Annotated in this window: 47 protein-coding genes (1 of these 47 only partly in view); 30 read left to right on the forward strand and 17 right to left on the reverse strand. The window is 71.6% G+C overall.

Annotated features, from left to right (window positions below):
• Positions 1-306 precede the first annotated feature (306 nt).
• The 4 genes from FXF51_RS53740 to FXF51_RS53755 all read left to right on the forward strand — a co-directional run bounded on the left by FXF51_RS53740 (position 307) and on the right by FXF51_RS53755 (position 5320).
• Positions 307-900, forward strand: coding sequence for a hypothetical protein (locus FXF51_RS53740; RefSeq protein WP_148442603.1), 594 nt, complete (start codon positions 307-309; stop codon positions 898-900).
• Between the two features lie 49 nt (positions 901-949).
• Positions 950-4078 carry an AfsR/SARP family transcriptional regulator gene (locus FXF51_RS53745; RefSeq protein ID WP_262380495.1) on the forward strand — a complete coding sequence of 1043 codons (3129 nt, stop codon included), beginning with the start codon at positions 950-952 and terminating at the stop codon, positions 4076-4078.
• A 74-nt stretch (positions 4079-4152) separates the two neighbouring features.
• Entirely contained in the window at positions 4153-4797 is a 645-nt protein-coding gene (locus FXF51_RS53750) for a hypothetical protein (protein ID WP_148442604.1), read from the forward strand.
• A complete protein-coding gene (locus FXF51_RS53755) occupies positions 4781-5320 on the forward strand; it encodes an OmpA family protein (protein WP_148442605.1) in 540 nt (179 codons plus the stop codon). The genes FXF51_RS53750 and FXF51_RS53755 overlap by 17 nt, the downstream gene beginning before the upstream one ends.
• 99 nt (positions 5321-5419) lie before the next feature.
• Here the strand turns inward: FXF51_RS53755 and FXF51_RS53760 are convergent, their stop codons facing one another.
• Positions 5420-6502: a S1C family serine protease gene (locus FXF51_RS53760; protein ID WP_148442606.1), complete on the reverse strand. Its 1083-nt coding sequence runs from the start codon at positions 6500-6502 to the stop codon at positions 5420-5422.
• Between the two features lie 18 nt (positions 6503-6520).
• Complete coding sequence (locus tag FXF51_RS53765; protein WP_148442607.1) at positions 6521-7951, reverse strand: AMP-binding protein; 1431 nt, start codon at positions 7949-7951, stop codon at positions 6521-6523.
• A gap of 80 nt (positions 7952-8031) precedes the next feature.
• Between FXF51_RS53765 and FXF51_RS53770 the strand changes: the two genes are divergently transcribed.
• Together FXF51_RS53770 and FXF51_RS53775 are read left to right on the forward strand one after the other, a co-directional pair.
• Positions 8032-9465: a hypothetical protein gene (locus tag FXF51_RS53770; protein ID WP_148442608.1), complete on the forward strand. Its 1434-nt coding sequence runs from the start codon at positions 8032-8034 to the stop codon at positions 9463-9465.
• A 95-nt stretch (positions 9466-9560) separates the two neighbouring features.
• Positions 9561-11738, forward strand: coding sequence for an acyl-CoA dehydrogenase (locus FXF51_RS53775; protein ID WP_148442609.1), 2178 nt, complete (start codon positions 9561-9563; stop codon positions 11736-11738).
• A gap of 18 nt (positions 11739-11756) precedes the next feature.
• On the opposite strand, the gene FXF51_RS53780 is transcribed toward FXF51_RS53775, so the two are convergent.
• Entirely contained in the window at positions 11757-13589 is a 1833-nt protein-coding gene (locus FXF51_RS53780) for a hypothetical protein (RefSeq protein WP_148442610.1), read from the reverse strand.
• A gap of 83 nt (positions 13590-13672) precedes the next feature.
• Here FXF51_RS53780 and FXF51_RS53785 point away from each other — a divergent pair, with 83 nt between their 5' ends.
• From FXF51_RS53785 to FXF51_RS53800, 5 genes are all read left to right on the forward strand, one after another.
• Positions 13673-15214 carry a hypothetical protein gene (locus tag FXF51_RS53785; RefSeq protein WP_148442611.1) on the forward strand — a complete coding sequence of 514 codons (1542 nt, stop codon included), beginning with the start codon at positions 13673-13675 and terminating at the stop codon, positions 15212-15214.
• A gap of 110 nt (positions 15215-15324) precedes the next feature.
• On the forward strand, positions 15325-15459 hold the full coding sequence (locus FXF51_RS63295; RefSeq protein WP_262380496.1) for a hypothetical protein: 135 nt from the start codon (positions 15325-15327) through the stop codon (positions 15457-15459).
• Positions 15460-15472: 13 nt separating this feature from the next.
• On the forward strand, positions 15473-16279 hold the full coding sequence (locus FXF51_RS53790; RefSeq protein WP_148442612.1) for a glycosyltransferase: 807 nt from the start codon (positions 15473-15475) through the stop codon (positions 16277-16279).
• Positions 16276-17370, forward strand: coding sequence for a glycosyltransferase family 4 protein (locus tag FXF51_RS53795; protein WP_148442613.1), 1095 nt, complete (start codon positions 16276-16278; stop codon positions 17368-17370). The genes FXF51_RS53790 and FXF51_RS53795 overlap by 4 nt, the downstream gene beginning before the upstream one ends.
• Positions 17367-21467, forward strand: a complete 4101-nt coding sequence (locus tag FXF51_RS53800; RefSeq protein WP_187415071.1) for an alpha-(1->3)-arabinofuranosyltransferase family protein — start codon at positions 17367-17369, stop codon at positions 21465-21467. Before FXF51_RS53795 ends, FXF51_RS53800 begins: the two co-directional genes overlap by 4 nt.
• Here the strand turns inward: FXF51_RS53800 and FXF51_RS53805 are convergent.
• Positions 21394-22539, reverse strand: coding sequence for an acyltransferase family protein (locus FXF51_RS53805; protein ID WP_148442615.1), 1146 nt, complete (start codon positions 22537-22539; stop codon positions 21394-21396). The two genes, FXF51_RS53800 and FXF51_RS53805, sit on opposite strands and share 74 nt — an antisense overlap.
• A gap of 181 nt (positions 22540-22720) precedes the next feature.
• Here FXF51_RS53805 and FXF51_RS53810 point away from each other — a divergent pair, with 181 nt between their 5' ends.
• The gene (locus tag FXF51_RS53810; RefSeq protein WP_148442616.1) at positions 22721-23644 is read left to right on the forward strand and encodes a DUF3068 domain-containing protein; all 924 of its coding nucleotides are present in this window, start codon (positions 22721-22723) and stop codon (positions 23642-23644) included.
• Positions 23645-23805: 161 nt separating this feature from the next.
• On the forward strand, positions 23806-24912 hold the full coding sequence (locus FXF51_RS53815; RefSeq protein ID WP_148442617.1) for an NAD(P)H-dependent flavin oxidoreductase: 1107 nt from the start codon (positions 23806-23808) through the stop codon (positions 24910-24912).
• Positions 24913-24987: 75 nt separating this feature from the next.
• Here the strand turns inward: FXF51_RS53815 and FXF51_RS53820 are convergent, their stop codons facing one another.
• The 3 genes from FXF51_RS53820 to FXF51_RS53830 are packed head-to-tail and all read right to left on the reverse strand — an operon-like array spanning position 24988 to position 26528.
• The gene (locus FXF51_RS53820) at positions 24988-25392 is read right to left on the reverse strand and encodes a type II toxin-antitoxin system VapC family toxin (protein ID WP_148442618.1); all 405 of its coding nucleotides are present in this window, start codon (positions 25390-25392) and stop codon (positions 24988-24990) included.
• The gene (locus FXF51_RS53825; protein WP_262380497.1) at positions 25385-25663 is read right to left on the reverse strand and encodes a type II toxin-antitoxin system Phd/YefM family antitoxin; all 279 of its coding nucleotides are present in this window, start codon (positions 25661-25663) and stop codon (positions 25385-25387) included. The genes FXF51_RS53820 and FXF51_RS53825 overlap by 8 nt, the downstream gene beginning before the upstream one ends.
• Positions 25664-25718: 55 nt before the next feature.
• A complete protein-coding gene (locus FXF51_RS53830; protein ID WP_148442619.1) occupies positions 25719-26528 on the reverse strand; it encodes a crotonase/enoyl-CoA hydratase family protein in 810 nt (269 codons plus the stop codon).
• A 113-nt stretch (positions 26529-26641) separates the two neighbouring features.
• Here FXF51_RS53830 and FXF51_RS53835 point away from each other — a divergent pair, with 113 nt between their 5' ends.
• From FXF51_RS53835 to FXF51_RS53860, 6 genes are read left to right on the forward strand one after another with little or no spacing between them, the layout of a single operon-like run.
• Entirely contained in the window at positions 26642-28189 is a 1548-nt protein-coding gene (locus tag FXF51_RS53835) for an acyl-CoA synthetase (RefSeq protein ID WP_148442620.1), read from the forward strand.
• Positions 28179-29078 (forward strand): Zn-ribbon domain-containing OB-fold protein, encoded by a 900-nt coding sequence (locus FXF51_RS53840; protein WP_262380498.1) that lies wholly within the window; start codon positions 28179-28181, stop codon positions 29076-29078. The genes FXF51_RS53835 and FXF51_RS53840 overlap by 11 nt, the downstream gene beginning before the upstream one ends.
• Complete coding sequence (locus FXF51_RS53845) at positions 29075-30094, forward strand: thiolase domain-containing protein (RefSeq protein WP_148442621.1); 1020 nt, start codon at positions 29075-29077, stop codon at positions 30092-30094. Before FXF51_RS53840 ends, FXF51_RS53845 begins: the two co-directional genes overlap by 4 nt.
• 2 nt (positions 30095-30096) lie before the next feature.
• Positions 30097-31245 (forward strand): thiolase domain-containing protein, encoded by a 1149-nt coding sequence (locus tag FXF51_RS53850; RefSeq protein WP_148442655.1) that lies wholly within the window; start codon positions 30097-30099, stop codon positions 31243-31245.
• Positions 31245-32831, forward strand: a complete 1587-nt coding sequence (locus tag FXF51_RS53855) for an acyl-CoA synthetase (protein ID WP_148442622.1) — start codon at positions 31245-31247, stop codon at positions 32829-32831. Before FXF51_RS53850 ends, FXF51_RS53855 begins: the two co-directional genes overlap by 1 nt.
• Positions 32832-32861: 30 nt before the next feature.
• Positions 32862-33722, forward strand: coding sequence for an alpha/beta hydrolase (locus FXF51_RS53860; RefSeq protein ID WP_148442623.1), 861 nt, complete (start codon positions 32862-32864; stop codon positions 33720-33722).
• Positions 33723-33732: 10 nt separating this feature from the next.
• On the opposite strand, the gene FXF51_RS53865 is transcribed toward FXF51_RS53860, so the two are convergent.
• On the reverse strand, positions 33733-34476 hold the full coding sequence (locus tag FXF51_RS53865) for an SDR family NAD(P)-dependent oxidoreductase (protein ID WP_148442624.1): 744 nt from the start codon (positions 34474-34476) through the stop codon (positions 33733-33735).
• A gap of 84 nt (positions 34477-34560) precedes the next feature.
• Between FXF51_RS53865 and FXF51_RS53870 the strand changes: the two genes are divergently transcribed.
• Entirely contained in the window at positions 34561-35169 is a 609-nt protein-coding gene (locus tag FXF51_RS53870) for a TetR/AcrR family transcriptional regulator (protein WP_148442625.1), read from the forward strand.
• A gap of 35 nt (positions 35170-35204) precedes the next feature.
• Here FXF51_RS53870 and FXF51_RS53875 read toward each other — a convergent pair whose 3' ends face one another.
• The 3 genes from FXF51_RS53875 to FXF51_RS53885 all read right to left on the reverse strand — a co-directional run bounded on the left by FXF51_RS53875 (position 35205) and on the right by FXF51_RS53885 (position 43526).
• Positions 35205-41858 carry a tetratricopeptide repeat protein gene (locus tag FXF51_RS53875; protein WP_148442626.1) on the reverse strand — a complete coding sequence of 2218 codons (6654 nt, stop codon included), beginning with the start codon at positions 41856-41858 and terminating at the stop codon, positions 35205-35207.
• 100 nt (positions 41859-41958) lie between these two features.
• On the reverse strand, positions 41959-42585 hold the full coding sequence (locus tag FXF51_RS53880; RefSeq protein WP_148442627.1) for a LysE family translocator: 627 nt from the start codon (positions 42583-42585) through the stop codon (positions 41959-41961).
• A 77-nt stretch (positions 42586-42662) separates the two neighbouring features.
• Positions 42663-43526: a LysR family transcriptional regulator gene (locus FXF51_RS53885; RefSeq protein ID WP_148442628.1), complete on the reverse strand. Its 864-nt coding sequence runs from the start codon at positions 43524-43526 to the stop codon at positions 42663-42665.
• Positions 43527-43636: 110 nt separating this feature from the next.
• Between FXF51_RS53885 and FXF51_RS53890 the strand changes: the two genes are divergently transcribed.
• The 3 genes from FXF51_RS53890 (at position 43637) to FXF51_RS53900 (ending at position 45388) form a co-directional block, all read left to right on the forward strand.
• Entirely contained in the window at positions 43637-44176 is a 540-nt protein-coding gene (locus FXF51_RS53890) for a cysteine dioxygenase family protein (RefSeq protein ID WP_148442629.1), read from the forward strand.
• A gap of 54 nt (positions 44177-44230) precedes the next feature.
• Positions 44231-44734, forward strand: a complete 504-nt coding sequence (locus tag FXF51_RS53895) for a pyridoxamine 5'-phosphate oxidase family protein (RefSeq protein ID WP_148442630.1) — start codon at positions 44231-44233, stop codon at positions 44732-44734.
• A gap of 63 nt (positions 44735-44797) precedes the next feature.
• Complete coding sequence (locus tag FXF51_RS53900) at positions 44798-45388, forward strand: ArsR/SmtB family transcription factor (protein WP_148442631.1); 591 nt, start codon at positions 44798-44800, stop codon at positions 45386-45388.
• Between the two features lie 269 nt (positions 45389-45657).
• On the opposite strand, the gene FXF51_RS53905 is transcribed toward FXF51_RS53900, so the two are convergent.
• Positions 45658-46611: a CU044_5270 family protein gene (locus tag FXF51_RS53905; RefSeq protein WP_148442632.1), complete on the reverse strand. Its 954-nt coding sequence runs from the start codon at positions 46609-46611 to the stop codon at positions 45658-45660.
• Positions 46612-46614: 3 nt separating this feature from the next.
• Complete coding sequence (locus tag FXF51_RS53910) at positions 46615-47241, reverse strand: RNA polymerase sigma factor (protein ID WP_148442633.1); 627 nt, start codon at positions 47239-47241, stop codon at positions 46615-46617.
• 175 nt (positions 47242-47416) lie between these two features.
• On the opposite strand from FXF51_RS53910, the gene FXF51_RS53915 reads away from it, so the two are divergent.
• The gene (locus FXF51_RS53915) at positions 47417-48268 is read left to right on the forward strand and encodes a polyprenol monophosphomannose synthase (protein WP_262380499.1); all 852 of its coding nucleotides are present in this window, start codon (positions 47417-47419) and stop codon (positions 48266-48268) included.
• Here the strand turns inward: FXF51_RS53915 and FXF51_RS53920 are convergent.
• A complete protein-coding gene (locus FXF51_RS53920; RefSeq protein WP_148442635.1) occupies positions 48153-48647 on the reverse strand; it encodes a winged helix-turn-helix transcriptional regulator in 495 nt (164 codons plus the stop codon). The genes FXF51_RS53915 and FXF51_RS53920 overlap by 116 nt on opposite strands.
• A gap of 73 nt (positions 48648-48720) precedes the next feature.
• Between FXF51_RS53920 and FXF51_RS53925 the strand changes: the two genes are divergently transcribed.
• The gene (locus FXF51_RS53925) at positions 48721-49317 is read left to right on the forward strand and encodes a dihydrofolate reductase family protein (RefSeq protein ID WP_148442636.1); all 597 of its coding nucleotides are present in this window, start codon (positions 48721-48723) and stop codon (positions 49315-49317) included.
• Positions 49311-50135 (forward strand): MBL fold metallo-hydrolase, encoded by an 825-nt coding sequence (locus tag FXF51_RS53930; protein ID WP_148442637.1) that lies wholly within the window; start codon positions 49311-49313, stop codon positions 50133-50135. Before FXF51_RS53925 ends, FXF51_RS53930 begins: the two co-directional genes overlap by 7 nt.
• Before the next feature lie 51 nt (positions 50136-50186).
• On the opposite strand, the gene FXF51_RS53935 is transcribed toward FXF51_RS53930, so the two are convergent.
• The gene (locus tag FXF51_RS53935; protein WP_262380500.1) at positions 50187-51413 is read right to left on the reverse strand and encodes an MFS transporter; all 1227 of its coding nucleotides are present in this window, start codon (positions 51411-51413) and stop codon (positions 50187-50189) included.
• Positions 51414-51450: 37 nt separating this feature from the next.
• A complete protein-coding gene (locus FXF51_RS53940) occupies positions 51451-52551 on the reverse strand; it encodes a MerR family transcriptional regulator (RefSeq protein WP_148442638.1) in 1101 nt (366 codons plus the stop codon).
• A gap of 436 nt (positions 52552-52987) precedes the next feature.
• On the opposite strand from FXF51_RS53940, the gene FXF51_RS53945 reads away from it, so the two are divergent.
• Complete coding sequence (locus tag FXF51_RS53945; RefSeq protein ID WP_148442639.1) at positions 52988-53599, forward strand: hypothetical protein; 612 nt, start codon at positions 52988-52990, stop codon at positions 53597-53599.
• 581 nt (positions 53600-54180) lie between these two features.
• Here the strand turns inward: FXF51_RS53945 and FXF51_RS53950 are convergent.
• Positions 54181-55059, reverse strand: a complete 879-nt coding sequence (locus FXF51_RS53950; protein WP_148442656.1) for an RNA polymerase sigma-70 factor — start codon at positions 55057-55059, stop codon at positions 54181-54183.
• Positions 55060-55312: 253 nt separating this feature from the next.
• Here FXF51_RS53950 and FXF51_RS53955 point away from each other — a divergent pair, with 253 nt between their 5' ends.
• The 3 genes from FXF51_RS53955 to FXF51_RS53965 form a co-directional block, all read left to right on the forward strand.
• On the forward strand, positions 55313-55798 hold the full coding sequence (locus FXF51_RS53955; RefSeq protein ID WP_148442640.1) for a carboxymuconolactone decarboxylase family protein: 486 nt from the start codon (positions 55313-55315) through the stop codon (positions 55796-55798).
• A gap of 141 nt (positions 55799-55939) precedes the next feature.
• Positions 55940-57232 (forward strand): AAA family ATPase, encoded by a 1293-nt coding sequence (locus FXF51_RS53960; RefSeq protein WP_148442641.1) that lies wholly within the window; start codon positions 55940-55942, stop codon positions 57230-57232.
• A gap of 5 nt (positions 57233-57237) precedes the next feature.
• Positions 57238-57267 carry the start of an RloB family protein gene (locus tag FXF51_RS53965; RefSeq protein ID WP_148442642.1) on the forward strand. 582 nt of this gene lie beyond the right edge of the window, so 30 of the gene's 612 nt are visible here — the first part of the coding sequence; the start codon lies at positions 57238-57240; its stop codon lies off the right edge, out of view.

Here is a 57267-nt window from a genome sequence, read left to right on the forward strand (position 1 = left end):
ACCGCCACCGCCGCGGTGAACGCCGCCCCCCCCCCCCCCCCCCCCCCCCCCCCCCCACCCCCCCCGCGCCCGCCCCGCCCACGCCCGCCCCACCCGCCCCCCCCCCCCCCCCCCCCCCCCCCACCCGCGCCCGCCCCCCCCGCGCCCGCCCCACCCGCGCCCGCTCTGCCCACGCCCGCCCCCAGCACGCCCGGCCCGCCCGCGCCCGCCTTGCCCGCTGGGTCTTCAGCGGCACCCCTCGCGCCTGTTGTGCCGGGTCGGCGGCGGAGGTGGTGGCCGTGGGCGGCGGTGGCCGGGAGTGCCGCGGTGGTCCTCGCCGTCGCCGCCGCGACCCTGCCCGGGCTGACAGCCCAGACCTGGCCGTACGAAGCCGGGTTCGCGGACGGGTGGGCCGTGGGCACGTCCGACGCCGGCAGCGCGCGCCTGGACGGCGCCGGCTACGAGCTGACCGTCGAGCCGGGCTGGCGGCTGTGGAAGTCGGCGCCCGTCCGGGAGCCGGAGAACGGCGTGGTGGTCAGCACGAAGGCCACCCTGGAGGAGGGCGAGGGAGAGTACGGGGTGTGGTGCCACGGCTCGGCGAGCTCCGGAGACCGCTACGAGTTCGCGGTGAGCGGCGCGGGCAAGGTTTCGATCACCAAGCGCGGCGCCGGAAGCAAGGCCCTGTACGGCCCGGCGGACGCACCGGGCAAGGGCACCCGGCGCGTCGTCGCGGAATGCGGTCAGAGCGGGAGCAAGGTGACCCTGCGGATGTGGCTGGACGAGAGCCTGGTCGCCGAGGTGTCCGACGCCGACGCCCCGTACGGACCTGGCGAGGCGGGCGTGCACGCGGCGTCCAGCGCCACCCGGCAGGCCCGCGTCCACTTCGAGTCCTTCGCCGCCCGACCGGCGGCCGGCACGTGAAGCCGACGAGCCACGGTCCGATCGGCGGCCCGCCGGTGACTTCGAGGAGTTGCGGCCCGTTCGGTGGCTCGCCGGTGAGGTCGGGGAGCCGGTGAGCGTGCGCTTCGGCGTGCTCGGCCCGCTGCGCGTCGACGGCGGCCCGCCTCCGGGCCCGGCCAAGCACCGGACGTTGCTGGCCGCGCTGCTGCTGTCGGCCCGCGAGCCGGTGCCGGTGGAGCGGCTGATGTCCGCCGTCTGGGACGACCGGCCGCCCGCCTCTGCCGAGTCGGTGCTGCGCGTGTACGTCAGCGCCCTGCGCAAGGCCGTCGGCGGCATCCGCACCGTGCCCGGCGGTTACCTGCTCGACGTGGAGCGCGACGACGTGGATTGCCACCGCTTCGAACGGCTGGTCGCGCAGGCCAGGCAGGTCAGGGAGGCCGGGCGGGTGGCGGAGGCGGCCGACGGGTTCAGGGCGGCGCTGGGGTTGTGGCGGGGGCCGGGCGCGCTGGCCGACGTCGAGTCGTCGGTGCTGCGGCGGGCGTACGGGGTGCCGCTGGAGGAATTGCGGCTGACCGCGCTGGAGGAGCGGGTCGAACTAGACCTGCGGCTGGGGCGGGGCGCCGAGGTGGTGGGGGAGCTGCGGGCGCTCGTCGGGGCCCATCCGTTGCGTGAACGTGCCTGGGTGCGGCTCATCGAGGCGCTGCATCAGGCGGGGCGCAGGTCGGAGGCGTTGGGCGCGTACCAGGAGGTGCGGCGGACGCTGGTCGAGGAGCTGGGGCTGGAGCCGGGGGCCGAGCTGGTGGCCGCCCACCGGCGCGTGCTCGACGATCAGCCGGGGCTGGAGCCCCGGTCCGAGCGGGTGGTCGCGCACCGTCGCGCGCTCGACGACCAGCCGAGGGCCGCGAACTGGCACCCGCTCGACGACCAGCCGGGGGCCGCGCGCCGGCGCGTGCAGGACGGGACCGGTGGCGATGCGGTGGTGGCGGAGCCGGTCAACGAGCTGCCGCCCGATATTTCGGACTTCGCGGGGCGGCGGCCGGTGCTCGACTGGATCGCCCGCACCGCCGCCGAACGTGCCCAGGCCCCCGTCCACCTGGTGCTGCACGGCCCGCCCGGCTGCGGCAAGTCGGCCGTCGCCGTGCACGCCGCCGCCGCGCTGGACCTGCCCGACGGCCGCCTCTACGCCGCGCTCGGCGCCCGCCCGTCCGGTGCCGTGCTGGAGGATCTGCTGCGTTCGCTCGGCTGCCCCGACGGCGCGGTGCCGCCCGCGCTCGACGACCGGGTGCGGCTGTATCGCAGCATGACGGCCCGCAGGCGCCTGCTCGTCCTGCTGGACGACGCCGCCGACGAGTCCCAGGTGCGCCCCCTGCTCCCTACCGGGCCAGGCAGTCTCACCCTGGTGACCAGCCGGTCGCCGCTGGCAGGGCTGGAGGCGGCGCGGGCGTACGAGCTGGGTCTGCTCGGCGAGGACGAGGCCGTGGCGCTGCTCGGCGGCGTCGCCGGAGCCGACCGGGTACGTGCGGAGCCCGAGGCCGCCCTGCGCATCGTCCGGCTCTGCGGTCACCTGCCCCTGGCCCTGCGGATCGCCGGATCCCGGCTGGCCAGGAAGCCGGGCTGGACGCTCGGCCACCTGGCGGGGCGGCTCGGCGACGAGCGGCGGCGGCTCGACGAGCTCAGCGCGGGCGATCTCGCCGTCCGGGGCAGCCTCGCCCTGGGGTACCGGGGGCTGCCGGAACCCGAGCGGCGGCTGCTGCGCGGGCTCGGCGCGCTGTCCGCGCCCGACTTCGCGCCCTGGGTGCTCGGGGCGGACCTGGAGCCGCTGGTGGAGGCCGGGTTGCTGCAGTCGCGCGGGCTGGACGAGGCGGGGCAGGAACGGTACGGGTGGCATGACCTGACCCGGCTGTACGCCGCGGAACGGCTGGCCGGGGAGGATGGCGGGGCTCGGGGTGTGCTGGGGGCCGTGGCGGGCGAGATCCTGGAACGGACGCGCCACGCCCGCGAGGCCCTCCTGCCCGCGGAGCCCGGCACTGGCCGCACCCAGGCCCTTCTGCCCGCGGAGCCCGGCACTGGCCGCACCCAGGCCCTCCTTCCGGCAGAGCCAGGCCCGAGCCGCACTCAGGCCCTTGTTCCCCTGGGCTCTGGCACCGGTCTGGAGACGGGGTGGTTGCGGCGGGAGGCGCGCTGGCTGAGCGCCGAGCGCCGGTTCCTGGTGGCGGTGGTCGAGGACTTCTACCGGGCCGGCCTGTACGAGCCCGCGTGGCGGCTGGCCTTCTACCTGACCCCGCTGTTCGAGTTGGGCGCCCACCACGACGACTGGCATGCGACCACGGCGACCGGTCTGGACGCGGCCAGGGCGGCGGGGCACCGGCACGGCGAGGCGCTGCTGCTTCGCGGCCTGGCCGACCTGCACCGGGCGGAGGGCCGCACGGACGCGGCGGCCGCGGCGTTGCGGGCGGCCCAGCCGCTGGTGGAAGGGCTGGAGCTGGCCAGGATCACCCTCCGGCTGGGCCTGGTCCAGGCACTGGCGGCAGCGGACGGGGAGACGGCGGGCCTGGCTGGCCGCTCGTCCGAGGGGCTCGAAAGGCCGGGCGGGGGGAGGCGGGTGTCGCAGGTGATGGAGGCGGAGCGGGCGTTCGTGCGGGCGTTGCGGGTGTTCGAGGAGGCGGGTGATCGCCGGGGCAGGGCCGACGCGTTGCGGGCGCTCGGCTCCCTGCGCGAGGACGAGGCCGCACTGAACGGCAGCCTGGCCGCGTACCAGGAGCTGGGAGACCTGCGCGGCGAGGCGGAGGCGCTGCTCGACCTGGCGCGCCTGCACCTGGCCGCCGGCCGCCACGCAGAGGCCCGGGACTGCGCGCGGCGGCGGCTGGGCGTCAACCGCCGCCTCGGTGACCGGCTTCCTGAGGCGGTCGCGCTGCTCGTCCTGGCCGGGATCGAGGAGGCGGCGGGAGCGCCGGCGCGGGCGGCGGAGGCGGCGCGGGCGGCGCTGGAGACGTTCACCGCGTACGGCGACCGCAGGAGCGCCGCGCGGGCCCGGCTGGCACTGGTGAGGGCGGGCCTGGAGCTGGGCGATCTCGATGAGGCGGTTGAGACACTTATGCGTGGTATGGAAGAGTTTGACCGTCTTGGTGAGGAAGAGGTCAAGGCCGAGGCCGACAGGCTCGCGCTGGAGGCCGGCAGGCGGCGTGGTCGGCGCATATAGCGCACTATGCGAATCCTGAAGGTCGCCTCCCTAGGGTGAGTGCCACGTTTCCCGAGTACGAAGGTGACCAGGTGATGCGGAAGACGTTCGCGCTGGCTGTGGCGGCGTTCGCGCTGGCGGGCTGCGGCATGATGCCGGGGCAGCAGGGTGGAGGCGGCGAGGAGCGCCAGTCGCAGGCCGCGGTGGAAGGCCAGAGCGCCTCCGCGGCTCCGGAATCGGCCCAGGAATCGGCTCAGGAATCGGCACCGGCATCGGCTCAGGAAGGGCAGGAGCAGACACCGGGGCGCAGTGCGCCGCCGCAGGACGCCGGGGTGATCGCCAGCCGCGAGGTCAAGGTCGGCGCGGGCGACATGTACGGCAAGGCGCGGGTGGACATCACCGCGCTCAAGCGCCAGGGCCGCGTCCTCAGCCTCAACTGGACGGTCACCGCCACGGAGGGCAAGGTCAACCTGCACAACGGCATGGGCGCGGGCCCGCTGGACTTCACGGTCTCGACCGTCTCGCTGATCGACCCGGTCAACGCCAAGCGGTACCGGGTGGCGCGCAACGGCACCGGCGAGGAGGCGGAGTGCGTCTGCTCCGGCACGCAGGGGCAGTTCCTGGAGCCGGAGGAGGCGTCCACGCTGTACGCGGTGTTCGCGGCCCCGCCGGCGGACGTCACGAAGATCAACGTTGAGATGCCGATGTTCGGCGTGTTCACCGATGTTCCGATCTCTTAGCGTCGCGCTGGCGCTCGTCCTGTCGCCGACCCCTGCTCCCAGCCCGCCCGCGAACGCCACCGGCGCCGTCGAGGACCTCGTGCTGCCCGTCGAGGACATCGTCGGCGAGGTCGAGTCCATGGACGGCGCCGAGAGCGAGAGCAAGGTCGGGCAGCAGGTGACGGTGGCGGTGACCAGCGACGTGCTGTTCGCTGTGGACAAGTGGCGGCTCACCGCCAAGGCCAGACAGCGGCTGGCCAAGGTGGCCGCGAAGGTGGCGGCCGAGGGGGCCGGCGGGGTGGTCAAGGTCGAGGGGCACACCGACGACCAGGGCGCGGACGCGTACAACGTGACGCTGTCGCGGCGGCGGGCGCAGGCCGTCGAGGCGGAGGTGCGGCTGCTGCTGCCGGCGGGCGTGACGCTGGAGGCGCGCGGGTACGGCGAGAGCCGGCCCAAGGTGCCCAACGTGATCGACGGGAAGCCCGTGGCGGAGAACCGGGCGAAGAACCGGCGCGTCGAGATCGTCTTCACCGCGAAGGGCTGACCCCGCCGCACCTGGCCGGACGTTCGAGCACCGGTCACGCGGCTGCTCGCCACCGCTCGCCGGCCGCCGGGCCGGCTGGTGGGACGGCTGGTGGGACGGCTACTCGCCCGCCAGTTGCCCCAGTGTCACGGGGACGGTCTCGGTGCGGCCGGTGGAGCGGATCACCTCCACCCGGGCGCGGTCGCCCGGCTTGAGGGTGGTGATGGTCTCGGCCAGGCTGGCCATCGTCGGCGTGTCCTTGCCGTTGATCGACACGATCACGTCGCCCGCGCGGATGCCGGCCTTCTCGGCGCCCCCGCCCTGCTCGACGCCGGCCACGCCCACCCCGCTCGGCTGCCCGTCGGAGCCGATGACCGTGCTGCCGCGGATGCCGAGGGCGGCCCGGTGGCTGTTGGTGACCTTGCCGTACTTGACGATCTGGCGGGCGATGTCCGTGGCCGTGTTGCTCGGGATCGCGAAGCCGATGCCCGGCGCGGCGCCGCCGCCCAGGGCCGGGTCGGTGGCCGCGAGCGTCGGGATGCCGATCACCTGTCCCGACAGGTCCACGAGCGCGCCGCCGCTGTTGCCCGGGTTGATGGCGGCGGAGGTCTGGATGGCGCCGGCGATCGTGGCGCCCGGCGAGTCCGGGTTCTGCGGTTCGGTGACCGTGCGGCCGAGCGCGGAGACGATGCCGTTCGTGACGCTGCCGGACAGCCCCAGCGGGTTGCCCATGGCCAGCACGATCTGCCCGACCCGGAGCTTCGAGGAGTCGCCGAAGCGGGCCGGCTTGAGCCCGTCGGGTCTGTCCACCTTGATCACGGCCAGGTCCCCGGCCGGGAACGACTTGACCAGTTTGGCCGATCGGGCCGCGCCGCCGGTGGCGATGGTCACGGTCATCTGCGTGGCCTGTCCCACCACGTGCGCGTTGGTGACGATGTGGCCCTGGGTGTCGAGGACGATGCCGGACCCGAGCCCGGCCTTCGTGGTGATCTGCACGATGGATGGCAGGACGTCCGAGATGACCTTTTCGTACGCGGCCTCCAACGCCTCCGGCGTCATGGTGGGCGAAGGGGTGGCCGAAGTGGTGGTGGCCGCGGTGGGGGAGGGCGCGGACGGGCTGACGGTGCCTGTGGACGTGGGAGGTGGCCCGCAGCCGGCGACCAGTACGGCTGCGGCGGCCAGTCCCGCGACGATCTCCCTCATAGGGAGATCCTGCCCATCTCAGCTCGAAAGATACGTTTCCCGGACATTCCTCCGGCTCAGCTTGCCCGTCGGCGTGCGCGGCAGTGACTCCCTGTACTCGATCAGCCGGGGGTGCTTGAGCCTGGCCAGCCGGGGCACGCAGTGCCGCAGCAGCTCCGCCGTGAGGTCCTCCCCGCCGGACACGCCCGCCACCGGCTGGACGAGCGCCACCACCTTCTGCCCCCACTCGGGATCGGGCACGCCGATCACCGCCACGTCGGACACGGAGGGGTGTTCGAGCAGCGCCGCCTCGATCTCGGCCGGGTAGATGTTGACCCCGCCGGAGATGATCAGGTCGGTCCGGCGGTCCAGCAGGAACAGGTAGCCGTCGTCGTCCAGGTAGCCGATGTCGCCCGGCGTGTAGTCGCGCCCGCGCATCGCGGCGGCCGTCTTGTCCGGGTCGCCGTGGTACTCGAAACGGTTGATCCCGCCGATGTAGACCAGCCCCGGCGAGCCGGGCGGGACCTCGCGGCCGTCCTCGTCTACGATCGTGAACGTCATGCCCTCCAGCGCCTTGCCCACCGTCCCCGGCCTGGCCAGCCACTCCTGCGAGGAGACCATGGTGGCCACGGCCGCCTCCGTGGAGCCGTAGTACTCCCAGACCACCGGCCCGAGCCAGTCGATCATCGCCTGCTTGGTGACCGGCGGGCACGGCGCCGCCCCGTGGAAGAGGTGCGTGAGGGACGACAGGTCGTACGACTCCCGGTCCGGCACCGCCAGCAGCCGGTGGAACATCGTGGGCACCATGAACGCGTTCGTCACCCGATACCGCTCGATCAGCTCCAGCGCCGCCGCGGCCTCGAACCGCTCCGGCGCCACGATCGAGTGCCCGAACTGCAGCGCCATCATCGCCTGCCCGTACGGCGCCGAGTGGTAGAGCTGTGAGCACACCAGGTGCACCCCGCCCATCGGCAGCCCGAAGTGCTTCCAGCTCTTGCGCATCAGGATCGGGTACAGCTCCTCCGGTGTCAGGTCCAGCAGCCGCCGGCGCACTCCCTTCGGCCGTCCGGTGGTGCCCGAGGTGTAGAGCATCATCGAGCCGGCCCGCCGGTGCTCCGGCGGGGTGCCGGGCTGGCCGGACGCGAGCTCGTCCACCGTGAGGGCGTCCGGCGCGACCACTGCCTTGGCGCCGCAGTCGCCGATGATGTAGTCGATCTCCTCGGCGGTGAAGTGCCAGTTGACAGGGACGAGGTAGGCGCCGATCTGGTACGTGGCCAGCATCATGGTCAGGGCGTCGGCGCCGTTCTTCAGCACGGTCACCACGCAGTCGCCCGGTGCGACTCCGCGCGAGGTCAGGCCGTGGGAGGCACGGTTGACGCGGTCGAGCAAGCGTCCGTAGGAGATGCCCTCGTCGCCGAGGAGGGCGGGGCGTTCAGGGTCGTTGGCGGCGATCTCGTAGAAACCCCTCATGTTGGCAGACCTTACAGAATTAGATTCTGCTGGGGGAATAGAGGAATTATCCCGCTCCGTCGTGACGTAACCTCAAGGCCATGGCGGACGACGGCGAGCGCAGGCGCACCTATGATTCACCCACCACCCCGTTCCGCAAGGTCGTCCTGCCCGCGGAAGAGACGGTCAGGATCTCGCGGTCGGCCGTTCCTGGGGCGTCCGGGCCGGTGAAGGCGCCTGGTGAGGCCGAGGGGGAGACGCCCGCCTCGTCGCCCGCTGCGTCGCCTGCTCCGTCGCCCGGCAAGGCTGACAAGGCTGCCGACAAGGCTCCTGAGAAGACGTCTGAGAAGACCCCCGAGAAGGCGCCTGAGAAGTCGTCCGGCAAGGTGCCCGACAAGTCGCCGGGCAAGATGGTCGCTCCGGTGCCGGGCCAGGCTCCGAAGCGGCAGCCGCCGAGCGGGCCCTCCGCCCCGCCGCCGGCCCCCGGCCCGGCGGGCGCGCCCGGCGGAGGTCAAGGGGCCGGGCAGGGGCCTGGGCAAGGGCCCAACACGGGCCGCCTCGGGCAAGGGCCGGGCGTCGGGCCTGGGCAAGGGCCGGGTCCCGTGTACGGGCCGGGGCCGGGGCCGGTGCAGGGGCCAGGGCCGGGGCCGGTGCAGGGGCCGGGGCCGATGCAAGGTCCAGGTCAGGGGCCGGGGTTGCGGTTGGGGCAGCCGCCGCAGCAGCAGTACATGCAGCCCCTCCCCTCCGTCCCAGCCCCCCCCCCCCCCCCCAGGGCCCGCCGTTTCGGCGACATCCCGATCAAGGCCGTCTACCTGGTGGGCGCCATCCTCGGCACGGTCCTGGCCGTCCTCCTGGTGTTCGTCGTGTTCCGCGGCGACGTCCCCGCCAACCAGCAGTCGTCCGAGCAGGTGGTCCCGGTCGCCCCGGTGCCGTCCGTGTCGGCGACCCCCACGGTGTCCACCAGCCCGACCCCCACCGAGACCCCGATCGTGCTGCCTCCGGTGCCCGACTCGAAGAAGTACGCGACGCTGTCCGGCACGGCGTCCCTGGTCACCGGCACGATCACCGACAAGACGAGCGGCATCACCTACCCGAGGCTGGCCTCGCCGTGGAAGGCGAAGTCGTTCCCGCCGTTCTCGATCGCGCAGCGCATCGGCAAGGTCGCGGTGCCGCACACGGTGATCGCCTCCGCGATGTACCCGGGCGATTCGCCGGAGACGAAGCCCTCCTCGAACGCCGACTACCGGGAGATCGCGACGCAGGCGGCGCGGTGGACGATCCGCACGCAGTACCCGGCGGGCGCGAAGCTCGACGAGTGGACCGCCTCGAAGAAGATCCCGGTCGGCAAGGGGTGGACGCTCGGCTACAAGGTCTCCTACACCTTCGGCGGCAAGGAGCAGGAGGCTCAGGCCATGGTGACGGTGATCGAGGTGGGCAAGACGAAGCCCGCGATGCTGATGGCCTCGATCCCCGAGACGAACAAGACGCGCTGGCGCGACCTGAACACTCTGGTGGAGCAGGTTCGGCCGTTGTAGGACCGCCAGAAAGCTGATGCTCGCGAGCGATATGCCAGAAGCATGCTCTAGAATATGATTCTGGGCATGACTCGGACCTGGCTGGAGGATGAGCAATGGCTATCGGGTTGAGCGAGGAGCACGAGGCGCTCCGTGAGTCGGTGAGCGGCTGGGCCGAGCGGAACATCCCCTCGGAGCTGCTGCGCGCCGGGACGGAAGGCCGTCCCGCGTTCTGGCCTGGCCTCGCCGAGCAGGGGCTGCTCGGCCTGCACGTGCCCGAGGAGTACGGCGGCTCCGGCTACGGCCTCCTGGAGGCGGCCGTGGCCGTCGAGGCGCTGGCCGAGCGCATGGCGCCGGGGCCGTTCGTGCCGACGGTGCTGGCCGGCGCGGTGATCAACGCCTCCAAGCGCCCCGAGCACCTGGAGTCGTTCGTGGACGGCACGCTGACCGCCGCCGTCGCGCTGACCGGCTCGCTGACCGCCACCCGCCGCGACGACGGCTCGCTGGTCGTCTCCGGCACCGCCGAGCCCGTGCTCGGCGGCTCGCTGGCCGACTCGCTGGTGCTGCCGGTCGCCACCCCCGAGGGTGAGGAGTGGGTGCTCGTCGACGCCTCCTCCGCCACCGTCACCGAGATCAAGTCGCTCGACCTGACCAGGCCGGTCGCCAAGGTCGAGCTGTCGGAGGTGGTCGTCCCCGCCGAGGGCGTCCTGGAGGGCGTCGAGACCTCCGACGTGCGCGACCTGGCCGCGATCCTGCTCGGCGCCGAGGCGGCGGGCCTGGCCTCGTGGTGCGTGACGGCCGCCGCCGAGTACGCCAAGGTACGCGTCCAGTTCGGCCGCCCGATCGGCCAGTTCCAGGGCATCAAGCACAAGCTGTCGCGGATGCTCGTCGCGCTGGAGCAGGCCCGCGCCACCGTGTGGGACGCCACCCGCGCCGAGGGTCAGGAGCTGCGCTTCGCCGCCGCCGTCGCCGGGGTGATGGCGCCGGACGCCGCCGTGCAGTGTGCCAAGGACGCCATCCAGACCTTCGGCGGCATCGGCTACACCTTCGAGCACGACGTGCACCTGTACTACCGCCGCGCGCTCACCCTGCGCGCCCTGCTCGGCTCGTCGGCCGAGTGGGCCGCGACGGTGACCGAGCTGTCGCTGCAGGGCGTCGCCCGCGAGATGGAGATCGACCTGCCCGAGGGCGCGGAGGAGCTGCGCGAGTCGATCCGCGGCGAGATCGCGGAGATCGCGAAGCTGGAGGGCAAGGAGCAGAAGCGGGCCCTGGCCGGCCAGGGGTTCGTGATGTCGCACCTGCCCAAGCCGTGGGGCCGCGACGCCAAGCCGCTGGAGCAGGTGCTGATCGCGCAGGAGCTCAAGGCCGCCAAGGTGCGCCTGCCCGCCATGATCATCGGCGCCTGGGTGGTGCCGTCGATCGCCGCGTACGGGACGCCCGAGCAGCAGCAGCGCTTCCTGCCCAAGACGCTCAGCGGCGAGATGATTTGGTGCCAGCTCTTCTCCGAGCCGGGCGCCGGCTCCGACCTGGCCTCGCTGCAGATGAAGGCGGAGCAGGTCGAGGGCGGCTGGAAGCTCAACGGCCAGAAGATCTGGACGTCCGTCGCCCACGTGGCCGAGTGGGGCATCTGCATCGCCCGCAACTCCAGCGAGGGCTCCAAGCACGAGGGCATCACGTACTTCCTGGTCGACATGAAGGCCCCCGGCGTCACCGTCAGGCCGCTGACCGAGATGACCGGCGAGAACCTGTTCAACGAGGTCTTCCTGGACGACGTCTTCGTGCCGGACGACCTGGTCGTGGGCGAGGTCGGCGAGGGCTGGAAGGTGGCCCGCAACACGCTGTCCAACGAGCGCGTCTCGCTGTCGTCCGGTTCGGGCGGCACCGGCGCGTCGGTGCCCGATCTGCTCGGGCTGGCCGGGCGGCTTGGGCGGGAGCTCACGCCGGTCGAGGCGCGGCAGGTGGCCGAGGTGGTCTGCGAGGGCCACTCGATCAACGCGCTGTCGCTGCGGGTGACGCTCAAGCAGCTCGCCGGGTCCGAGCCGGGCGCGGACGCGTCCGTGCGGAAGCTGCTGTCCACCTCGCACGCCCAGCACGTGTCCGAGATGGCGGTGGAGCTGCTCGGGGCGGCTGCCGTGACGGCCGCCGACATGAAGCTCGGCGACGCCGGTTACTGGAACAGGGCGGTGCTCGCCACCCGGGCGATGACCATCTACGGCGGCACGACCGAGGTGCAGCTCAACATCATCGGTGAGCGCATGCTGGGCCTGCCCAGGGACCCGGAGCCCGGCAAGTAGGGCCGCACGCCTCCGTCCCTAACCGGCCAGTGGCTGCGGCGGGACGGGGGCGCCGGTGTCGGAGGGGACGGGGGTCCCGATCCTGATCTCGCCGACGCAGGAACCCGCGCCGATCGCCCGGACGGCCAGCTCCGTGCCGCCCCCGGTGATCGGCGCGAACGTCCTGCCCAGGTCCTTGCCCGCGGGCACCGTGCTGTGCGCGAGCCCGAGGCGCACGTTCAGCATGGTCGGGGCGCCGTTCAGGTAGGAGATCTGGACGGTGTGCTCGCCGGGCGCGATCGGCGCGGGCAGCCGGAAGATCACCTCCTGCTCGCCGACCGGCGTGCAGGAGTCCTTCGACGGGACGGTGACGCCGTCGACGCGCACCGGCCGGAGCCGTCCCCGCGGGTCGAAGATCAGCGGATCGGGCACCGGCCCAGCCAGCCGCTCGGTCCAGGTGATCAGGTGCGGCGCGGTGCTGCCGAGCACCTTGGAGTGGCGGGCGTAGTCGTAGAAGAACGCCGCGAAGGCCACGTTCTCCGGCACGTGCGTGTCGAGCACGACCGTGCCCGCCGGGACGCGCGCCAGCGCCTGCGCGCCGGTCGTCACGTAGCTCTTGACGTTGCGCCCGAGCGGCCGGTCGGCGTAGGCGGCCACCGACCACACCGAGCTCGCCGCGAACGCCAGCGCCACCGGCACCCACCACCAGGTGAACCGGGGCGCGGGCCGCAGCCAGGGCCGCTGCTCGCCCTCGACCGGGATGAAGGCCAGCCCGATCACCACGGTCACCAGGACGGCGGTGGACGAGATGTACCGCAGCTCGAACCCGCTCAGATCGGGACCGAGCACCTCCACCCGCCCCAGCATGATCGGCACCACGTCCGCCAGCAGGAAGTAGCCCAGCAGCGTCGCCCACGCGAGCCAGGCCCGCCGCCGCCACCACACGGACACGGCCACGGCGGCCACCGCGGCCAGCCCGCTCACCCACATGAGCGCGGGCGGGGTGGCGGCCAGCGCGTAGTCCTCGCCGATCGGCTGCCACCGCCAGGGGCCGCCCAGCGACGTGGGGATGAGCGAGCCGGTCAGCAGCGTCCACGCCGACTTCAGCGCCACCTCGGCGCTGGGCAGTTCGGGGCTGAAGGTTTCGTTCGTGAGCTGCACGGAGGTGAAGAGCTGACGGAAGAACACCACCGCGTACGGCACCAGCACGGCCAGGTACAGCAGCCAGCCCCGCCACAGCCGCCGCAGCGCGCCCGCGCCGCCGAGCCAGCCGACCGTCAGCACGAGCGCCAGCACCGGGATGAACGGCGCCTTGACGAAGAACACCATCCCGAGCACGGTCCACGCCGCCGCCGCGAGCGCGTGCCTGAAGCGTCCGGTGCGGGTGTAGTGCACGTGCGAGGCCAGCGCCATCGGCAGCGCGATCTGGAACGGCAGCGTCTCGGCCACCACCGCCCACCACGACAGCCCCGGCACCGTCATCGGCGTCAGCAGGGCGAAGCCGAGCGGGACGAGGATGGCCGGGCGCGTCCCGAACAGCACCCGCAGCAGCCGCAGCAGCGCCAGCCCGGCCGCCGCCTGGAGGCTGATCGTGACGGTGTGCGCCAGCACGTCGTTGTAGACGCCGAGCCGCCCCATCGCCCACTGGATCGCGAACGCCCCCGGCATCAGGTGGCCGAAGTCGATGCGCATGAGGTAGTCCCAGGACAGCGGGTTCTCCAGCCCCCTGGCGATGAACATGAAGTCGTCCTGGCGGAAGTACGTCCTGCTGACCAGGCCGTACTTCCAGACGAGCTGTACCGCGACCATGACGAGTCCGGCGGCGAGCACCGCGTCGCCGCCCCTGAAACGCATCCCCTGTGTGGAAAACATGCCCCCTGCCTCCCGGGCGAAGGGTAACCACGGCAAGGTGATCAGTGGAATGGGTCGTTTCAGGGTTGTGATGTCATTGCGGGATGCCGTACACCGCCCGAGCCGGGCTCGCCGCCGCCCTTCTCGGGCTGGCGCTCGGCTGCCTGGCGCTCGGGCCGGCTCTCGGATGGGGCTTCACGCTGCTTCAGGACATGGTGTTCGTGCCGGACCCGGCGTTCTCGCGGTTCACGTTCGGGCTGGCGGGCGGGGCGGCGCGGGTGGTGCCGAGCGACGCCGTGGTGACCGCGCTGGCGCAGGCGCTGCCCGCCGAGCTGGTGCAGAAGGCGATCCTGCTGGGGATCTTCGTGCTGGGCTGCTCGGGGGCGGCGCTGCTGCTGCCGTCGGAGTCGCTGGGGCCGAGGCTGGTGGCGGGGGCGTGCTACGTGTGGAACCCGTACGTGGCCGAGCGGCTGCTGATCGGGCAGTGGGCGCTGCTGCTGGGCTACGCAGGGCTGCCGTGGGTGGTCCGGGCGGTCTGGTCAGGACGCCGGATCGCGCTGTCGGTGTTGCCGGCGGCCGTCGGCGGGTTCGCGGCGATGACGGTCACGGCTCTCACGGCGCTTCCCATGGCGCGGCGAGCCGTCGTGGTGCGCGTGGTTGCGGTGCTGGCGCTGTTCAGCCTCCCGTGGCTGATCCCGACGGCGCTGCGCCCCGAGGGCATCGACGGTGATCCCGTAGGGGTGGACGCGTTCGCGGCCAGGGCCGACACGCCCTTCGGAGCGGTCGGGAGCCTGCTGTCGCTGGGCGGGATCTGGAACAGGTACGCGGTTCCCCTCGGGTACGAGAGCGTCGCGGGGGCGGTGGCCAGGCTGGCGCTCGTGCTCGTCGGGGTGGCCGTCTTCCTGCGCTCGGAGGTCCCGTACAAGCGGCGGCTGGCCGTGGCGGCGGGCATCGGGCTGGCCGTGGCCTGCGTGGGGGTGAGCGAGCCGGGCCGGGCGGCGTTCAGGTGGGTCGTGGTGGAGGTGTGGGGCGGGTTCGCGGTGTTCAGGGACGCCCAGCAGTTCGTGGCGCCGCTGGCCCTGGTGGCGGCGCTGGGGCTGGGGCTGCTGGCCGGGCGGGTCGCCCGCGAGCGGGCCTGGGTGGCCGCGCTGGTGCTGGTGCCGGTGGCGGTGCTGCCGACCATGGCGTGGGGGTCGCTGGGGCGGCTGGGGGCGGTGTCCTATCCGGCGAGCTGGACGGCGGCGCGGGAGGTCATCGGGCGCGATCCGGAGGCGGGCGACGTGCTGGTGCTGCCGTTCGAGGCGTACCGGCAGTTCCCGTGGAACGGCGGGCGGGCGGTGCTGGACCCGGCGCAGCGCTTCTTCGCGACGGCGGGGCGGCGGGTGGTGTCCAACGACGCCGTGCGGGTGGGCGGCATGGTCGTGGAGAGCGAGGATCCGCGCGTCCAGGCGCTAGAACAGGTACTAGAAGGGCCTTCGCCTGACCTGCCTGGTGCGGGTTTTCGCTACGTGATAGTCGACGCGGGGACAGGTGAAGAGCGGGAGCGGTTCGGTCAGTGGCTACGGAGTGCGAGGGTCCTGGTCGATACCGGTGACCTGCGGTTGTATCGATTTGACGGGCCGGTCGCGCGGGTTCCGTCCGAATAGGTACGCTGATCAGCGTCTTTGTTAAGATTTCGTCTAGCTACTTCCGAGTAGCAAGAATTGGTTCTAGGTTTAGGGACGCCCGCACCACTGTCCGCTCAGGGAGGAACCCCGTGATCAAGATCCTCTTAGCAGCGATGATCGGCGTCGCCGTTGCGGCACTCGTGATGACGGTCACCACCGTCACCTTCACCGGCGCCACCGCCACGCCGGTCAACCAGCCGCTCTACAACTACGGCGACCGGTAAGACCGAGCCGAACATGCCACCCTCTCCGCAAGGGGACGAGAGGGCGAGCCGGCCACCACTGCTTGAGATCGTCGTTCCGGCCCACAACGAGGAACGCCGACTTCCCGGGGGGCTCCTGCAGCTGTGCGCGAAGCTTGCCCGAATGCCGTTCCCCACCTCAGTCATCGTCGTGGACAACAACAGCACCGATCGCACGGCCGAGATCGTCAAGAGCTGGCCGCGCGGCCCCGTGCCCGTCCGCCTCGTCCAGTGCGCGATCCCCGGCAAGGGGGCCGCCGTCCGTGCCGGGCTGCTCGGCACCAGCGCGCCCTTCGTCGGCTTCTGCGACGCCGACATGGCCACCGACCTCGACGCCATCGACGTGGCGCTCGGGCTGCTGCTGTCCGGTGAGCGCGTGGTGATCGGCTCCAGGGCGCACGGCGGCTCGCACGTCGAGAACCGGCACAGCAAGGTGCGCGAGCTGGGCGCGTTCGGCTTCCGCGCGCTCGCGGGCGCGCTCGTCCACGGCGTCAGCGACACCCAGTGCGGCTTCAAGTTCTTCGACGGCGTGCTGGCCCGCGAGACCGCCGCGCGGCTGCGCACCCCCGGCTTCGCGTTCGACGTCGAGCTGCTCGCGCGCTGCGTCGAGCGCGGCTCGACGGTGCGGGAGATCCCCGTGCGCTGGCGCGACATGCCGGGCTCGCGGTTCTCCCCGGCCAGGCACACGTTCGGCATCGTGCTTGAGCTGGGCCGGATCTGGGTGCGGCTGCACGCCCGGCCGCGGCCCGCCGCCGCGCATCCGGCCTGGGAACCGCCGCTCGACCCCGTCGGATATCCGTGAGAATCGCTGTCGTCAACTGGCGTGACCCCTGGCACCCCCAGGCCGGCGGCGCCGAGACGTTCGCCTGGGAGGTGGCCCGCCGCTTCGCGCGGGCGGGTCACCAGGTGTGCTACGTCACGGCGCGGGCGCCCGGGCAGAGCAGGCGCGACAGCGTGGACGGGGTGCGCTTCGTGCGGATGGGCGGGGTCTTCACCGTCTATCCGCTGGTTCTGGGCTGGCTGCTGCTGTACGGGGGCCGCTTCGAAGCGGTGCTCGACTGCCAGAACGGCATCCCGTTCTTCACCCCCTGGGTGGTGCGGCGGCGCACCCGCGTGCTGTGCGTGGTGCACCACGTGCACGACCGGCAGTTCGGCGTGCACATGCCGGGCTGGCTGGCGGCGTTCGGCCGGTTCCTGGAGGGCCCCGCGTCGCGGTGGAGCTACCGGCGGCACGCGAGCGTGGCGGTCTCGCCGTCCACGGTGCGGGCCATGCGGGAGCGGCTCGCCTGGCGCGGCCCCGTGCACATCGTGCCGAACGGGGTCAGCGTCGCTCAGGACGGAGATTTCCCGAAGAGCCCCGTTCCCCGGCTCGTCTGCCTCGGGCGGCTCGTCGCGCACAAGCGGGTGCACCTGCTGCTCGACGCCGTCCCCGAGCTGCGCAGGCACCGGCCCGGCCTGGTCGTGGACATCGTCGGCCGGGGGCCGGAGGAGGCGGCGCTGCGGGCCCGGCTGCCCGAGGGCGTGACCCTGCACGGGTACCTGCCGGAGGAGGACAAGGCGCGCCTCGTCGCGCAGGCGTGGCTGCACGTGAGCGCTTCGCAGGGCGAGGGGTGGGGGCTGAGCGTGCTGGAGGCCGCCGCCCTCGGCGTGCCGACGGTGGCCTTCGACGTGGACGGGCTGCGCGACGCCGTACGGCACGGGGAGACGGGCTGGCTCCTTCCGGAAGGGATGGAGCTGGCCAAGGGCCTTGCCGTGGCACTCGACGAGCTGGACCACACTTATACCGTGAAATGTCGGGAATGGGCCGGGCGGTTCTCCTGGGACCGCAGCGCCGAACGCCTCCTCGCGCTGCTCCACGGCCGCGACCCCGGCCCCGGCTGGGAGGAGCGGTGACCCTCCTCCCGACGGACAAACTGGTGGCCGGGCGGCGCACGGGCGCGGGCCGGCCGGTGGGGGAGCCCGCCAGGCGCCGCCTGTGGCTGCTGCTGTGCTGCCTCGGCTTCGCCCTGCTCGCGTTCACCACCAAGCCGGGCCAGCTCATCTCCGACACCAAGATGGACCTGGCGCTCAACCCGATCGGCTGGCTCGAACGCGCCGCCCACCTGTGGGACCTGCAACACTTCGGCCAGCTCCAGAACCAGGTCGCCGGCTACGTCTTCCCGATGGGGCCGTTCTTCGCGCTCGGCGACCTGGCCGGCGTCGCGCCGTGGGTGACGCAGCGGCTCTGGCTGACGCTGCTGATGTGCGTGGCCTTCCTCGGCGTGGAGCGGCTGGGCCGGCAGCTCGGCATCGGCACGCCGGGCACCAGGATCGTGGGCGCGCTGGCGTACGCGCTGGCTCCGCGCACGCTGTCGATCCTCGGCGAGATCTCGATCGAGTGGCTGCCCGCCGCGATGCTGCCGTGGATCCTCATCCCGCTGCTCACCGCCTCGGAGACCGGCCAGCGCGCTCGCGGGGCCATCAGGTCGGCGCTGGCGGTGGCGCTGTGCGGCGGCGTCAACGCGGTCGCCGTGCTGGCCGTGCTCGTCGCCCCCGTCCTGTACATCGTGACCAGGCCGCACCCGGTGCCGCGCTGGCGGCTGCTGGCCTGGTGGTCGGGCGCCGTCGCGGTGGCCACCCTGTTCTGGTCGCTGCCGCTGCTGCTCGTCGGCCGGTACGCGTTCAACTTCCTGCCGTACACCGAGACGGCCGACACCACCACCGCCGTCACCTCGCTCACCAACGTGCTGCGCGGCGCCTCCGACTGGGTGCGCTACCTGCCGCTCAGCGGCGTCTTCGAGCAGCCGCCCGGCTTCGCGATCGCCACCTCGGCCACCATGATCGTGGTCACCGGCCTGATCGCCGCGCTCGGCCTGGCCGGGCTGTCGCGCCGCGACCTGCCCGCCAAGGGCTTCGTGGTGGCGATGTTCCTGGTCGGCGTGGTGGCGCTGGTCGCCGGGCACGCCAGTGCCTTGGAGCCGGTGCTGGCCGAGCCGGTGCGCTGGCTGCTGGACGGGCCGCTCGCGCCGCTGCGCAACCTGCGCAAGTTCGACCCCCTCGTCCGGCTCGCGCTCGCCTTCGGCCTGGCCCACCTGCTGGTCAGGGCCAGGATCCCGCTGCGCGCGACCGCCGTCGCGGCCTTCGTCGCGCTCGTGCTGCCCGTCTTCAACCAGGGCCTGGCCGCGCCGGGCGACTTCCAGCAGATTCCGTCCCACTGGCGGGAGGCGGCCGGCTGGCTCGACCGCAACGCCGGCGACGACGGCGTGCTGGTCGTGCCGGGCGCCAAGTTCGGCGAGTACGTCTGGGGCCGCCCGCTGGACGAGCCGCTGCAGGCCCTGTCCACCGCCCGGTGGACCACCAGGCAGATCACGCCGCCCGGCTCCGTCGGCCTGACCAGGCTGCTCGACGCCGTCGACCAGCGGCTCACCGCAGGGCACGGCTCGGCGGGGGTGACGGCCGTGCTGCGCCGGCTGGGCGTGCGCTACCTGCTCGTCAGGAACGACCTGAACAGGGCGAACCTCGCGGGCGCCTGGCCGTCCAGGATGTACGAGGCGCTGCGCGAGTCGCCCGGCATCAGGAAGGTGCGCTCGTTCGGCGACGTGGTCGGCGACCGGGAGACCGACGACGCGGTCAACCAGGTGGACGCGCCGTTCCCCGCGCTCGACCTGTACGAGGTGTCCGGCAGCGCCGACCTGGTCTCCGTGCAGCCCGCGGCCGACGCGCTGGCCGTGCGCGGCGGGCCCGACTCGCTGCTCGCGATGGGCGACCTCGGCCTGCTGAACGACGGCCCTGTCCTGGTGAACGGCGACGCGGGCACGCGCGAGACCCCCACCGTGGTCAGCGACGCGCTGCGACTGCGCGAGCGCTCGTTCGGCGAGATCAGGTCGAACTGGTCGCCCACGCTGACGGCCGACAAGAAGGCGGACTTCGGCGGGGTCAGGGAGCTGGACCTGCTGGAGGACGGCTGGCTCGACGAGACCGCGGTGGCCGAGTACGACGGCATCGCCGGCATCAGCGCCTCCTCCTCGGTCGCCGACCCGTACGCGATCGCCGGGATCAGCAGCCCCGGCAGCGGCCCGTGGGCCGCCATGGACGGCAACGTCGAGACCGGCTGGCAGAACGACGGCTCCACGGCCCCGCGGGGCGAGTGGCTGCGCATCGACCTCGCCGGGCGGATGCGGCTGCCGTACCTGGACGTCATGTTCGCCCCCGACCTGCTGCTCGGCCAGTCGGTCAGGCGGATCGCCGTGGAGACCGAGGCGGGCAGCCTGGTCCAGGACGTCACCGCCGGCACGGACCCGCAGCGGCTGCGCGTGCCCGACGGGCCCACGACCTGGGTGCGGCTCAAGGTGGTGGCGACCGCGTCCGCCGAGTGGAGCTACGGCCAGCGGATCGGCGTCATCGAGCTGTCCATCCCGGGCGTCGCGGCGGGCCGCACCGTCAGGCTGCCCGGCGAGGGCGACGTCTACGTCATGGACCGGGGGCTCGACGAGCGGCCCGCGTGCATGCGCAACCCGTCCCGATGGGTGTGCAACGAGGTGACGCTGGCCAGGAAGGGCGAGGAGACCGGGTTCGACCGGACTTTCAGCGCCGCGTCCGAGGAGGCCGCGAACGTGCGGGGAACGGCCGTGCTGAGGGATCCCGAGCTGGTCGACCGCTTCACCCGCGTCCGTGCGGACCTGACCACCGTGACCGGTTCCTCCCAGCTCAGCGACGACGCCGTGGTCTCGCCCAGGTCGGCGTTCGACGCGGACCCGACCACCACCTGGATCCCGGAGTCCGGCGACACCGAGCCCACGCTCACCATCGCCTGGAAGGGCAAGCGGAAGATCTCCCGCATCCAGATCGGCCGCCCGAGCAGCGACCAGCAGGCGCTGGACGTGATCGTGAGCGGCGACGGCGGCCAGGTGCGCGGCGGCCGGGTGGACCCGCAAGGGAACCTGACCTTCAAGGCGATGTCCACCTCCCGGCTCAAGCTCCGCTTCGCGCCCTTCTCCAAGCGGCTGCAGGTGACCGAGCTGGTGATACCCAGGGTCGATCCGGTGGGCCGGCCCGCCGACATCCCCCTCAGGCTGGCCTGCGGGCTCGGGCCGCGGATCGAGGTGAACGGCCGGGCCATCCCGACCAAGGTCGCCGGCACCCACGCCGACCTGCTCGAACAGCGGCCCGTGCAGATCCTCGGCTGCTCGAGGGCCGAGCTGGCGGAGGGCGACAACCGGGTACGGGTGGCCGGGTGGGACCCGTACACGATCGACTCGCTCGTGCTCGGCACGCTGCCGCGCCGGCCGGACGGCGTGGCGGGCTCGGCGGCGCGCGGCACCTGGACGACCTCGGCGCGCGAGGTCACGGTGAGCGCGCCGAAGGACTCCTTCCTCGTCGTCAACGAGAACTACAACGCCGGCTGGCGGGCACAGGTCGGCGGCAAGACACTCAAACCCGTACGGATCGACGGCTGGAAGCAGGGCTGGGAGCTGCCCGCGGGCACCCAGGGCACCGCCAGGCTCGAGTACCTGCCCGACCGCCCCTACCGGCTCGCGCTGCTGCTCGGGCTGGCGGGCATCGCGCTGCTGGCGCTGGTCGCGCTGGCGCTGCGCGGGCCGAGGCCCGAGCACGTGCGCGAGACGGCCGCCGCCTCGGCCTCCCGGCTGTCACGGCCGCGCGCGCCGGTCGTGGTCGTGCTCGCGCTGGCGTTCGGCGGCTGGGTGGCGAGCTGGCAGGGCATGGTCGCGGTGCTCGCCGCCGTGCTGGTGACCCTGCTGCTGCGGGCCCGCAAGCTGCCCGCGCACTGGGCGGCGGCCGGGGTCTTCTGCGCGGCCACGGCGTCGCTGGCCGCGGCCATGGTGCTGCGCGACCACGGCGTGGGCGTGGAGCTGCTGATGGACCAGATACCGCAGCTCGCCGCCGTGGCGGCCGTGGGCGTGCTGTTCGGCCAGCTCGTCACGGAGCCGGCGCGGCCGGCTGCGGAGCCGGAGCCGGCCGCCGCGGAGCAGGTGCTGACCGGTGTCCACTGAGCCTGAGCGCGCTGACCTCGATCAGGTGGTAGCTGCCGATGCTCAGCAGCAGCGTCACGATGAACGACACCACCGCCACGCTGACGAAGTCGCCCTGGAACGGCTGCGCGCCCGTGAGCTTGAGTTGCAGCGTGATCACCGGCGCGTGCCAGAGGAAGAAGCTGTAGGAGATGCGGCCCAGGTAGGCGCTGACGGGGTTGCCGAGCACCCGGTTGCGCGCCGAGTCCGGGCGGGAGGCCAGCGCGAACGGGGCCACCAGGAGCACCGCCACCGCCGCCTCCAGGGTGATCCGCCACAGCGACTGCGACAGGGTCGGCAGGGTGAGCGTGCGGGGGCCGGCGAGGCCGGTGCTGAGCAGCGCGTACAGCAGGCCCGCCAGGACCAGGAGCTGCGGCGCGAGCGAGTCGATCACGCGGCTGTGCCCGATCCACACCGACAGCACCGCCATGGCCATGCCGCAGGCGAAGTAGACCAGATGGTACGGCAGCAGCAGCGCGAGCTGCGGCAGCTCGTACAGCCGGGCGACGGCCACGGTGGCCACGCAGATCACCGGCAGCACCGAGATGCCGACCAGCAGCCGGACCGGCCGGTTGCCGCCGCGCGCGAAGCGGTGCAGCAGCCAGGCCATGATCGGCAGCAGCAGGTAGAACGACATCTCGATGGGCAGCGTCCACATCTGGTAGAGGCCGTCGGGCGCGGGGTCGTCGGGGAAGAAGTTCTGCGCAAGCAGCATCCACTTCAGCCAGCCGGTCCAGTCGAAGGAGCTCCACGCCCACAGGGCCAGGGCGGTCACCAGCCAGTAGACCGGCATGACGCGCATGATTCGGCGCCACAGGTAACGCGCCGGCTTCGGCCGTGCCGTATCCTCGATCACCGCGCGCGCCCAAGGGCGGTACAGGAGCAGGCCCGACAGGAGGAAGAAGATCGGTACGGCGATGCCCAGGCGGCTCATCATCCAGGGGAGCATGCCCTCGCGGTACATCACTCCCGTGTTGCTCCCGACGTGCAGCAGCCAGACGCCGAGCGCGGCGATCGCGCGGATGCCGTCGAGCGCGGCGTCCCTGCTCCTCATCGCTGCTCCCACTCATTGTCCGCCGATGCGTTCACCGATGCAGAAACCACGATAGAACTTGTTTCTATCGATTTGGTTGCGGTGGTAGGGCCGCCAGTGACGCGCATCACCCCCTGTCATACTTTGTTCCTCGACGATCGTACGCAAACGACAACATGTTCTACAAAATGCGGAGGCCTCGATGGGTCGTATCTCCACGCTCGTCCTCATCGGGTTCGGGGCTTTCTTCATCACGCTGGCACCACTGCTGAAATTCTGGGCGTCCGAGCAGATCATCTCGGCGCCGGCCAACCAGTTCGGCATCTCCCGGCTGGAGGCCAAGAGCGCCCAGTACTTCTCCATGCAGGACCTCAAGGTGCTGACCGGTGACCTCGACATCATCGTCACCACGCGCGGGGACGTGAAGGAGGCCAAGGACGACCACGTGGTCTGGGACGAGGCCACGGTCGTCAACGACGTGACCAACAGCCGGCCGCAGATCGACATCTCCGAGCGCCGCAGCGCCTTCAACAAGTACACGGGCGTGGCGGTGAACTGCTGCGCCGTGAACATCGAGAAGGCGCCGGTCACGCTGGAGGGGCAGATCTACAAGTTCCCCTTCGACGTGGAGAAGAAGACCTACAAGGTGTTCAACGCCACGGCGCAGAAGGCGTACGACGCGACCTTCGTCCGTGAGGACAACGTCAACGGGCTGCCCGTCTACGTCTTCGAGCAGAGCGTCCCGCCGACCAAGACCGAGACCCGCACCGCCCCCGCCAACGTGCTCGGCATCACCGGCGAGACCGGGGACGTGCAGGTGGACCGCTGGTACGACGGCAAGACGACGTACTGGATCGAGCCGGTCACGGGCTCGCCGGTCCGCCAGGAGGTGCAGCGGCACGAGGTGCTCAAGACGCAGGACGGCGTGGAGCGCACGGCGGCCTTCATCGCCACCGCGAAGATGACCGACGCGACCGTGAACAACCTGGTGGACAACGCGCAGTCCGGCAAGAACACCATCAACCTGCTGCGCAACGTCATCCCGCTGGTGCTGCTCGTCGTGGGCCTGGTGCTCGTGGTGGCCGGAGTGGTGCTCGCCCGCCGCCGCAGGGAGCCGATCGAGTAAACGGCGACGCAATTCAGGGCCCGTGAAAACGGGCCCTTTTTTATTGTCTGCGAATCTTAACTAGAACTAGTTATAGTCCAAGGTTACTCACCGGTACCAGACGAAAGGTTCTAGTCTAGAACGCGTTGCAGTTCGCAGTGTCGCGGACGTATTGTCGGGCCATGCGGACACGCGTCACGGACATGTTCGGAATCGAGCTCCCGATCTTCGCGTTCAGTCACTGCAGGGACGTGGTCGCCGCCGTGAGCCGGGCGGGCGGCATGGGGGTGCTCGGAGCGCTCTACTTCACGCCGGAAGAGCTCGAGACCGAGCTCAAGTGGATCGACGACCACGTGGACGGCAAACCGTACGGGGTGGACGTCGTCATGCCGGCCTCCTACGAGGGCGCCGACTTCGCCGCCGAGGAACTGGTCGGCCGCCTGCAGTCCATGATCCCGGAAGGCCACCGCGCCTTCGTCGAGGACCTCCTGGCCAAACACGGCGTCCCGCGACTGTCGGGCGACGCCGAAGCCGGCCGCGTCCTGCTGGGCTGGACGGACGCCACCGCCCGGCCCCAGGTCGAGGTCGCCCTGCGGCACCCCATCGCGCTGCTCGCCAACGCCCTCGGGCCGCCGCCCGCCGACGTCGTCGATCTCGCGCACTCCCACGGCGTCAAGGTCGCCGCCCTCGCCTCCACCCCGCGCCACGCGCTCAAACAGGTCGAGGTGGGCGTGGACGTCGTCGTCGCCCAGGGCACCGAGGCCGGCGGGCACACCGGCGAGATCTCCACCATGGTGCTCATCCCGCAGGTCGTGGACGCCGTGGACGTGCCCGTCCTCGCGGCCGGCGGCATCGGCAACGGCCGCCAGATGGCCGCCGGGATGGCGCTGGGGGCCGAAGGCGTGTGGACCGGCTCGCTGTGGCTCACCGTCGAGGAGGCCGACACGCCGGAGATGGCCAAGCGCCGCATCCTGGAGGCCACCTCCCGCGACACCGTCCGATCCCGGAGCTGGACCGGCAAGCCCGCCCGGCTGCTCCGCAACGAGTGGACCGAGGCGTGGGAGTCGGAGGAGTCGCCGGGGACGCTGCCGATGCCGCTGCAGTTCATGCTGGTGTCGGACGCGCTGCGGCGGATCGGGCGGTCGGACGCCTCCGAGCTGGCCACGTTCCCCGCCGGGCAGATCATCGGGGTGATGAACTCCGTGCGGTCGGCGAAGGACGTGGTGTTCGGGCTGGTGGAGGAGTACGGGGAGGCGCTGGAACGGCTGGAGCGCCTCACGGGCGACTAGGCGCTGGAACGGCTGGAGCGCCTCACGGGCGACTAGGCGCTGGAACGGCTGGCGCCACTCATGGGCGACTGACGGTTAGACGGGCACGACTGTGACCAGGCTCTCCAGGCCCACGAAGTCGTCGGTGTTGCGGGTGTACAGCGGCAGGCCCCGGCTGGAGGCGACAGCGGCGATCATGAGATCCATGCGCCTCGGCCGGGGGTCGCGCTTGGCCGCTCTGGTGAGTGCGACGAGAGAGCCGTAGCGGGCCGCCGCGTCGGCGTCGAAGGGCAGTGGCTCGAAGTCGACCACGGCGGCCCCGAGCCTCTCCACGCGGGCGGCCCGGGTCGCCTCGTCCTTCGCCATGGCCACGCCTTGATGCAACTCGGCGAGGGTGATCGCCGTGAGTTCCGGCTGAGCAGGGAGGGCCTCCGCGGGGATCTCGCCGAGATCGATGTACACGCACGTGTCGATGACCCCGCTGGCGTGACGTTCAGCCATGACGGCGCTCCCAGGGATCGTCGTCCACGCGATCCTCGGTGCCGAAGTGCTCATCGGCCTCGCGGCGCATCTCGGCGTAGTCGACCCGGGGCAGCAGACGATGCTTGGTGACCAGCTCTTCCGCGCTCAAGCGGCGTCTGCGTGGCAGCGGCCGCAACTCTGCGATCTCGACGCCGTTGCGGGTGATGTGGAAGGTCTCACCCGCCTCGACCTGATTCATGACGGCGGCGGAGTTGTTTCGGAACTCTCGTTGACTGATGACCTTCATCATGCGACCCATCGTAGCCCTGTGTAGCTCACTGTGCTACACGCTAAGACTACCCGCCTCAGTGCCCCTCGTACGCGGCCGGCCGCTTCTCGCGGAAGGCCCGGGTGCCCTCCTTGGCGTCCTCCGACCCGATGACCGGCCACCCCAGCTCGTCCGACACCTTCAACGCCTCGGCTTCCGGCATCCCCAGCGTGTCCCGATACGTCCGCAAGATGGCCTGCACAGCCAGCGGCCCCGAGGAGGCCACGTCCTCGGCCAGCTCGCGCGCCACCGCCAGCGCCTGCCCGTCCGGCACCACCCGGTTGACCAGCCCCATCGACAGGGCCTCGGCGGCGGTGATCGGGCGGCCGGTGAGCAGGAGGTCCATGGCGTGGCAGTACGGGATCTGCCGGGGCAGCCGGACGGCGCTGCCGCCCATCGGGAACAGCGCCCGCTTGGCCTCGAACAGCCCGAGGGTGGCCGACTCGGCCACCACCCGCAGGTCCGTGCCCACCAGCAGCTCGGTGCCGCCGGCCACCGCGTAGCCCTCCACCGCGCAGATGATCGGCTTGGTCGGCAGGTCCTCGCGCAGCAGGCCCTTCCAGTGGAAGTTGGGGATCCGGGCCGCGCGGGCCTGTACGTCGGGGTCGGTGGACGGCTGACCCATGGCTTTGAGGTCGGCGCCGGCGCAGAAGGTGCCCTCGGCGCCCGTCAGGATGGCGACCCGCACGCCCGGCTCGCCCGACGCGTACGCCCACGCCGAGGCCAGGCCGATCAGCATGTCGGAGGAGAGCGCGTTGCGGGCCTCCGGCCGGTTCATGGTGACGATCAGGACGTGGCCGTCGCGTTCGATCCGGCAGTGGGGGGTGCTGATCGGCAGGACTTCCACGGACGCCTCCAGAGTGACTAGATCAAGCGCTTGCTACGAAGTATGGGCCGGGATACGCTCCCAAAAAAGAGAACAGGTTCCTATTTTTCTCGCTCCCGCGCTGAGGAGATCAGATGGGCACGCTCGGCTTCTGGAGGCTCGCGCAGGCGGATCCCGAGTGGATCGCGGCCGTGGACCCCGATGGCACCCGGCACCGCGCGGGCGACCTGCTGGCCCGCTCGAACCGGCTCGTGCACGGGCTGCGCGAGCTCGGCCTCCAGCCCGGAGACGGTGTCTGCGGGCTGGTGCCGAACGGTGCCGACGGCCTCGTCCTCTACCTGGCCGCCTTGCAGGCCGGCTGGTACTACACGCCGATCAACTGGCACCTGACCGGGCCCGAGATCGCCTACATCGTTTCTGACAGCGAGGCCAAGGCGTTCTTCGTGCACCCCCGCTTCCTCCAGGAGGGCTCCCGTGCGGCCGAGGCCGTCGAGCCCGAGCGCCGCTTCCTGCTCGGAGGCGAGGCCGAGGGGTTCCGCCGGGCGAGCGAGCTGACCGACGGGCAGCCGGACACCGCGCCCGCCGATCGCACCGCCGGCGCGACCATGCACTACACCTCGGGCACCACCGGCAAGCCCAAGGGCGTCAGGCGACCGCTCAGCGGCCTGGATCCGGACGACGCCGCCGAACTCATGACGTTCCTGCTCGGGTTGTTCGGCATCACCCCGGGCCGCCCGAACGCCCACCTGGTCACCTCGCCCAGCTACCACACGGCCGTGACCCAGTTCGGCGGCACGGCCCTGCACATGGGGCACACCCTCGTCTACATGGACAAGTGGGACGCGGAGGGGATGCTCGCGCTCTGCGAGCGCCACGGCGTCACGAACTCGCACATGGTGCCGACCCACTTCAAGCGCCTGCTCGCGCTCCCCGAACAGGTCCGGAAAAAGTACGACCTGTCGTCGCTGCGGTGGATGATCCACGCGGCCGCCCCCTGTCCCGTCCCCGTCAAATGGGCGATGCTCGACTGGTGGGGCGACTGCGTGTACGAGTACTACGCGGCCACCGAGGGCGGCGGCACCCTGGCCACCCCCGAGGACTGGAAGGCCCATCCCGGCACCGTCGGCAAGGCCTGGCCGATCAGCGAGCTGCTCATCACCGACGAGCAGGGCGAGCCCGTGCCGACCGGCACCCCCGGCACCATCTACATGAAGATGATGGGCGTCCAGTTCGAGTACAAGGGCGACCCCGCCAAGACCGCCGCGAACCGCCTCAAGGACCACTTCACCGTCGGCGACATCGGATACCTGGACGAGGACGGCTTCCTCTACCTCTGCGACCGCAAGGCCGACATGATCATCTCGGGCGGGACGAACATCTACCCCGCCGAGATCGAGAACGAGCTCATGATCCACCCGAAGGTCGCCGACGTGGCCGTGTTCGGCATCCCGGACGAGGAGTGGGGCGAGCAGATCAAGGCCGTGGTCGAGCCCGCGCCCGGCGCCCAGCCGGGGCCCGAACTGGCCGCCGAGCTGCTGGCCTCGCTGGACGGCCGGCTGTCCAGGATGAAGTGGCCCAAGAGCATCGACTTCATCGCCGAGATGCCCCGCGAGCCGAACGGAAAACTGCTCAAACGCAAACTTCGCGCCCCGTACTGGGAGGGACACGACCGTGCCATCTGATCCGCTGGTCGCTCAGCACGTCCTGGAGTTCCCCGGCGGCTACACGCGTACGACCGGGCCGGTCATCGGCCGGTTCCTCAGCGAGTTGCGCGCCCGCCGCATCGTCGGGGTGCGGACGGCGGAGGGGCGGGTGCTCGTCCCCCCTCTGGAGTACGACCCCGCGACCGGCGAGCCGGTGACCGGCGAGTACGTCGAGGTCGGCCCCGCCGGCACGGTCACCACCTCGGCCTGGGTGGACGAGCCGCTCGACGGCCACCCCCTGGACCGCCCCTTCGCCTGGGCGCTGATCCGGCTCGACGGCGCCGGCACCGACCTCCTGCACGCCGTCGAGGCGGAGAACCCCAAGGCCCTCGCGCCCGGCACCCGGGTCTGGCCGGTCTGGCGCGACAGCCCCACCGGCCACATCACCGACATCTCGCACTTCGCCCCCGAGGTCACGAGGATCGTGTCCGGCGTGCGCGCCGAATACCGCCTCCAGGCAGGCGGCGCGCTGCGCGTCTTCCTGGAGGGCGTCGAGCGCGGCGTCCTGCTCGGCAGCCGCTGCGAGCAGTGCGAGAAGGTGTACGTCCCGCTCCGGCTGGCCTGCCCCGAATGCGGAAACAACCTCCCCGACACGCTCGAACTCCCCGACACCGGCACGATCACCACGTTCGCCATCAACAACCTGCCCGACCCCCGGGCCCCCGAGGTGCCCTTCGTGTCGGCGTACATCCTGCTCGACGGGGCGGACATCCCCATGATCGCCCTCATCGGGGACGTACCCGCTCACGAGGTGCGCCAGGGCATGCGGGTCAGGGCGGTCTGGGTGCCCGAGAGCGAGCGCACGGCGTCCATGGCGAACATCCGCTGGTTCGCCCCCACCGGCGAGCCTGATGTGGAGCTGGCATGAGAGACGTGGCCATCGTCGCGTTCGCGCAGACGCGGCACACCGACACCGACACGGGGCTGAGCGAGCACGAGCTGATCCACCCCGTGATCAGCGAGGTCAAGGAGCGCACCGGGCTCAAGCGCTTCGGCTTCACCTGCTCGGGAAGCTGCGACTACCTGGCGGGCGCGCCGTTCTCGTTCGTCTCGGCGCTCGACGCGCTGGCCGCCTGGCCGCCGATCTCCGAGAGCCACGTCGAGATGGACGGCGCCTGGGCCCTGTACGAGGCGTGGGTGCGGCTCCAGCACGGCGACGTCGACTCCGCCCTGGTCTACGGCTTCGGCAAGTCGTCGCTCGGCGACCTGCGGACGATCATGACGTTGCAGCTCGACCCGTACTACCTGGCCCCGCTCGGCCTCGACCAGCTCTCCTACGCCGCGCTGCAGGCCGCCGCCGTGGGCGCGGACCGGCAGGAGCTCGACGAGATCGTCCGGCGCAGCCGGGCCGACGGCCGGGGCAACCCGTACGCGTTCGACCTGCCAGAACCCGACGGGGACGACTTCGCCGTACAGCCGCTCAAGAAGACGGACGTGCCGCCCATCACGGACGGCGCCGCCGCGATCGTGCTCGCGGCCGGCGACCTGGCCACCGAGCTGTCCCCGCGCCCCGCCTACATCAGAGGCATCGCGCACCGCACGGAGCCGCACTACCTGGGCCTGCGCGACCTGGCCCGCTCGGCGTCCGCCGCCGACGCGGCCCGCGCCGCCGGGGTCGGCAAGGGGCCCGTCGAGGTGGCCGAGCTGCACGCCCAGTTCCCGCACGAGGAGGTCATCCTGCGCGAGGCGCTCGAACTGGGCGGCGACACCGTGATCAACCCGTCGGGCGGCCCGCTCGCCGCCAACCCCGTCATGGCCACCGGCCTCATCCGCATCGGCGAGGCCGCCCGCCGCATCCACGACGGGACGGCGGGCCGCGCGGTCGCGCACGCCGCGAGCGGCCCCTGCCTGCAGCAGAACCTCGTGACCGTCCTGGAGGCATGACCATGGGTAACCGGTGTGCGGTCATCGGCGTCGGCCAGACGCACTACACGACCAAGCGCAGGGACGTCTCGATCGCCGGCCTCGTACGCGAGGCGGCGCTGCGCGCGCTGGAGGACGCCGGGCTGACGTTCAAGGACATCGACGCCGTGGTCATCGGCAAGGCGCCCGACCTGTTCGAGGGCGTGATGATGCCGGAGGCGTACCTCGCGGACGCGCTCGGCGCGGCCGGCAAGCCGATGATGCGCGTGCACACGGCGGGCAGCGTCGGCGGCTCCACGGCCCTGGTCGGCGCCTCGCTCATCCAGGGCGGCGTGCACGAGCGGGTGCTGGTGGTCGCCTTCGAGAAGCAGTCGGAGTCCAACGCCACCTGGGCGCTGTCCACCCACCTGCCGTTCAGCGCGTCGCTGGTGGTGGGCGCGGGCGGCTACTTCGCGCCGCACATCCGCGAGTACATGCGCAGGTCCGGCGCCCCCGGCCACATCGGCACGCTGGTGGCCGTCAAGGACCGGCTGAACGCGCTGAAGAACCCGTACGCGCACCTCAAGATCCCCGGCATCGACCAGAAGATGGTCGAGGCCACGCCCATGCTCTGGGAGCCCATCCGCTACCTGGAGACCTGCCCGTCCAGCGACGGCGCCTGCGCGATCGTGCTGTCGTCGGAGTCGGCCGCCACCGGCACCCCCGCCTGGGTGCACGGCACCGCCATGCGCTCCGAGCCGATCTTCCGCGCCGGCCGCGACACGGTCAGCCCCCAGGCGGGCAAGGACTGCGCCGCCGACGTCTACCGGCAGGCCGGCATCGCCGACCCGCGACGGCAGATCGACGTGGCCGAGGTGTACGTGCCGTTCTCCTGGTACGAGCCCATGTGGCTGGAGAACCTGGGGTTCGCGGCCGAAGGTGAGGGCTGGAAGCTCACCGAGTCGGGCGCCACCGCGCTCGACGGTGACACCCCGTGGAACGCCTCAGGCGGGGTGCTGTCGAGCAACCCGATCGGGGCGTCGGGGCTGATCAGGTTCGCCGAGGCCGCGCTGCAGGTGCGCGGCATGGCGGGCGAGCACCAGGTGGACGGCGCCCGTACGGCGCTCGGCCACGCGTACGGCGGGGGAGCCCAGTTCTTCGCGATGTGGATCGTCGGACGGGAGAGACCCTGATGGAGTTCAACCACGCTGACCTGTTCGAAGGCCTCGCGGACACGATCGGGGAACGCACGGCCGTCGTCTGCGGCCAGGAGCGCCGCACCTACGCCGAGCTGGAAGCCGAGGCGAACCGGCTCGCCCACTACCTGCTGGACCTCGGCATCCAGCCCGGCCAGCACGTCGGCCTGCACCTCTACAACAGCATCGAGTACGTCGCCGGCATGCTCGCCGTGCTCAAGATCAGGGCCGTGCCGATCAACGTCAACTACCGCTACGTCGAGGCCGAGCTGCTCTACCTCTACCGCGACTCCGACATCAGGGCGCTGATCTACGACGTCGAGTTCGAGCCGAGGGTGAGTGCGGTGCTGGAGCAGGCGCCGCTGCTCAAGCACCTCATCGTCGCGGGCGGGCCGCCGTCGATCGCGTCGGCGGTGCCGTACGCGACGGCGATCGAGCGCGGCAAGCCGGAACGGGGCTTCGCGCCGCGCTCCGGCCAGGACGTCTACATCATCTACACCGGCGGCACCACCGGCATGCCCAAGGGCGCCATGTGGCACGTCGAGGACCTGTTCATGGGCTTCGGCGGCGGCAACCCGTACGGCGAGCCGCGCGCCACCCCGCAGGAGGTCATCGACGAGGCCGTCAAGGCCAACCCCACCGTGATGCTGGCCGCCTCGCCGCTCATGCACGGCGCCGCCCAGATGGCCATGTTCCTCACCTGGTGGATGGGCTCGACCATCGTGTTCGTGCGCAAGTTCGACGCTGACGCGGTGTGGCGGGCGGCGGAGGCCGAACGCGCGCTCACGATCAGCATCACCGGCGACGCCATGGCCAGGCCGCTGGCCGAAGCCCTGGAGCGCGGCTCGTACGACGTCTCCTCGCTGTTCGTGATCAGCTCCACCGGGGCCATCCTGAGCGGCGCCGTCCGCGACCGCCTCCAGGAGCTGCTGCCGAACATCATGATCCTCGACAGCTTCGGCTCCACCGAGTCCGGCTACACCGCCTCCGGCGTGGCCGGCTCCTCACCCGAGAAGGGCCTGCGCTACCAGCCGAACTCCGTCGTCAAGCTGGCCGTGCTCGACGAGAAGGGCCGGCCCGTCGAGCCGGGCTCCGGCCAGCTCGGCACCGTCGCCAGGTCGGGGCGGGTGGCGTTCGGCTACTACAACGACCCCGCCAAGACCAGCCGCACCTTCGTCACCGACGAGGACGGCAACCGCTGGCTGCTCACCGGCGACCTGGCCACCGTCGGCACCGACGGCACCGTGAACATCTTCGGCCGTGGCTCCCAGTGCATCAACACCGGCGGGGAGAAGGTCTTCCCCGAGGAGATCGAGGCGGTGCTCAAGGGGCATCCGGCGGTGTTCGACGCGGTGGTGACCGGGGTGCCCGACGAGCGGTGGGGCAACAAGGTCGCGGCCGTCGTCGAGCCCCGCCCCGGGGTCGAGGTCACCGCCGCCGACCTGGACGCGCACTGCAGGCAGCTCCTGTCCGGGTACAAGGTGCCGCGCACGTACGCGTTCGTCACCGAGATGGTGCGCTCACCGGCCGGAAAGGCCGACTACCGGTGGGCCCGCGAGACGGCGGCCCGAGCGGACGCCTGACCTCGCCGCCTCCGGGGTAGGGGCGGCCGGATGTTCGACGATTTCCAGAGCGACATGATCAGCGTGGGCGAGACGGAGCTGTTCGTCCGGTACGGCGGCTCCGGCAGCCCACTGCTGCTCCTGCACGGCCACCCCCGCACCCACGCGACCTGGCACCGCGTCGTCCCCCTCCTCGCCCCGCACCACACGGTGATCTGTCCAGACCTGCGCGGGTACGGGCGCTCCGGCAAGCCGCGCACCACCCCCGGCCACGAGCCCTACTCCAAGCGCGCCATGGCCGGCGACATGGTGGCCCTCATGCGGACGCTCGGGCACGAACGCTTCGCCGTGGCGGGGCACGACCGCGGCTCGTACGTCGCCCACCGCCTCGCCGCCGACCACCCCGACGCCGTCACCCGCCTGGCGGTGATGGACGGCATCCCCATCGGCGAGGCGCTCGCCCGTGCCGCCGCCCGCTTCGCCGCCGCCTGGTGGCACTGGTTCTTCCTCGGGCAGACCGCCAAGCCCGCCGAGCGGGTGATCAACGCCGACCCGGACGGCTGGTACCGGGGGACGGCCGAGGAGATGGGGGAGGAGGCGTACGAGGACTACCGGCGGGCCATCCACGACCCGGCCACCGTTCACGCCATGTGCGAGGACTACCGGGCGGGGCTGACCGTGGACCGGGCCGCCGACGACGCCGACCGGCGGGCGGGGCGCCGGCTCGGCTGTCCCGTGTTGTTCCTCTGGTCGGCCAAGGACGACATGGAGGAGCTCTACGGGGACCCGCTGGAGATCTGGCGGGAGTGGGCCGATGAGGTGACCGGACAGGTGATCGACAGCGGGCACCACATGGCCGAGGAGGCGCCGGAGGAGGTGGCGGCGGCCCTGCTGGCCTTCCTCCGCCCTTAGCGCCTTCTCGTTAGAGCTGCATCTCGCCCCCGTCGACGACCAGGTCGGCGCCCAGGAAGAAGCTGCCCTGGTCGGAGGCGAGGAAGGCCACCACGCTGGCGACCTCCTCCGGGCGTCCGATCCGGCCGAGCGGGACCGCCGCGGCGAAGTCCGACTTGGTGGCGGGCGCGTTGCCCCCCGCGACCACGCCGTCGAGCCCGGGAGTGTCGATGGTGCCCGGGGAGATCGCGTTGACCCGGATGCCGCGGCCCTTGAGCTCGTTGGCCCAGGTGCGGGCGAAGGACCGGACCGCCGCCTTGGAGGCCGCGTACGCGCCGAACGCCGCGACACCGTCACCGGCCCGCACCGAGCTGTTCAGGATCACCGACGCGCCGTCGTTGAGCAGCGGCAACGCCTTCTGCACCGTGAACAGGGTGCCCCGGACGTTGACGCCGAAGGTCTCGTCGAAGTGCTCAGGGGTGGTCTGCTCCAGCGTCGCGAACGACGCGGCGGCGGCGTTGGCGAACAGCACGTCCAGGCCCCGGCCCCGGGCCCGGACCGCGGCGTAGAGCCGGTCCAGGTCGGCCGGGTCCGCGATGTCGCCCCGCACGGCCGTCGCCGAGCCGATGCGCTCCACCGCCGCGTCCAGGACCTCCTTGCGGCGGCCGGTGATGAAGACGTGCGCGCCTTCGGCCGCCAGCCGGACGGCGGTCGCGAGACCGATCCCCGTTCCGCCGCCGGTGACGACGGCGGTCTTACCTTCGAACTGTCCCATACTTCTCACCTCGTCATATTCCTGTACCGATCGGTACCGTAGCACTTCAGGACCGATCGGTACAAAAGCGGTATGATCGATCGCATGACCACCCGCAGCAAGGCGCCGATCGGCCGGCCGCGCGGCTTCGACGCCGACAAGGCGCTCGACGCGGCCATGCGCGTCTTCTGGGAGCAGGGCTACGAGGGCGCCAGCCTCACCGACCTGACCAACGCCATGGGCATCAGCCGCACCAGCATGTACGCCGCCTTCGGCAGCAAGGACGACCTGTTCCACCAGGCCCTGCGGCGCTACACCGACGGCCCCGCCGCCTACGTACCCCGAGCCGTGGAGGAGCCGACGGCGGCGCAGGTGGCCGCGGCCTTCCTGCACGGTTCCGTCCGTGCCACCACCGATCCCGGGTGTCCTGCCGGGTGCTTCGGCGTCCAGGGCTCCCTGGCGGCGGGCGAGGCCGGGCTCGGCGCTCGCGACACGTTGACGGCCTGGCGCAACAACGGCATCTCACTCCTGCGGGACCGGCTCCAGCGGGCCGTCGACGATGGCGACCTGCCCGAGCAGGCCGATCCCGACGTGCTCGCCCGCTACCTCATGGCCGTCGCCAACGGCATCGCCGTCCAGGCCACCGGCGGCGCGACTCGCGACGAGCTCCACCTGGTGGCCGACATGGCACTACGGCAGTGGCCGCCCGCCTGAGGCGGCGCGGTGCTTCGTCCGACCCCTGCCTTGAGTCAGCTCAGGCGGCGCAGCTCGGCCTCCACCGCCTTCGCGTCGTGCGTCCGGCCCGCCTTCTCCAGCAGCTTCAGCCGTCCGGCCAGCACGTCACGCAACAGATCCGGCTCCGCCACCGGCAGCTCGCGCAGCAGGTCTGCGGAGACGCGCAGAGCGGCGTCGGCGGCGTCGTCCCTGCCCAGCTCCTGCTGGCAGAAGCCGAGCCGGGCGTGCGCCACCGCCCTGGTCAGCTCGTCCCGCGTCACCTGGGTGCTGCGGTGGAAGACCAGCCCGGCCTCCAGCGCCCGGCCCGCCTCCATCAGCGCGTCACCCAGCATGAGCATCGCCCGCGACAGCAGCCCGGCCTGCATCGGGTTCCCCGGCGAGAACCGCTCCAGCGCCGCCACCGCCTCCCGCAACGGCAGGATCGCCTCCGCCGCCAGGTCCCGCATCCGCAACGCCGAAGCCAGCGTGAGGCAGGCTCCCGCGCGGCTGGTGTGCAGGGCCTGCGCGTTCATGCCCGTGGTCAGCAGCTCGTCGTAGATCGCGATCGCCTCACGCGCCCGCGCCTCCGCCTCCGCGCCGCCGTCCAGCCGCAGCAGCGGCATCAGCTCCGAGCTCTGCGCCAGCGAGTCGGCCAGGATCGCCCGGTGCGTCAGATCGTCCGGGGAGCGTCTGGCCAGCGGGATCAGGCCCTCTACCAGCGTGTTCGCGGCGGCCAGCTCGCCCAGCATCATGTGGCACCTGGCCAGGCGCTGGGTGGCCAGGGCGTGCTTCACGGTGCCCGGCTCGTGGCCGGTCGTGGCGGTACGTGCGTACTCGGCGGCCTCCTGTGGGCGTCCGGCGGTCAGGAGGTCGTCGGCGATCAGGGCGGCGGTCTCGGCGGCGGCCAGCGGCTCGTGCAGGTCGGTGAACAGGCGCAGGGCTTCCACGAGGTGCGCCAGCGCCTCCTGGCCGCGGCCGAACGTGCGCAGCACCCGGCCTTTGACCTGAATCGCCTGCGCCCGCACCCGCCTCGGGTCACTGCCGCCCGGCATCCCGTGTGCCGCTTCCCCAGCGCGGTGGGGATCATGTCCCGCTTCTCCTGCGCGGTGGGGATCATGTCCTGCCATCCCCGCGCGGTCCGGCTCGTGTTCTGCCTCCCCGGCGCGGTCCAACTCGGCCAGTGACCAGGCCATCGCCTCCAGGGCGGCCTGGGGGCGGTCCAGCGCGGCCAGGGTGGAGCCGAGCTGGGCGTAGGTGGCGGCGGCGAGGGCCGGGTCGTCCAGCTCGTCGCAGAGGTCGGCGGCTCGTTCGCAGTGGGCCAGCGCCTCTACGGCCCGGCCTCGGTCGAGGAGCTCGGCCGCGTAGTGGTGGAGGGTGTCGGCGAGCATCCGGACGAGCCGATCACCGGCCGCGTCCGGCACGCTGTTCCCGCCTCCACCGGCCGCGTCCGGCACGCCGTCCTCCCGCTCACCGGTCATGCACTGCGTGAGCAGGTCGATGGCCTGCTCATGCACCTCCAGCCCCGCCGGATCAGCCCGGTCATCAGGCAGAGCGGCGAGCGTGGCGAGGGCCGAGGCGAGGGCCTCCCGATGGGCGGGCGCCACACACGCGAGCTCCCGATGAACCCGCACGGCCAACTCCGCGACCGCAACGGCACTCGCCCCGTCACCCACCCGCGCCGCCCCAGCACCGAGCCCCACCAGACACCGCCCGTACCGGCCGTAAGTCTCCAGCGCCCCGCTGCTCAGCGGCACCTCCCGCACCAACGCCTCCGTGAACGCCGTGAGCGGCCCCACCAGCCCATCCACCACCACCCCAGGCTGCCCCGCGAACCGAGCCAGCTCCTCCACGACGTCATCCAGCACCGGCACCCCGGGCACCGGCCGCAACCCAAGGACCTGCGCGTACAGGGCGACCCCTGCACCCGGCCCCTCCTCCTCCACCCGGATCCCGGCCAGCCGCACCGACGCCAGCAGATGCACACCGACCAGATCGTGCGGAACCGTCCCGATCCGTCCCATGGCCGCCGTCCCCTCGGCCAGCCGGTCGCGGGCGGCGTCACTCTCGTGCAGCTCCGCCAGGCACAGCCCGGCCAGCTCCAGGCAGGTGGCGGCGAGCAGCCGCTCCTCGACGGTGGAGGGAGACGGGACGAGTTCGAGCGCGCGGGTGACCGAACGGAGCGCGCCGTCGGGGCTCTGCCTGGCGAGGCGGATCCCGCCCTGCAACCGGAGGGCCCCGGCCAGGGCCAGCGGGTGTTCGGCACGTTCGGACACGAGCCGTTCGTAGAGCCCGACCACCCGATCCGCGGCGGCCTCGGCGTCGGACGGGCAGGCGGCGCGCGACAGGGCGAGGGTCTCCAGGACCATCAGCCGCGCCAGCTCCGTACGGAACTCGGCGCTCGCCTCGGCGTGCGGTTCGTACGACTCGATGGCCGTGAGCAGGTGCGGGATGGCCTCCTTGTACCGTCCGAGCCCCACGAGCGAACGCCCGAGCGCCGCGGCCACCATGCCGACGGCGATCGCGTGCGGCCGGTCGGGCCCGGCGTGCCGCTGGAGCAGCTCTGCCGCCTGCATCGCCAGCGCGAACCCGTCCCCTGGCCGGCCCGCCTCCGCCCAGGCCTGGGCAAGCGAGGCTTGCGCGGACAGGTACGCATGAATCTGCTCGATCTCCGGCATGCCGGCGTCCTCGACGGCCTCCCTGCACTCGGCCAGCCGCCGCTCCGCCCGCTCCACGGCCTCCTCCGGCCGGGACCTCGACAGCAACCACGGCTCCGCCGCCGGACGGTCGGGCTGCCGGGCCGACTCCAGCCGTCCGCGTGCCTCGTCGCGGTGGGCCAGGTAGGAGTCGTCGTCGAGGCTCAGCAGGTCGTACAGCTCGGCGGCGATCTCAAGGTGCGCCAGCCCATCGGCGGTCCTGCCCAGCTCGTCCAGGCAGAGACCGAGCAGCCGCCTGCCCCTGGCGTCGGTGGCAGTGCGCCGCTCGGCCGCCACGGTCATCGCCTCCTGCAGCGGGGCGAGCGCCTCGTCGGGGCGGTCGTCCATCAGCAGCAGCTCGCCGAGGTCGAGAAGCCGGCCGGTGAGGGCGGGGTGGTGCTCGTCCGGTTCCAGCGTGACGAGGGCGCGCAGGTTCCGTACGGCTTCAGCGGCCGAACGCACGGCGGCGTCCAGGTCCTCCAAGCGGGCATGCAGCCTGGACAGCACGGCCGCGGCCGACGCCAGCATGGCGCGAAGGCCCGGCTCCTCGGCGGCCAGGGCCCGCAGTCGCGCGACGGCCTCGGCGGCCGGGGCCCGGGCCTCGGCCGGTCTGCCGTTCGCCTCCAGCCAGGTGGCCGCGCGGTGCAGGTCGTGGGCCACGTTTCTGCTGGTGGGGGCGGTGTTCTTGACGGCGGTGGTGGCGGCTGCGGCCAGGCAGGCTGCCAGGTCGGGCAGCGCGTCATCGACGGCGGTCTCCTCGGACGAGGTCAGCGGGCCTGGCGACTGGAACCCCGCCGCCCGCTGCTCAGCCCCGACCCCGCCCCTGACCTCAGCCCCGTCTCCGCCCCTGACCTCAGCTTCGGCTCCGTCCCGGGTTCCAGCCGCAGCTTCGCCTCCAGTCCCGTCCCCGCTCTCGCCACCGGTCCGGGTCGTGGCAGGGGTCGCGGTCGGCGGCGTGCGCGCCCCGAAGACCCCCACCGCCACCTCACCAGCGCGCCGAGCCAAGACCGGCTCGGGCAGCACCGCCAGAATCCCTCTCACCCGAGACGCGAACTCGCCGCTCCCACCCGCCGCCTCGAACGCCTCCACCGCCTCACCCAGCCGCCCGAGCTCCAGCAACGCGCAGGCGACGTTGTAGTGCGCCCTGTCAGCCCGCTCCGCGTAACGGGAATCCTCCTCGGCCAGGATCCGGTACCGCGCCGCCGCCTCCTGCGCGGGCTTGAACGCCCCGCCCGCTTCCCCGCCGAGCAGCAGACACGCCCCCAGCCCGAACAGCGCCTCCGCCCGCCCGGCCGCCTCCTCGTACGGGGGAGCGCCCGCATACGTCTCCACGGCCTCGGCCGCCGCGACAACCGCCTCCCCGACCTTGCCCACGGCCGCCAGCGCACTCGACAGCCACGTCAACGATCCGGCCAGCGCGAGCCGCCCACCGCTGCCCCGCCGATGACGGATGGCCAGCTCGGCCAGCGTCACATTGAGCGCCCGACACCCCAGCCCGGCCTCCCGCACCCCCAGCCCGGCCTCCCGCACCCCCAGCCCGGTCCCGCGCACCTCCAGCTCCGCTTCCCGCACCCCCGGCCCGATCTCCCGCACCCGCGTTGTTGCTTCCCGCGCCCCCACCTCCGCCTGCGGCACTCGCGCCCCGATGGGCAGCGCGGCCACGGTCTCAGCGAGCTGTCTGTCGCCCGCGAACAGAAGGAGCGCGGCATTCAGCGCATCGCCGAGCCCGGCGGCGGGGTTCGCCACAGCCTCCGCGACCAGCTTGCCCAGGCGGCTGGCGACCAGCGACCACAACGCCGCCCTGACCGGCTTCCTGGCCGCCGACAGCCGCAGAACGTCGAGCATGCGTACGAGGTGATGAACCGTGCGGCCCTCATGGTCGTGGACGGCGAGCACGAGCGCATCCAGGTCCTCGGTCCCGGCCAGGAGCTGCTCGGCCACCAGGTCGTGCCCGAGCGGCGCGGGCCGCCCGCCGCGCAGGTGATCGGGAGGGCTCGGGAACAGGTGCGTCAGCCAGCGGGCCACGGTGAGCGTGCCGTCCCGAACGTCGGCGTCAGGAGGGGACGTGCCGCTCGGCGGGTCACTCGCCTGACCGGGGGCACGGGAACGAAGCCCCGGGACGGTTGTCAGAAGGCCGGGAAGCTCGGCGGGCGTCGGCGTGGTGAGCGTGAGAACCGCCACCGCCTGTTGCGCCGTCGCCTCGCTGAGGGGCTCCTCGTCGTCCGGCCAGACCCGTTCCCACTGACACCGCTCACGCGCCAGAAACCGCCCGATCAGCCCACTACCGCCCGCGCCGCCCGCACCCTCACCCGAAAACCGGCCCGCACCCTCGCTTCGGCCCGCACCCGCTCCCGCATCCGTGCCTCGCCTCGGTGCCCCATCGCCTTCCGACGCCCGGCCTTCAGCCCCTCCTGCCGTGCCCGCCGACTCCTCACCGACCTCCCCGTCCCCATCACACAGCCGCAGCAGCGCGGCCAGGTGGACATGGAGCGGAAGACCGTACTCCGGATCGTCCAACCGAGGCGGCTCGGGCAGCGCGGCCCGGCTCGGGGCGAACGCCTTCATGGCCGCCCGAGCGTGCTCGTTCCGCTCGGTCAGCGTCAGCGGGCGGGCGTTGAGCTGCACCGTCGTCGTGTTGAGCCGCCTGAGCCAGCCACCCGCCGCCGTGTCCAGCCGCCGCCACCACTCCGCCTCTCCCGGCTCCCGCGCCACCAGCAGCAACCGCACCCGCGCGTTGTGCCCGTGCTTGGCCAGCCGCCGCACCAGCTCGCCCACCACCGGCGAGGACGCCTCCGGCCGGTCCACCACCACCAGAGTGGGCCTCACCGCATCAAGCGTCACGACCTCACCGACCGCCTCGCTCCCGGCCCGCCCACCGGACGCCTGCTGCTCCGCACGCCCACCGGACGCCTGCTGCTCCGCACGTCCTCCCGAGGCCTGCTGCTCCGCACGTTCCTTCGACGCCTGCGTCGCGAGCCGCTCCCCGGACAGCAGCCGCGTCACCACCTCCAAGGGCAGGAACCCCGCATCCCACCCCGCCTGCGCCAACTCCACACACAGCTCACCCGCCAGCCGCGTCTTCCCCGTCCCCCCGCGCCCGCTCAACACCGCGACCGATAGCGGCCCGGGCTCGGCGGCCCAGGCACGCAGCTCACCCAGCTCCTCGCCCCGCCCCAGGAACGGCACCACCGCGTGCCGCGCCATCAACAGCACCCAGTCAGGGCAGTCCTGCGGCAACTGCTCGCGAGCCGGTACGAGCAGCGCCGGCAGGGCCACCGATCGGTGGCTCTCGGACACGGTCTCCACCGGCCCCGGCGGCACCCCCACCAGCTCACGGAAGCGGGCATCGCCCAGCAGCGCGGTCACGGGCACGGCGTCCAGACGGCGCCCCGCGTACCCACCGGAACGGGGGAGGGCCACACCGACGAGCTGGCCGGCGGGCTCGGCGAGCAGCGCGGCGCCGGACATGCCGTACCAGAGCGAGGCAGGCGTCGCATCGAACCGGGGCGAGGACGATGGCGACGGCGAGGCAGGTGGCGCGTCGAGCTGGGGCGAGAGCACGCTCACCACCATCGCCTTGGACACCGCACCAGCCGGCGGGCTCACCAGCCCCGACAGCGTCTGCGCGTCCCGCAGCCCGCCCCGCTCCCCGGCCTGCGCGTACCCTCGGGCCACGCACCGCAGACGAAAGGAGCCGCCCCCCGCCACCCTGGCCCAGCGCTGGTGGGAGATCCCGGGCAGCTCACCCCAGGCCGCCTCGGACACGCGGAGCAGCACCACGTCCGCGCCACCGCGCCCCCGCCACACCGGCTCGGCCGTCAGCCAGCGCCCGGACCACGATGGCCGCACATGACAGGGCGCCACCACCTGCCCGGAGGTCAGCACCAGGTCGGCACCGACCGCGTATCCGGAGCCGGTCGTGCCGACGAGGTCGTCATGACCGGAAAAGACCTCTACGACCCGTTCGAGCCCGAGGCGGTGTGGTGGCGTGTCCATAGGTCCGCTACCTGTCAGCTACGTACGGAAGATGAAGCTCCCGATCAGCGCCTGATCTCCCTCTCACTATCGCATCAAGGCGCGGAAATTTCCTGGCTTGTCAGGCCTTCTCGGTCGTGAGCCAGGCGGCCAGCCCCAGGTACACGAGTCCGCTGCCGACGTCCAGCCGCCGCCGTGCGCGGGCCGAGTTCCGGACGCGGCCGGCCAGGGCGGAGGCGAGCATCGCGTACGTGCCGTCCGACGCCATCCCGAGCAGCAGCCACACGAGGCCGAACACCATGATCTGCAGCCAGACCGGCCCCGCCGAGGGGACGACGAACTGCGGCAGGAAGGCCAGGAAGAAGATCGCGGTCTTGGGGTTGAGCACGTTCACCACGAACCCCTCCCAGAACAGCCGCCGCCGCGACTGCACCTTCAGCTCGATGGTCTCCTCGCCGCCGGCCTTCTGCATGAGCTTGCGGACGCCGAGCCAGAGCAGGTACGCCACGCCCACGTACTTGACGATCGTGAACGCCGTGGCCGAGGCGGCCAGCAGCGCGCTGATGCCCAGCGCGGCGGCGGCGATGTGCACGATCGAGCCGGTGTGGATGCCGAGGACGGAGATCAGGCCGGCGGTGCGGCCTTGGGAGACGCTTCTGGTGACGATGTAGAGCACGGCGGGGCCGGGGACCAGCAGCAGCCCGAGGGTGGCCACGCAGAAGATGGCGAGTGTCGATATATCCGGCATGGGGCCATGCTAGGACGGGCGTCAAAGGCTTTGCCTGCGGCGGTCATCGCAGGCTGTCCGCAGATCCCCCGCGGCGGTCAGCGCAGGCTGTCCCGCAGAGCCGTGAGCAGTGCCTCGGTAGCCGGCGGATGGGGCGGATCGCCGTAAACCGCCGCGTACACATGCCTGGTGGACCCCGGCACCTCCGCCACATCGACCTCCGGATGCCGGTGCGCGGCCAGCGCCAGCCCCGGCAGCATGGTCAACCCCAGCCCGGCCGCCACCAGCGCCTGCACGGCCACGATGTCGTCGCTGGTGAACGCGATCCGCGGCTCGAACCCGGCCTTGTCGCAGACGTCCAGCAGATGGCTGCGGCACCGGTCGCACCCGGCGATCCACGCCGACTCCGCATGGTCGGCCGGCTGCCCGGGCGTCGTGCCGGAGACGAGGTAACTGGGGTCGTCGAGGAGGTGGAGCATGTGGATGCCGCCGTCCTCGGGGGCGGTGTCGTCGTACCGGAACATCACCGCCACGTCGACCCGCCCCGCCCGCAGCAGCCGCAGCGCTTCCGGGGGCTCGGTCTCGGTGAGCTGCAGACGCAGGCCGGGGTGCGCGGCGGCCATCAGGCCTGCGGCCTTCGGGATGAACGTCCCGAGCGCGGAGGGGAAGGCGGCCAGTCGCACCCGTCCAGAACGGAGCCCCACGTGGGCGGCCAATTCCTCGGCGGTGGCGTCGAGGCGGCCGATGATCTCGGAAGCCCGCTCGGCGAGCAGCCGGCCCGCCTCCGTGAGCCGGATGCCGCGCCCCGCCCGCTGGATGAGCTTGGCCCCGGTCTCGGCCTCCAGGCGGGCCAGGTGGTGGCTGACGGAGGGCTGCGAGTAGTGCAGCTCCTTGGCCGCCGCGGTGAGCGAGCCCTTGCGAGCGACGGCCACGAGCACGCGCAGGCGTACGACATCCAGCATTCATCAATCGTATCTATTGATCGGCCAGAAGACTTCTGTTGGACCTATCGTTCCAGATGCAGGACCGTAGGAAGGGAAGGCAGATCACTGATTGTTCCTAGGGGATCACCATGGATGTGGCCGCCACCACAGTCGCCAGGCCCGGACTCGAGCCGATCGTCTCGGGCGTGTCGCGGATCGTCGGCCGCCGGCTCGACGGCCACCGGACCGCGCTCGCCGTCGCCGCCCTGCTCCGCGAACACCTCCCGAGCCTCGACATCCTCACGCCGCAGGAGCGCGCGGGCTCGCCAGAACGGTACGTCTCCCACCTCCTCCACGCCGAGGAACACTTCTCCGTCGTCGGCGTCGTCTGGCGCCCCGGCCAGGACACGGTGATCCACGACCACGTGTCGTGGTGCACGTTCGGCATCCTCAGCGGCATCGAGGACGAGACGCTCTACCGCGACCTGGGTGATCACCTGGTCGAGATCGGGCGGGCGGAGAACCGTCCGGGGGAGGTCAGCGGTTTCGCGCCGCCCGGCGACATCCACAAGGTGCGCAACACCAGCTCGGAGACGGGGGTGTCGCTGCACGTGTACGGGGCGGACGTGAGCAGGCTCGGCAGCAGCGTCCGCCGGGTCTACGACCTCCCGGTCCTCTCGACGCGATGAGTTCCGGGGGCTCCGCCGGTCTGTCCTGGAGACACCCGATCCGAGGGAGCGACCATGGAACCCACGACGGAGCTCGACGCCCGCTTCAGCGCGCAGAACGCCGCTGCGACCCCCTGGACCGAGGCGCGGGAGCAACTCGCGAACGCTGAGACGTACTGGCTGAGCACGGTGCGCGCCGACGGCCGCCCGCACGTCACCACGCTGCTGGCCGTCTGGCAGGACGACGCCCTGCACTTCTGTACGGGGGCGCAGGAGCAGAAGGCCAGGAACCTGGAGGGCAACCGCAACTGTGTGCTGACCACGGGGGCCAGCGCTCTGCATGAGGGGCTGGACCTGATGGTGGAGGGGGTGGCCGAGCGCGTCACCGACCCGGGGAGGCTCAAGCGGCTGGCTGACACGTGGGAGGCGAAGTACACCGCGGAGTGGCACTTCGACGTGGGGGACGGGGTGTTCGTCAACGCCCATGGGGGAGAGGCGATGGTGTTCGCGGTGGCTCCGGCCAAGGTGCTGGGGTTCCGCAAGGGCGACTACGCCCAGACCCGGTGGCTCTTCCGCTAGATCCGAAAGAAAAGTTGCGCAACTAATATTGCGCAACTTTCCTTTTGCTTCTACGGTGGAAGCATGTCCTCCCCTGAGCAGACCCGCCGCATCACCGACCTCGACACGCTCAAGGCCCTGGGCCATCCCCTGCGCATCAAGCTCTACCGGGCGCTCTACGTCGCGGGCACGGCCACGGCCTCACAACTGGCCGACCAGGTGGACGAGGCCGTGTCGCTGGTCAGCTACCACCTGCGCAAACTGGCCAAGCACGGCATCATCGAGGAGTTCGAGGGGCGCGGCGGCGACGCCAGACAGCGATGGTGGCGGCCGGTGGTCACCAGCATGTCCTCCATGGACGAGGACTTCCGCGACGCCCCCGAGCGCAACGCCGTCCACACCGCCGTTTCCCGGGTGTACGCCCGGCAGCGCGTCGAGCTGTATGAGAGCTACCTCGACGCCAAGGGCGCGTGGAGCGACGACTGGCGCGACTCCGCCTTCTCCTCAGAGTCGCTGATGCTGCTCACCGTGGAGGAACTGCGCTCCCTGCGTGACGAGATCGGCGAACTGGTGGGTGCTTATCGGATGCGGGCGGAGGCGGCGCGGGAGGCGGGGGATACGGAGGGGCGGGAGAACGTCGCCGTGCAGACGTACGGCTTCCCGTTCCGAACCTGACCCATCAACCATCGGCCATCAGGAAGTGAGGGGCGTTCGATGTTAGATCCGGACTTGTACCTGTATGTCGAGCGGGAGAGGGGCCGCGAGCTGCGGGCGGAGGCCGATCGTCACCGCCTGGCCCGCCGGTCACGCGCTGCGTCCCGTACGTGGGAGCAGCGGGTTGGCTGGCTCCTTGTGGAGACGGGGCTGCGCTTGGTCGCACGGTATTGACCCAGTGGAACGGTCGTGTGTGCTCGACCTGGGTGAACTGGTGACCAGGGGATGGATCAGGGAATGTCGCCCGCCTTGTCCACGATCCCCGCTCCAAGAACCGACATCCCCATGGTTCCGTTGTCACTCCCCACTATCTTCACCCCCATGTAGTGGTAGTCCTCCGGATCCAGGATGTAGTACGCCTTGACGCCGTCCCCGGCGTCGAACACCACGCCGATCCCCGGCCGCCCGTCCGCGTCGGTGGCGCCCTCCTCGATGGACACCTGCGGAAGCTTGGCCAGCGCCCGATACATCCCCGCGACGGTGTCCGGCGGGATCATCGCCCCGAACTTCATGTACCACCCGATCGCCCCGAACACCTTGACGTCCTCCGCTATCTCCGGCGGGCAGGTGAGCGGGCAGACCGACAGGGGAGTCAGCTCGCGGTCGAGCCCACGGAAGTGCGCCAGCAACGCGTCCGGGTCCGACGGCAGCGCCTCCACCTCCTGCTGCGTACGCCCGACGTGGGTCGGGCCCTTCTCCTTGCCGAACTTGAGCTCGCCGTCCTCCGTCCTGAGCGCATGCCGCTTCCCGTCCATCCTGGCCCAGACCTCGAAGGTCGGCAGGTCGGCGCCTTCGAAGTGCTGCGTTTCCTTGACGTAGAACCACTGGCCGGGCCGGATCCGCAGAGCGGCGCTGCGATCGGCGACCAGCGCCGCCTGCTCCAGCACCGCCACCGCGCCACCCGCCTGTCCCGTACCGCTGGAGCGCGCCGCGCCGCCGGGCTGCGCCGCCACGCTGGGCTGAGGCACTGTGGGCGCCTGCTGAGGACGCAGGACGGCCATGGCCGCGACGGCCAGCAGGCACGCGCCCGCCACGCTCATCCCCAGCCGCAACCGGCGTCGCGGTCGTACGGGCCGCACGCCCCCGGCCGTTCGCTCGGCCAGCTTCCGCTCCACCTCCGACACGCTCAGCCCTTCGGGGACCTCGCTGCGCATCTCCCTGAGGAGTTCGATCTCGTTCACCATCAGTCATCCTTCGTCCGCGACGGTTGGATCGATGCCGGCGAGCACCCGGCGCAATCTGCTCCGAGCCCGGTTCACGCGCGACCGCACGGTGCCCACGGGCACGCCGAGCGCCACCGCGGCCTCCTCGTACGTCAGCTCCGTCCACGTCACCAGCAGCAACGTGTCCCGGTGCTTGCGCGACAGCCCGGCCAGCGCCTTCGCCAGCCGCCTGCGCGCCCCGTCCGCCACCACCCGCTGCTCCACCGCGTCGGTGAACGGCTCGGTCACCGCGTCGGCCCCCGTACGGCTCAGCGCCTTGTACAGGGCGATCTCGCGGCGGCGATGCCGGCCGATCAGGTTGGTGGTGATGCCGTACAGCCAGGCGCGCTCGTCACCGCGCCGCCCGTCGTACGTCTCCAGCCGCTGCAGGGCCACGGCGAACGTCTCGGCCACGATGTCGTCGGCCGGCTCCAGGCCCAGGCGGCGCACGACGTACCGCTTGAGCTCGGGGGCGTGGTCGATGAACAGCCTGGCGAATCGTTCGGGATCCGGGGTGGGCGGCGGGACGTCCGCGGGATGGGTGAGCCGCAGGCTTTGCGTGGAGCGGCCGTCCAGCCGGGGCGAGGCGTTCGCCCGGCTCTCGTGTCGCATGTCTTGCCTCTCGGGTGCTCGCTGTCATGACATGGGTAATTGCCGCGAGCGGGGCCGGCGGTTCCATGAATTTCCGATCTCGAAGCCGGCTGAACCGCCCCGCCCGAGCGGGAGGCGGGCGATCTTGCGGGCCCGTAGGGTGTTGGGGCCATCGTGCCCGTGCAAGGAGAGCGTCTTGAACGAAGGAGCCTGGTCGTTGCCGTCCCCCTGGCGGGAGGCGCGTGTCGCGGTCGTGGTGCCGACGTACAACGAGGCAGGCAACCTCGGCGAGCTGGCGGACCGCGTCCTCGCCCTGGACCTGCCCAACCTCCGCCTGATCGTCGCCGACGACGACTCGCCCGACGGCACCGGCGCGCTCGCCGACGACCTCGCCAAGCGCGCGAACGAGGAGCGTCCCGGCCGCATGGTGGTGCTGCACCGCAAGGTCAAGGAGGGCATCGGGCGCGCCCACATCGCCGGGATGCAGGAGGCGCTCGGGCGCGGCGACGAGTACGTGGTGCAGATGGACGGCGACCTGAGCCACCGTCCCGAGTACATCCCGCACCTGCTCGGCACGATCCTCGCCACCCGGGCCGGGGTGGTGATCGGCAGCCGGTACGTCGTGGGCGGCTCCCTGTCCACGCAGTGGGGCCGGCACCGGCGGCTGCTGAGCCGGTTCGCGGGACTCTACGTGAACACGATCCTGCACCTGTCCGTGCGCGACCCCACGGGCGGTTTCAAGATCTGGCATCGGGACGTGCTCGAAGGCATCGACCTGAACGCCGTCCGCAGCGACGGTTACAGCTTCCAGGTGGAGATGAACTACCGGTGCAAGCGGCTGGGGCGGGCGATCGTCGAGATGCCGATCCACTTCGAGGAGCGCAACGCCGGGTCCAGCAAGATCAGCTTCGCGGTGCAGGTGGAGTCGATGCTCAGGCCGTTCGCTCTGAGGTTCGGCAGGCAGCGGCCTCGAGACGCTCGAACGGGCCCGGACCGTCGTGCGGCTTCGGCGGGGCGCCGAGGTGGCGGACGCGAAGCTCGTCCATGAGCTCCTCGATGAACGCCGGCCCCTCGTCGCGCATGACCTGCTGCCGGCTCCGGAGCTCGGCGCTGCCCTGCCGCCAGTCCAGGCCCCAGTCGCCGAGGGCGTAGATGATCGGAAGAGTCCTGATGCCGGCTTCGGTGAGGCTGTAGCGGGCGCGCTGCCCCCGCATGGCGGTGCCGCGGGTGAGGAGGCCCCCCTCGACGAGCCGCACGAGGCGGTCGGCGAGGATGTTCGAGGCGATGCCCTCCACCGACCCGGTCAGCAGCGCCCGGAAGTAGCGGCGGTCGCCGAAGATGACGTCGCGCAGCACGAGCAACGACCAGCGATCTCCGAGCACCTCGACGGCGGCGTTGATCGGACACCCGGACCGTGGTTCCACCATTTCCTCCTTGACAGGTGTTTCGCCCCACCTATAGTACTTGCAAAACGCAATCACTTTCGAGAGGAGGGGGCTGATGGGCCGCTTCGTCTACTCGATGCAGGTTTCCCTCGACCTGCGGATCGAGCAAGTCCCTGGAGACAACGGCGCCGGCGAGTGGCTGCGTCTCGGCGAGGAGCTGCACCGCGCGGCCAACGCGCTGACGCGGTCGCTCGCGCTCATGGTCCATGGCCGGGTCTACTACGAGGTCATGGAGGAGGGCTGGCCGCGGGCGCACGAGGACGCGTCCCTGCCGGACTTCATGCGCGAGTACGGCGAGATCTGGACCGCGAAGCCCAAGGTGCTCGTCTCCCGCACCCGCCGCAGCGCCGATCACAACACCCGGATCATCGGCGGAGACGACGCCATCGAGCAACTCGCCGCCCTGCGGGCCGCCACCGACGGCAGCATCAGTGTGGGCGGCGCGACGCTCGCCACCCAACTGCTCCGGGCGGGGCTGCTCGACGAGCTGCTGCTCTTCACCCATCCCTCGATCCTCGGCTTCGGCAGGCCGCTGTTCGACGACTACGACATGCCGATCGACCTCGACCTGATCGAACAGCGACCGTTCGAGCACGGCGTCACGATGCATCACTACACCATTCAGGACGCGAAGGAGGCGGGCTCGTGCTGAGGCAGGTCGCGCAGGACGTGCTGGTCCACCAGAGCGAGTTCGTGCAGAGCAACGCCGTCGTGGTGCGGGGCCGGGCCGGTGTGCTGCTCATCGACCCCGGGGTGACCGGCTCCGAGCTCGACTGCCTCGCGGACGACCTCAGCGAGTCGGGCCCGCCCGTGGTGGCCGGGTTCTCCACGCATCCGGATTGGGATCACCTGCTCTGGCACGCTCGGCTCGGCGAAGCGCCCCGTTACGGCACCGCGCGCTGCGCGGCCACCGTCCGGGACCTGCTCTCGGACGCGGACGCCAAGGAGCGCATCGCCGACCACCTGCTCGAGACGGAGATCGCCGGGCAGGTGCCGATGGACCTGCTCGGCCTCATCACCGCCCTGCCCGCCGAGGCGACGCGGATCCCCTGGGACGGTCCCCAGGCCCGGATCATCGAGCACCAGGCGCACGCCCCGGGCCACGCGGCGCTGTTCATCGAGGACCGCGGGGTTCTCGTGGCCGGCGACATGCTGTCCGACGTCCTGGTTCCGATGCTCGACTTCGAGGGCGCCGCCGACCCGATCGACGAGTACCTGCGCGCGCTGGAGCTACTGGAAGGTGTTGCGGGTGACGTGGAGGTCGTCGTTCCCGGTCATGGGTCGGTCGGCGGGGCGGGTGAGGCGCAGGCCCGGATCGAGCTGGATCGGGCGTACGTGCTCGCCCTGCGTGAGGGCCGTGATCCCGATGACCCGCGGATCGGCCCGTCGGCCAAGCCGGGCTGGGAGTGGGTGAGCGATGTGCACGGCGGGCAGCTGCAGGGTCTCGCGCGAAGGGGTGAGCGCGGGTGAGGCGTTGAACGCCGCCGCCGCGGCCCGCCTGCCGTCAGACGCCGGTAGCGCTCAGGCTTGGGCGAGCGACAGCCGCCGCAGCTCCGGGAACGCCCACGTGACGACCGCCACGGTGACCACGGTCAGCAGCCCGCCGACGCCGATCACCACCCGATGGCCGAGGACCGAGGAGGCGGCCCCGTGCAGCACGTTCGCGAGATGCGGCCCGCCGAACAGCACCACGGTGAGCGACCCCTGGATCCGTCCGCGCAACGCGTCGGGAGTGTGCGCCTGCGTGATGGCGTTACGGAACGTGCTCAGCACGAAGTTCACCGCGCCACCGGCGACGAGCGCCACCAGCGCCATCCACAGCTCCCCGGCCAGCCCGAGCAGCACCACCGTCAGCCCCCAAGCCGCAGCCGCCCCCGCCATGACGGCGCCGTGGCGCCGGGCGCGGGTGAACGTCCCCGACATCAGCCCGGCCACGACCACCCCCGCAGGGTAGGCGGCGTAGAGCAGCCCCAGCTCGGGGCCGCCGCCCACAGGCCCGCCGAAGGTGTGCAGGGCGAGCTCGGGAAACAGCGCCACCGGCATGCCGAACACCATCGCCGCCAGATCCACCAGCAGCACCGCCACGAGCAACCGGCTGCCCGCCAGATGCCGCACCCCGGCCGTGCGCTCGCGCGGGCCCGGCTGGGGCGGCAGCGGCGGCAGCTTGACGACCGCCCAGACCACGGCCAGGAGGGCGACGGCGTCACAGAGATACAGCGTGCTCAGCCCGGCCACCGGGATCAGGACGCCGGCCAGCACCGGCCCGACGATCGAGCCGGCGTAACGGGTCAGGGAGCTGAGACTGTTCGCCGCGGGCAGCAGCTCGGCGGGGACCAGCCGGGGCACCGCCGCGCCCATCGTCGTCATGATCGCGCCCAGCGACAGGCCCTGGCAGGCGACCAGCGCCATCAGCAGCGGCACCGAGCCCGCGCCCAGCATCGCCTGCAGCCACAGCGCCGCGTACGTCGCCGCCAGACCGCAGTGCGCCACCAGCAGCACTCCTCGCCGGTCCCGCACGTCCGCCAGCGCGCCGACCCACAACGACGCCACCACCAGCGCCGCGAACGACACCGCGCTCGCCGCGCCCACGACCGCCGAGGAGCCACTCACCGTGTAGAGCTGCGCGGGCACGGCCACGACGCCGAACGAACCGCCGACCGCGCCCACCGCCGAGGCCGTCCAGAGTCTTCTGAAGGCGGGGATGGCCAAGGGGCGGCGGTCGATCGCGTAGGCGCCGAGCGACGCCATCACCGGCCGCGCCCGGCTGCCGGCGCCGCTCGTCCGCTCACTGCTCGCCTCCCGCGACCGGCGTCTCCAGGCTCACCACGTCGGCCACCACGCAGGCGATGTTGTCGGGCGCCCCCGCCGCGTACGCCCGCTCGACCAGCTCGTCGAGCACCTCCTGAGGGGCCGCGTCCCCGGTCAGCACCTCGCGCAACGACGAAGCGGCCACCACCGCGGACAGACCGTCCGAGCACAACAGGTACCGGTCACCGGCCGCCGCGTCGTGCAGCGCCAGTTGCGGCCGCGCACCGCCCGCCCCCATCAGCGCCCGCGCCAGCAGCGCACGCCGCGGATGCGAGGCCGCCTCCTCCGCCGTCAGCCGCCCCTCGTCCACCAGCGCCTGCACGTACGTGTGATCGTGCGTGATCTGGAACAACTCCCCGTCCCGTACGAGATAGGCCCGCGTGTCACCGATGTGCACCAGCGCCAGCCGCGACCCCGACCAGAGCAGCGCCGTCAACGTGGTGACGGCCTCGCCCGACGGCGCCGAGGCGGCGATCTCCCGCAGGGCCCGATCGGCGTCCCCGACCGCGTCGGCCAGGGCCCCGAGCAGGTCCTCGGCCGGGACGGTCATCGTCTCCAGCGGCTTGAGCGCCTCGACGGCGGCGGCGCTGGCCAGGTCGCCGCTCGACCCGCGCACCCCGTCGGCCACGGCCAGCAGGCGCGGGCCCGCGTACGCGGTGTCCTCGTTGCTCGTTCGCCCCAGCCCGGAATCCGACCGGGCGGCGTAACGGATCCCGAGCAGCGTCGCCGTCTCTTCCACTGTGCTCCCTCTCCCCGACAGGTAGTCGACGAGGAAGGTGGCCAGCTCGCCACGGGCGGCGGTCTCCGCCAGCACCTGCTCCCAGTACGCGGCGATCTCGCCGGCCGCGGCGTCCGCCGGAAGGTCGCACACCTTCCGGATACGCGCCAGCGGCATGCCCAGCCTCCGCAGCCAGGCGATCAGCCGGGCCCGCTCCAGTTGCGCCGGATCGTAGAACCGGTATCCGGACTCGCCGTCCACGGCGGCCGGTCGCAACAGTCCGAGCTCGTCATAGAGCCGCAGCGCTTTCGGCGACAATCGCGCCGCCCGGGCGAACGCCCCGATCGTCAGCAGCCGCACCACCACTCCTCCTCGTCCCGGCCGCCGCGGCCGGTACCGAACGATGGTGCGGCTTCACCCAGGGGGAAGGTCAACACGAGACCGCGATCCGAGCCACGGTCGCGCAGAGCCCATTACTGTCGCGCGCCGGCGACGTTCGGCGATCGTGGCTTGCGCCGCCGTCCACGCAACCTACCGGCAGCGCTCGAAGATCCGGGCCTGCGCCGTCCGTAAGCAGCAGCGCTCGGGGACCCGCGCCCGCGCTGCCTGTCAGCGCGCCCGCTTGGTACGGCACACGGGAAGACGTCGATCGCCCCTCCGAGTGACCTCAGCCACATCAAGGCAGCGGGGTCACACTCTCACGCCTTTTCCTCTCTTAGAAATGTCAGCCGAGGCGCGCCGACCAGAAATCAGTTGGTGCTGGCCTTGGCATTCATTTCGAACAGAAAGGTCAGACATGCACGCATCGCTGTTTCGACGATTCGCGGCCCCAATGGTCACGGCCTTGTCCCTGTCCGCTGCCTTGGCGGCCACCTCCACGGTGGCAGCTGCGCCAGCGGTCGCAGCTCAGGGCGCATCCGCGGTCATCACCAACTGCACGGGGAGCTGGGCGGAGAAGAAAATCGCCTTGCCGGGCAAGCCCGATCTCTTGGTCGAGGCCAGAGTCTGCGTCCTGGCGAACGGAAACTACCGTAAGGGCCGTATCCAGGTGAGGTGGTCTGTCGACGGCCTCACGTACGGTGTTCGGTTCGACAAATTCGTTGTGCAAACTCGCCTCGAACGTCACGACAGGATCCATCAGACCGAGAACTGCGACTACGAGGACGAGGTGAACAACCAGGGCGGTGGCTCGGAAACTTGCGAAACGGCATATATGTACAGCTCCGTCGATGGAGGCTGGACTGGAGACGGCAAGATCGTCTACGACGTCAACAACGACGGCAAGGGAGCGTACACGTGGGACCTCGGTGGATCCCCGTCGGTGCTGGGTGAGCCACTCGCTTCCAACAACGAAGGCGAGACCACTGACGAGCCGGCTCCGGATCCCGCCGACATGCCTGAGCAGTGAACCGCACTGCGAGCCCTCGCCTGAGCGGATCTGTCATCGTGGTCGGCGGTTAGCGGCGGCGAAAGGCTACAGCCTGGTCATGCGTGACCGGCCTGCCGAAACGGACACACGAGGATGAGTTATCACGGTCGCGGGAGTGTTGCAGGCACTCGCCGCGGCCGTTCCCGCTTGCGCGGGTCAGCGTAGAGCGCGCTCAAGAGCGGGGCATGGTGTGGAGCCAGCGGAGTTCGTTAATCATGTGATTCAGGGTCCCCGCGGCATCGGCCGGTGACAGCGGCCACGTGGCGATGCGCTCCGCGTGGGCCAGGATGCCTCGTGCAAGTCACGGATGAGCCGTCCGGCGCCGATGAGCGCGTCGTTGCCGCGGGTGTGCACAGGCAGGCGGTGCCCCGCGACCCGGCTGCCAGGCGGGATCGACAGGAACCTTTCCGTCCAGCTATGTCAGTACCTCGCGGCGGCGCACCACTCCCTGTGTCATCCGGCCGCCGACCAGCGGCTCGCCCTCGGCATCCCCCACCTGGCCAGTATGCCCTCACCCAACGGCGCCGCCCACGCGAAGCCGATGGTCCTGTCAAAACCTCTCAGCGGCTGACCGCGATTTCCCTCCGCACCCGCGACAACTTCTCGGGATTCCGCACGAAGTACAGCCCCGTCACCAGCCCATCGTCCACCCGCACTGCCACCACGTTGTCGATCTCCCCATCGATCCGGACGATCAGCGCGGGGCAACCGTTGATCTGCGCCGGCGTGGCCGTGACCCGGCCGCTGAGCTTGGGCAGGCCGACGTCCAGCAGATGAGCCACCTTGCCCGCCCCCACGACGGGATGCGGCACGGCCTGAACGACCCCGCCGCCGTCCGTCAGCAGGACGACGTCCGGCGCGAGAACGCCGAGCAGGTCCCGCAGGTCGCCCGTCTCGATGGCTCGTTTGAACGCCGCGAGCGCGTCACGGGACTCCGCCGGGGAGGCGGCGCTGCGCGGCCGGCGCGCCGCGACGTGTGCCCGCGCCCGGTGGGCGATCTGCCGCACCGTGACCGCGCTCTTGCCGACGGCCTCGGCGATCTCCTCGTACTCCAGCCCGAACACCTCGCGCAGCACGAACACGGCCCGCTCGGTCGGCTTGAGCGTCTCCAGCACCAGCAGCATCGCCATCGACACGCTCTCGGCCAGCTCGACGTCCTCGGCCACGTCGGGCGCGGTAAGCAGCGGCTCCGGCAGCCAGGGCCCGACGTAGGACTCCTTGCGTCGGCCGAGCACCCGCAGCCGTCCCAGGGCCTGCCGGGTGGTGATCTGCACCAGGTACGCCCGCTGGTCCCGCACCTCGCCGAGTTCGACGCCCACCCACCTCAGCCAGGTCTCCTGAAGAACGTCCTCGGCGTCGGCGGCCGAGCCGAGCAGCTCGTAGGCGACGGTGAACAGCAGGCTCCGGTGCGCGACGAACGCCTCGGTCGCGGCGTCCATGCGGCTCCCGCCACCGCCCGGCTCACCCGCGCCCACGCGACTGACGGCCCGCTCCCGCCTGGTGGGCTCACTCATGGCTGACTCCTGCCCGCGTCGCTTAGGTCGTCCCACACACGAGATGCCGCTCCCCACCGCCCTGTGACACCCGCCCGCGGTGGCATACATCACAAACCCGCACTGTCACGAGGACCGGCTCACTGGCATCTCCATGTCGTCAGGCACACGACACCACCAGTAAGTGAGGAAAACCCCCATGGACCTCCGTTTCAACATGTTCGCCAACGAACTCGGCGCCAAGTTCAGCAAGCGGCTGTACGGCGTCAGCACGGTGATCGAGCAGTCGTCGCTGCCCAAGGAGACGCAGTACCTGGTGATGACCCGCGCCAGCCAGATCAACGGCTGCGCCTTCTGCGTCGACTACCACACCAAGGACGCCGCGGCCGACGGCATGAGCGCGGTCCGGCTCAACCTGGTCGCCGTGTGGCGCGAGAGCACCGTCTTCACCGAGGCCGAGCGGGCGGCGCTGGCGCTCGCCGAGGAGGGCACCCGCCTCGCTGACGCCCACCTCGGGGTGTCGGACGAGACCTGGGAGCAGGTGCGCAAGCACTATGACGACGATCAGGTCGCCGCGTTGGTCGCGCTGGTCGCCATGATCAACGCCGCCAACCGGCTCAATGTGATTCTTCGGAACCAGGGTGGTTCCTACGAGGCTGGCATGTTCAGCGGGTTGTCGAGCTGAGCTGCCCGCCAATCCGGCCCGGAGTGATCTCAGCCCGGGCCGGATCGCGGATGCTTCCCGGCCTGTGTCTGCGGTGAGAATGCAAATAAAGGAGGTTCTTCGCTCATCCTCGACGGAATCAAGCCTATGATGGCTGCCTGAATGCTGGAAGGTGAGGCTGTGCTGATCCGCTTTGAGACGGCGAACTTCCGCTCGATGCTTGATCCGGTCGAGTTGTCGATGGTGGCCGTCGATCGGGACCGTGCCGAGGCGCATCCGGTGCCCAACTTGGGCGAGAGCTTGCTACCGGTCGCCGCGATCTTCGGTCCGAACGCCTCCGGCAAGTCCAACGTCATCGCCGCCATCACGTGGCTGCGCGTGGCCGTCCGTGAATCTCTGCGCATGTGGGACGACGAGATTCCTGTGGAGCCGTTCGCGTTCGGTGAGGGTCCGGGACGACCGTCCGAGTTCACGATCGAGTCCGTGATCTCCGGTGTGCGCTTCGAGTACATGGTTGAGCTCGATCGCCAGGCGGTGCGCTATGAAGCCTTGCTCCATTACCCGGAGAAGAAACGGCGGCGCATTTTCGAACGGGAAGGAAGTCAGTTCAAGCTTCAACGCGGTCTGGGAAGCATCTCCGGCACACGCAACCTGTTGACGCCTCGCACACTGGCGCTGTCGATCGCGCGACGGTTCGACGAGCCTGTAGTGTCCGACTTCGCGGATTGGCTGCTCGCCGCGCAGACTCTTGGCCTGCCTCCGCGTCGCCCACGAGGCCCGCAATATCGTACGGCGCGCTCCACCATGCGCTGGTTCGAAGAAGAACCGGGCGGCGACCAGATGCCATTGCCCGGTTTGGAGGAGGCGGGCGTGCTTTTCCAAGCAGACCGTGCCCAGGCGTTGGCTCTGCTCCGATTGGCGGATCTGGGTATCGACGACGTGCTGATCGATCAGTACGTGGTTGCCCATCCGGATGGCCCGCGAACGCAACGCCGGGTACGTCTCGTGCATCGAACGGCCAACGAGAAGGCGCCGCTCGACTTCGCCGCGGAGTCGGAGGGGACGCGCACCTGGTTTCATCTCATCGGCCCGGTGCTGGCAGCGCTGAAGGCCGGTTCGGTGCTGCTGTTCGACGAACTGGACGCGAGCTTGCACCCGACGCTCTCCATGCAGTTGCTGCGATTGTTCCACGACCCGGACACGAATCCGAAGGGTGCGCAGTTGGTCTTCACCTCGCACGACACAACGCTGCTGAATCACCTCAACAGGGACGAGGTATGGCTGACTGAGAAAGCCGAGGATGCTGTGACCAGGCTCGGCGCACTGGCGGAGTACGCCGGTGAGCGGGTTCGGAAGTCGCAGAACCTGGAGAAGGCATACCTGCATGGACGCTTCGGCGCACTGCCTGATGTCGATCGCACTGAATTCCTTCGGGCTCGCGGGCTGATCGGCTGATCGAAATGGCACCACGGAGAACCAAGGCGAAAGAT

The organism is Nonomuraea sp. PA05 (assembly GCF_008086045.1).
Taxonomy (GTDB): Bacteria; Actinomycetota; Actinomycetes; order Streptosporangiales; family Streptosporangiaceae; genus Nonomuraea; species Nonomuraea monospora.

Excerpts from the sequence above, each read along its gene's own strand:
- FXF51_RS53835 (WP_148442620.1), top strand. The coding sequence starts at position 26,642 with ATGGGCACGCTCGGCTTCTGGAGGCTCGCGCAGGCGGATCCCGAGTGG.
- FXF51_RS53950 (WP_148442656.1), bottom strand. The coding sequence starts at position 55,059 with ATGGACGCCGCGACCGAGGCGTTCGTCGCGCACCGGAGCCTGCTGTTC.
- FXF51_RS53785 (WP_148442611.1), top strand. The coding sequence starts at position 13,673 with ATGCCGTACACCGCCCGAGCCGGGCTCGCCGCCGCCCTTCTCGGGCTG.
- FXF51_RS53905 (WP_148442632.1), bottom strand. The coding sequence starts at position 46,611 with ATGGTGAACGAGATCGAACTCCTCAGGGAGATGCGCAGCGAGGTCCCC.
- FXF51_RS53790 (WP_148442612.1), top strand. The coding sequence starts at position 15,473 with ATGCCACCCTCTCCGCAAGGGGACGAGAGGGCGAGCCGGCCACCACTG.
- FXF51_RS53760 (WP_148442606.1), bottom strand. The coding sequence starts at position 6,502 with ATGAGGGAGATCGTCGCGGGACTGGCCGCCGCAGCCGTACTGGTCGCC.
- FXF51_RS53925 (WP_148442636.1), top strand. The coding sequence starts at position 48,721 with ATGGGCCGCTTCGTCTACTCGATGCAGGTTTCCCTCGACCTGCGGATC.
- FXF51_RS53890 (WP_148442629.1), top strand. The coding sequence starts at position 43,637 with ATGGATGTGGCCGCCACCACAGTCGCCAGGCCCGGACTCGAGCCGATC.
- FXF51_RS53775 (WP_148442609.1), top strand. The coding sequence starts at position 9,561 with ATGGCTATCGGGTTGAGCGAGGAGCACGAGGCGCTCCGTGAGTCGGTG.
- FXF51_RS53955 (WP_148442640.1), top strand. The coding sequence starts at position 55,313 with ATGGACCTCCGTTTCAACATGTTCGCCAACGAACTCGGCGCCAAGTTC.
- FXF51_RS53750 (WP_148442604.1), top strand. The coding sequence starts at position 4,153 with ATGCGGAAGACGTTCGCGCTGGCTGTGGCGGCGTTCGCGCTGGCGGGC.
- FXF51_RS53945 (WP_148442639.1), top strand. The coding sequence starts at position 52,988 with ATGCACGCATCGCTGTTTCGACGATTCGCGGCCCCAATGGTCACGGCC.
- FXF51_RS53820 (WP_148442618.1), bottom strand. The coding sequence starts at position 25,392 with ATGGCTGAACGTCACGCCAGCGGGGTCATCGACACGTGCGTGTACATC.
- FXF51_RS53900 (WP_148442631.1), top strand. The coding sequence starts at position 44,798 with ATGTCCTCCCCTGAGCAGACCCGCCGCATCACCGACCTCGACACGCTC.
- FXF51_RS53850 (WP_148442655.1), top strand. The coding sequence starts at position 30,097 with ATGGGTAACCGGTGTGCGGTCATCGGCGTCGGCCAGACGCACTACACG.
- FXF51_RS53875 (WP_148442626.1), bottom strand. The coding sequence starts at position 41,858 with ATGGACACGCCACCACACCGCCTCGGGCTCGAACGGGTCGTAGAGGTC.
- FXF51_RS53805 (WP_148442615.1), bottom strand. The coding sequence starts at position 22,539 with ATGAGGAGCAGGGACGCCGCGCTCGACGGCATCCGCGCGATCGCCGCG.
- FXF51_RS53935 (WP_262380500.1), bottom strand. The coding sequence starts at position 51,413 with ATGGCGTCGCTCGGCGCCTACGCGATCGACCGCCGCCCCTTGGCCATC.
- FXF51_RS53765 (WP_148442607.1), bottom strand. The coding sequence starts at position 7,951 with ATGAGGGGTTTCTACGAGATCGCCGCCAACGACCCTGAACGCCCCGCC.
- FXF51_RS53815 (WP_148442617.1), top strand. The coding sequence starts at position 23,806 with ATGCGGACACGCGTCACGGACATGTTCGGAATCGAGCTCCCGATCTTC.
- FXF51_RS53870 (WP_148442625.1), top strand. The coding sequence starts at position 34,561 with ATGACCACCCGCAGCAAGGCGCCGATCGGCCGGCCGCGCGGCTTCGAC.
- FXF51_RS53860 (WP_148442623.1), top strand. The coding sequence starts at position 32,862 with ATGTTCGACGATTTCCAGAGCGACATGATCAGCGTGGGCGAGACGGAG.
- FXF51_RS53825 (WP_262380497.1), bottom strand. The coding sequence starts at position 25,663 with ATGATGAAGGTCATCAGTCAACGAGAGTTCCGAAACAACTCCGCCGCC.
- FXF51_RS53920 (WP_148442635.1), bottom strand. The coding sequence starts at position 48,647 with ATGGTGGAACCACGGTCCGGGTGTCCGATCAACGCCGCCGTCGAGGTG.
- FXF51_RS53780 (WP_148442610.1), bottom strand. The coding sequence starts at position 13,589 with ATGTTTTCCACACAGGGGATGCGTTTCAGGGGCGGCGACGCGGTGCTC.
- FXF51_RS53960 (WP_148442641.1), top strand. The coding sequence starts at position 55,940 with ATGCTGGAAGGTGAGGCTGTGCTGATCCGCTTTGAGACGGCGAACTTC.
- FXF51_RS53885 (WP_148442628.1), bottom strand. The coding sequence starts at position 43,526 with ATGCTGGATGTCGTACGCCTGCGCGTGCTCGTGGCCGTCGCTCGCAAG.
- FXF51_RS53845 (WP_148442621.1), top strand. The coding sequence starts at position 29,075 with ATGAGAGACGTGGCCATCGTCGCGTTCGCGCAGACGCGGCACACCGAC.
- FXF51_RS53770 (WP_148442608.1), top strand. The coding sequence starts at position 8,032 with ATGGCGGACGACGGCGAGCGCAGGCGCACCTATGATTCACCCACCACC.
- FXF51_RS53855 (WP_148442622.1), top strand. The coding sequence starts at position 31,245 with ATGGAGTTCAACCACGCTGACCTGTTCGAAGGCCTCGCGGACACGATC.
- FXF51_RS53865 (WP_148442624.1), bottom strand. The coding sequence starts at position 34,476 with ATGGGACAGTTCGAAGGTAAGACCGCCGTCGTCACCGGCGGCGGAACG.
- FXF51_RS53810 (WP_148442616.1), top strand. The coding sequence starts at position 22,721 with ATGGGTCGTATCTCCACGCTCGTCCTCATCGGGTTCGGGGCTTTCTTC.
- FXF51_RS53880 (WP_148442627.1), bottom strand. The coding sequence starts at position 42,585 with ATGCCGGATATATCGACACTCGCCATCTTCTGCGTGGCCACCCTCGGG.
- FXF51_RS53755 (WP_148442605.1), top strand. The coding sequence starts at position 4,781 with ATGTTCCGATCTCTTAGCGTCGCGCTGGCGCTCGTCCTGTCGCCGACC.
- FXF51_RS53910 (WP_148442633.1), bottom strand. The coding sequence starts at position 47,241 with ATGCGACACGAGAGCCGGGCGAACGCCTCGCCCCGGCTGGACGGCCGC.
- FXF51_RS53895 (WP_148442630.1), top strand. The coding sequence starts at position 44,231 with ATGGAACCCACGACGGAGCTCGACGCCCGCTTCAGCGCGCAGAACGCC.